Origin of the sequence: Anaerospora hongkongensis (assembly GCF_004339805.1) — a bacterium.
Classification (GTDB): domain Bacteria; phylum Bacillota; class Negativicutes; order Sporomusales; family DSM-15969; genus Anaerospora; species Anaerospora hongkongensis.
In genome coordinates, this window is sequence record NZ_SLUI01000007.1 from 1 (window position 1) to 57,671 (window position 57,671).

The following is a 57,671-nucleotide window of genomic DNA, read 5'->3' on the forward strand; positions in this document are numbered from 1 at the left end:
GGTCGGTAACCTTTTCAGTGAGTCTTGAGACTCAGCTAGTAACATGCCCTTTTAGGGCTTAATCAAGCCACCCGTTTTACGGGTGGTTAGTGACTATTGTGCTTAAATCAATTGATAAAACAACTCGTGTTTGGAACAGTGAAAATAGAGTTTACCATGACCTTGTTTCGGCAGGCGGAATTGCATATTCCATTCCGGATACTGCTTGATCAGGGAGACTCTGTCCCCCGTTACATAAGCAGCGAAAGACAGGTAATGCTCTTTATGCATTTCATGGCAAGAGGAAATAAACAATTCATCTTCCATGGGCTCGATAGTCAACATATGATTTTCATCGGCTTTGGCCGCAGTTAATGGTTCCAGTTTTTTACCGCAGCAGGAGATATTCGCATCGCCCGTTGCTGTCAGCAGATTATTACACTGCGGGCAGACAAAGAATTTTAGTTTCTTCATATTTCCTCCAACAGTTTCGTTTAATTCGATTTTGCCTGACAGGATATCCTCAATGTTGACGCCAAGGGCTTGTGCCAGCTCCGGAAGCAGTGATACATCCGGACAGCCGAGACCGCGCTCCCATTTGCTGATCGCTTTATCGCTGATATTCATTACATCGGCCAGTTGTTTCTGGGTCATCGCTTTTTCTTTGCGCAAATTGAAGATTAACTTACCGGTTTTCTCGCAATCCATTGTTATCACCTCCGAAGCTTAGTTTAAAGGATAATGCCAGGGCTTTCAATAAACGAACCGTAGAGTGCGGTTGAAAAATGCGAACAGCTTAACGGGGAATATAGGTCTAGTATACAGGAAAATCCTGCGGCTATACCATTTGCAGGGCAAGAAAAAACACTGGCGTACCAGTGTTTTTTTGTTAACGCCGCTTGCCAAAAATGCGCAGTAAATAAAGAAAGAGATTAATAAAGTCGAGATATAAAGTCAGGGCACCAAGCACGGCAAATTTTCCTACCATTTCTTCATCGTCAAGACTATAGGCCATTTCCTTCAGCCGCTGCGTATCATAAGCGGTCAAGGCGACGAAGATCAGCACGCCGGCATAGGTGAGCAGCCACATAAGCGTAGAGCTTTGCAAAAACACATTGACCAGCGTTGCAATGACAAGGCCGATTACCGACATGAAGAGAATACTGCCCCATCTGCTTAAGTCGGCTTTCGTCAGATAACCATAAGCTGACATGGCACCAAAGGTACCGGCAGTAATAAAGAAGACGTTGGCAATGGAAGAATAAGTGTATAGCAGGAAGATGGATGCCAGGGTGAGTCCGTTCAAAGACGCATAGACAAAGAATAAAAAGCTCGCTGCCGTTGCACTGAGTGACTGAATGGAACGGCTCAACACGAACACGATCCCCAAATTGGCCAGCAGCAAACCATAGAATACCAGCTTACTGCCAAAGATCACACTCAGCAGCCACGGGGAATGCGCGGTATAATACGCGAGAATGCCTGTTGCCAAGAGGCCGGAGGTCATCCAGCCGTACACCTGCATAAAGAAGCTTTGCACCAGGGCAAGAGTTTTCGTATTACCCGCATAGGGAGAAGGGGTATGTTGCATTTGTATGACCAACTCCTTCAACTATATTTGGATGAATTTACTATACTACAGGGGAGTTGATCTGGCAATGCGGCTAGTTGTACTAAAACAGGCTTATTTATCCTGGGGAAAGCTGAAAAAATCGGGCAAGTCCGCCGGTGAGGAGGCAAACTTTTCGCTTACCATCTGGATAAATAACTGAGCAGCCTTAGAGATGTAGGCATTTTTCTGCACGGCTATGCACATCGTCCAATAAGGGGAATATTCCTCATCGATAAAATAGTAGTCAGGATAATAATTGCCTGGAAATATCGCGAGATACTGGCGGGGAACTAACGTTACACCAATACCTTCGCAAGCGAGCCGTCTGGCAGTCTCGTAGCTTTTTGTCGTTAACGCAATATTGGGGCTGATATTGGCCTTATTTAAAATCAGGTCGGTAATCTGCCTGATTTTTTGTTCGGGATTTAACATAATAAAGGGTTCGTTTGCCCACAACAGAAGATCGGTTTTGAGAAATTCCTTCTCAGGCTGCTGTACGGCATACGAACGCAGCGGATGATCTTTTTTGGTTACCAGCACCAGGGGATCTTTAAATAACGGATAAATATCCGTAGTCAAATGATGAGTATGTTCCTGAAAGGGCAAGGTATGCATAATGGCAAAATCAATTTCGCCCGAGGCCAGTGCCCGGTCTAATTCGGTGGAATTCTTTTCAATAATAACTACCTCAATATTGGGACAACGCCGTCTAAAGGCTGGTAAAACAACGGGCAGGATATGCGTGGCCAGGTACACGGTAATGCCAATAATAATGCGGCCTTTCTTGAGATTATTAATGTCGCTGACTTCAATTTCGAAATCACTGTAGATCTTTAAGATATCTGTTGCAATTTGATAATACCGCTCGCCTGCGAATGTCAGCAGCAGGCCGTTACTCGTGCGTTTAAACAATTTTGTACCAAGATTTAATTCGATTTTTTGCATACAGACACTTAAAGAAGGCTGCGATAAGAATAATTTTTGAGCAGCTTTGGAGAGGCTTTTTTCATCGGCTACTGTTTTAAAATATAATAGCTCACGCTCTGTCATTCGGTGCAGCTCCTTTGCATTATGGAATATAGAAAAAAGCTATACATGCTATTAAGGATTAAGTATTTGTTTATAGGATACCCCTATTATATAATCAGAGTCGGAGAATAACAAGAATATTCTAAAACCCGAAAAAATAGCACCAATACCACCATGCAAAGGATGATAAAATGGTCAACTTATATGACACCGGAGTGTATGTATTGAATGGCAGAGAGGTTGTCCGCGCTGACCAGCATGCTGCTGCCATTATTAAACAGAAAACAGGTAAAGAAATTACGCAGGCCGAGGCACGAAAAGGAACCATTTCGTATTCAATTCTTAACTCCCATAATACCTCGGCTGAGGAAAGTACCCTCAAATTAAAATTTGATACCTTAACATCGCATGACATTACCTATGTTGGCATTATTCAAACCGCCAGGGCCAGCGGTATGTCCGAATTTCCCGTACCCTATGTGCTGACGAACTGTCATAACAGCTTGTGTGCTGTCGGGGGTACGATTAATGAAGATGATCACATGTTTGCCCTGTCAGCTGCGCAAAAATACGGCGGCATTTATGTACCGACCAATATAGCCGTTATCCATTCCTACAACCGGGAAATGATGGCCAAATGCGGCCGGATGATTTTAGGCTCTGACAGCCATACCCGCTATGGTGCTCTTGGTACCATGGGAGTCGGCGAAGGCGGCGGTGAGCTTGCCAAGCAGCTGCTGAAGAAAACCTATGATGTTGCTGCACCGCAAGTAATCGGCATTTATCTGACAGGCAAGCCCCAGCCCGGCGTAGGGCCGCAGGACGTTGCCCTCAGCATCATTGGCAAAGTTTATGCCAATGGCTATGTTAAAAATAAGGTTATGGAATTCATTGGTGACGGTGTCGCGCATCTTCCCATCGAATACCGCAATGGCATCGATGTGATGACAACGGAGACTACCTGCTGGAGCTCGATCTGGTGTACCGACGAGAAGGTGCAGGAGTATTACGCCATACATGGCAGACCGGAAGATTATGCCACACTAGAGCCAGGTGCTATTGCTTATTATGACGGCTTAGTGTATGTAGACCTTGCTGCTGTTAAGCCTACTATTGCTATGCCATTTCACCCCAGCAACATTTATACGATTGAAGAATTGAAAGCCAATCCTATAGATATCATGCATAAAGTACAAACAGAAGCGCGTGAGCAGTTTGACAATCCCAATTTGACCTTTGATCTTACTAGCAAAGTACGCAACGGTGAGATTTATGTGGATCAGGGTATAGTTGCCGGCTGTTCGGGCGGAACCTATGACAATGTCGTTGCTGCTGCCAACATTCTGGAAGGTCACAGCACCGGTAATGGCGCGTTTAGCATGAGTGTATACCCTGGCAGCCAGCCTGCTTATAGCGAACTGGTGAAAAACGGTACCATTGCCTCCTTGATGGATGCAGGCGTTATTATTCGTGAAGCCTTCTGTGGTCCCTGTTTTGGTGCCGGTGATACGCCTGCTAATCAGGAATTTTCCATTCGGCATACAACCCGCAATTTCCCTAACCGGGAAGGCTCCAAACCAAATGAAGGCCAAATTTCGTATGTGGCATTGATGGACGCCCGCTCGATTGCTGCAACAGCGAAAAACGGCGGCCGACTTACAGCTGCAACTGAACTGGACGTTACGTACCACACACCGGTATATACCTTTAGCAAAAGCATTTACGACAAACGGGTCTATAACGGTGTAGGACGAGCAGAACCGGCGGTTGAGCTGCAATTCGGCCCCAATATCAAGGACTGGCCGGTGATTCCCCAACTGACCGAGAATCTCTTATTGAAGGTAGTCAGTTATATTACGGACCCGGTTACGACTACAGATGAACTAATTCCTTCGGGCGAAACCTCCTCTTTCCGTTCTAACCCGCTGCTGTTGGCTGAATTTACCTTAAGCCGGAAGGATCCCGGCTATGTAAAAAAAGCCAAAGAGGTTCAGCATTATGAACAGCTGAGAACAGAACAGAATGCAGAGCTTCTGACCAGTGAGTTACAGGACGTTTACGCTAAAATTAAAACGATTACGGGCTGTGAAACCATCGATCCCTACCAGGTAGGGATTGGCAGTACCATTTTTGCCAACAAGCCAGGTGATGGTTCGGCCAGAGAGCAGGCTGCCTCCTGTCAGCGCGTGCTGGGAGCATGGGCTAATCTTGCCAAAGAATATGCAACCAAACGTTACCGTTCCAATCTCATCAACTGGGGAATGATTCCTTTTCTGGTGCCGGGAGAACCGGTATTTACCAAAGACAGCTATCTTTTTATTCCAAACTTACGCAGTGCCATAGCAGAAGGGGCAGCTCAAATCACAGCCTATGTGATTGATGATGGCCCGGTTAAGGAATGCAGCCTGTCGGTGGGGGAACTTACCAGTGATGAAAAAGAAATTATCACTGCCGGATGTTTGATTAATTATTACAAGTAGGGAGGGGAAGTACTGATGATAACTGCAATCGCCTATACACTCATTGCCGTCTTTATGGTTCTCATTATGAAAAAGAAACTGACACCCTTTGTTGCCCTTGCGGTTGTTCCTATTCTTTTTGGCATGGCTGGTGCCGCGATGGGATACTGGTCAGCTGATATTGGCAAGTTTGCCCTCGATGGGTTAAAAACAACTTCTGTTACTGCTATTATGCTGCTATTTGCCGTACTGTTTTTTACAACGATGATTGATGCGGGATTGTTTGATCCCCTTTCCAATTCCATGATCCGTTTTGCCAAAGGCGATCCGTTGAAAGTAATGGTTGCCACTGTTTTGTTATCGGCAGGCGTATCCTTTAATGGAGATGGGACTTCGACGATGATTATTGTCTGTTCAGCACTAGTGCCGATCTATAAAAAGCTCAAGATGAAAATGCTTGATCTGGCTGTGCTGACAATTCTTGCTCATTCGATTATGAATCTTCTGCCCTGGGGCGGACCTACGGCCAGGGTAATTGTGGCGTTAGGCCTGAATGAAGCGGAAGTACTGCGCGGTCTCGTGCCGATAATGGTTGTTGCCGAGATTTATGTCCTGATTGTTGCCGTATTCATGGGACTCAGTGAGAGAAAACGCTTAGGCGTTACAGAGCTTAGTGAGGCCCAGCTTAATGAAATGCTGACAATTGCTGATCCTGAAATTCAAGATATTCGCCGTCCTAAAATGGTTTGGATCAATTTGCTGATCGTGGTAGCAGCGATTGCCCTGCTGATCGAAGGATCCATTAAATCGGTTATTATTTTCCTCGTTGGCACAACGCTTGCCCTGCTGGTTAACTATCCGAATATTAAAGATCAGCGCGCCCGTATTGAAGCGAATGCGCCGGATGCTTTGCAGGTCAGTCTGGTTATTATCAGTGCCGGTATTTTTATGGGGATACTCAACGGTACAGGAATGGCAGATGCCATTTCCAAAAGCATGGCAACTGTTATTCCGCCAAGCCTGGGCAAATACTGGGGTCTGTTTACCGGCCTGATTTCCTGTGCGGGAACTGTTTTCTTAAGTAATGACGCTTTTTACTACGGTGTACTGCCGGTCCTGGCGAAGGCCGGTTACAATTACGGCTTTACCCCGATGCAGCTGGGATTTGCGTCTTTATACGGTCAAGCTTTTCACTTATTAAGTCCGCTGGTTCCTTTCATCTATGTCCTGCTGCGGATGACGGATGTTGATATGTGGGAATGGCAGAAAAAGAGTGCATTAATTGGCGGTATTGGCATCTTCATTATCTATGTTGTAGTTGGCAGCATCGTGGGATTATGCCCGATCTCTCTATAAAGTTTTGAAAAAGCGGTATGAGACGCAGTTCGTCTCATACCGCTTTCAAGTAAAGATGCCTGGGTTTAGAAAAAGAGCACTTTCCCGCTTTTCATACAATACATGGCACCAATGATTTTAAGCCGGCCTGTTGAGATGGCTTGCTGCAAAAGCGGACTGGTTGTGAGCCTGTTAATGCTTAGATAGACGTTATTAACAATGGCATTTGTCAGTAGATTGCCACATTGGGTTCTCGCCGCTCTTACGGCAGGCTGTATTGCGTCAATAACTTCCTGGATCTGGCCGGGCTGCGGATAACCGGCGACTGCTGCCTCGACTGCCCCGCAATCCTGATGGCCCAGAACCGCGACAAGCCTCACGCCGAGATACTTAACCGCGTATTCAAGGCTGCCGAGAGCGATGCTGTCTACCACTTGACCGGCAGTTCTTACAACAAAAATATCGCCCAGCCCTTGGTCGAATATGATTTCCGGCGGTACCCGTGAATCAGAACAACTCATAATGGCGGCAAAGGGGAAGTGACCTCTGGTTAATTCCCGCCTTCTGTCAGCGCCGGTATCGCCATAGGCGTATCTTTCTGTCACATAGCGCCGGTTGCCATGCATTAGTTCAGATAAGGCCTGATAAGCATGCATGAGTATTCTCCTTATCAAAATATTCATTAGCCAGAGCAACTGTAGGAACCTTATAGTTTATTACATAATATGTTTCTATTTGGTAAAATGCTCCTGGTGATGTACGGAGGTCATGAAAAGAAAAAAACTCCCGGCAGATCCGCTAAGATTTGCCGGGAGTTTTTTTGTCGTAGTTATTAACATATGGTACTGCTGACATTGACTTTAGCAGAAGCCTCTACAGTTGCAGGCGGTTGTGCTTTATACCAGGCTGCATACATAGCCGGTAAAACCAGCAGTGTAAGCACGGTAGCGCCGGATAAGCCTGCGGCAATGGCTACAGCCATAGGCCCCCAGAACGTACTGGAGATCAAGGGGATCATTGCCAGAATGGCTGCTGCTGCTGTTAGCAGGATAGGGCGGCAGCGGATGACTGTGGCAGAAATGATCGCATCCCATAACGATTCACCAGCTGCAAGCAGCTGATCAATCTGATCCATCAAAATAATGGTATTGCGCATAATAATCCCCGCTAAGGCCAATATCCCTAATTGTACAACAAAGCCCATAGGACTGTTGGTTAGGAAGAGGCCGATTGCTACGCCAATGATGCCAAGCGGTGCAGTAAGTAAGGTCAGCACCATTTTAGGGATATTCTGCAGCTGAATCATGAGCAGAATCATAATGGTAAGAATCATCAAAGGTACAGGCTCAGTAATGAATTTGACTGCTTTCATACTGTCCGCTTTCGAGCCATCGTACTCAATACTGTAGCCTGGCGGCAGATTAGCCCGCAGCTCAGCGAGACTGTTATAGACTTGCTCGGCAACATCATCACCCATTGCTCCGGGAACCAGTTCTGCCTGGACAATAATCATCGGTTTTAAGTCACGGCGGTAAATTAAACCGTCTTCAGCTTCAAAACTGATTTTGGCAATTTGGTCAAGCGGTACATATTTACCATTGCCGATATGAATATTAAGGTCCTTTATACGGGAAGGGTCGTTTCTGTCCTGAGAGGCATAGCGAAGAACCAAGCTGACGGTTTTATCGCTTTCCCGGAATTCGGCAATAGGTGCACCGGATAATTGGGTTTGAAGAGCGGTAGCCAGGCCTTGAGAGGTGATACCTAGCTGGCGGGCTTTAGCCTGATCAATTTCCAGATGCATAACCTTGCTTTGTTCATTCCAATTGAGATTGACGTTTTTGGCACTAGGATGGGCAGCCATAATAGTACGCATTTTTTCGGCAATTTCACGGACTTTATCAATGTCATAGCCCTTTACCCGCAGCATAACCGGATAGTCGGAAGACGGGCCATTGAGGATAACCTTAGAGTGTACCTGCACACTGGGAAACTCTTTGTTTAAGAGCTGATTCACTTCTGTACGCAGGTCGTCCCGTGCTTTGGCATCTTTGGCAACAATGATGAATTCGGCAAAGTTTGATTTGTTGAAAGTAGGTTCAAAGCTTAAAACAAAACGGGGAGCACCTTCACCTACGTGATACGTGTAGTAAGCAATCTGAGGATTACCATCCAGCTTTTGGGCAACCTGGCTAGCGATTTCTTCCGTGTTTCTTAGCGAAGCTCCTTCCTGCAGGTGCAGCTGGACAATGAGCTCCGGACGGGTGGAGGCCGGGAAAAACTCATTTTTGACGAGACCTAATAAGGCAATCGCCGCAAAAAACGCAGCTATAGTAGCACTTAAGACTGCTTTGCGATGAGTCAGGCACCAGATAAGAACCTGTTTAAACAGGCGATAGAACTTCGTATCATGAACATTATGTTCCTGAGCATCTGCGGTTTTCGGTTTAATCTTAATGAACAGATACCCTAATAAAGGAGTGGCTGTGCTGGCCACGATCCAGGAGGTAAGCAGGGAAATGGCAACAACCGAGAAGATGGTGGAAGTGAATTCAGAGGCAGAGCCTTTGGAGAATCCGACAGGGATAAAGCCTGCGCAGGTAATCAATTCACCAGTTAAGCGGGGATAGGCTGTTGATGTGTAGGCGAAGCAAGCCGCATTGAAGCGGTCCCAGCCTTGCTCCATCTTAACGATCATCGTCTCAATGGTAATAATAGCATCATCAACCAGCAGCCCTAAGGCAATGATGAGCGCCCCGAGGGATATTCGCTGCAGTTCAATGCCCATGATGTGCATAAAGGTGAACACTGCGGCAATGACCAGGGGAATACATAAGGCGACAATAATACCGGAGCGTACGCCCAGACTGACAAAACTGACAAGTAAAACAATGATAATTGCTTCTGCCAGGGACTTGATAAACTCATCAATTGAGGTTTTTACTACCTTAGGCTGGTTGACAGTCTGATGAATTTCCAAACCGGCAGGCAATTCTTGGTTTATTTGAGCAATTGTTTGCTCTAAATCTTCGCCCAGGGTAAGAATATTGCCGCCTGGCTCCATGGCAAGGGAAATACCTAAGGCTGGCTGGCCGTTATAAAAAAATTTAGGATCGGTTGGTTCGGCATAAGCCCTGGTTACTCCGGCAATATCACCTAGGCGGAAGGTGCGCCCGTTAGCCTCAAGGGGAATGTTCCGGATATCTTCCACCTGTCCAAACATACCGGTAACCCGTAAATAAATATTATCAGTAGCCGTCTCCAGCATACCGGAGGCACTCAGGGTATTTTGCGTCTGGAGGGTGGAGATGATTAAGGCAGGATCAATTCCCAGCTGGGCTAGTTTGTTGTTTTCCATCTCAATGTAAATCTTTTCTGTTTGTACACCTAATAGCTGTACTTTTTTGACGCTGGGAACACTCAGCAAAATGCGGCGGATTTTTTCCGCTTTTTCGCGCATCTCTTCATATGTATAACCGTCGCTGGTGAGCGCATATACCACACCGTATACTTCGTCAAAACGGTCATTAAACATGGGCTCGGTAACGCCAGCCGGTAACGTACTTTTCATGTCATTGACCATGTTGCGGGCTTCCAGCCAGCTGGAACGGACATCTTTTTGAGGAACCGTATCTTTCAGATTGACGTAAATAACCGTAACTCCCGGGCTGGAATAACTCTTCAAATAATCAAGCCCCGGTAAATCTTGCAGCTTTTTTTCGACTTTGTCAGTGACCTGTTCTTCCATTTCACGGGCAGTGGCTCCTGGCCAGGCAACCGTGACTACCATCTGTTTAATCGTAAAATTCGGGTCCTCCATGCGGCCTAGCTTGTTATATGAGACGAGGCCGGCTAGGAAGAAAAGCCCAATAAAGAAATAGATAAATTGTTTATGATTCATTGACCATTCGGTTAAATTGAACTTACTCACAATGACTCACCACCGACTTTTACCTTTTGTCCCTCGCTGAGCTTATGTACTCCCGCTGTTACGATACGGTCACCTTGCTGCAGGCCGCTGAGCACTTGAATGGTTCCATTGCCCCAATTACCTGTTTGAATGGGACGTAAGGAAAGTGTATCAGCTGTTACTACCCAGACCGCCGGAGTGTTGCCGGCTTGGTAAACAGCAGTCAGTGGGATATAGACAGCTTGCTGCACATTGCTGTCTACGCTTACGGCGGCAGTCATACCCAGTTTTATTTCAGGCGGCGGGTTCAGCAAGCTGATGCGTACTTTGAAGGTGCGCGTAGCCGAATCAGCCATTGGGGCAATTTCCCTTACTTTACCATCCAGTATTTTATTAGCTAATGCCCAAAAGGTCACTTTGATGGTTTGTGCCTGGCGCAGCTCGTCAATGCGATTCTCTGGAACGCTGATCTCTATTTCCCGCTCGCCGTCTTGCACTACGGTAATAATGGTTTGCCCTGCGGTGACTACCTGGCCGATTTCAGCAGATATGCCGGATACGATGCCTGGCTTGTCGACCGTAAGCAGACTATAATCCAGTTGATTAGTACCTTGTTCATATTGGGCCGAAGCTTGCTGCACACCAGCCGCTGCTACGGTATAAGCAGTGACGTATTGATCGTAAACCATGCGTCCCACAGCACCTTGTTCATAGAGCTGACGATAGCGGTTTAAATTGCTTTCCGCCAGCTCAAGCTGTGCCTGGGCTGAATAGATCTGGGCAGAATTGCTGTTTACAGTTTGCTGAATATCTTTGGCATCAATTTGCATTAATACCTCACCGGGATGAACGGTGCTGCCTAACTGGACATTTCGTTTAATAATTTTTCCGTTGACCTGGAAGGCCAGCTGGGTTTCATAACGTCCACGAACATCGCCGGAATACGTATATCCCTGCGTGTTGTTTGTGGTGTCAATGACAGCAGTACGTACTATGGTGACTTGCTGCATTGCGGCAGCAGGCTTGTTGTGGACTTTCCAGGCAATACCGCCAATGATACTGAGCCCGATGATTGCTGTGGCTAAAGCATAAGTTAGTTTCTTTTTTGGTACTTTACTTAGAATTTGTAATGGATGCATGGTTTCTCTCCTTTATTTATGTAAAATTTTTAACCTTCCAGGGGAATGAGCTTAACAGATGGTTTTTCATACGAACAAATATGTAGTAATTGTCCATCGCTGATTAACTCGATTCTTTCCAGATTGCGGCCTTCCCAGGCCCAGTCCTGGATGATTTCAGCCACAATGGTATTGATTTGCGTTAATGATAGTGGCAGGTCCACCATAACGGGTATGCCTTGAATCGTAGTGCGCACTCGTAAATCCTCCTTAGAATAAATTAATTGAATTCATTCAAATAATAGGGTTAAAAAAACCGCCCAGCCAGTTTCGTGGTTGGTAGGCGAGTTTTTTAGCTCAACACATGTGTGATTACATCGATATTTGGATGGTTCCCTCTTGCGCTCCCAGCGTTTTTTCGATGAGAGTCCCGGCCATTTTTAAGCGCAGGGCCAAAAGTTCTGCAGGCATTTTCTCAGGTAGCGAAACAATTAGAAAATCCAGCATTAGCAGGATGAAATCAAGCGCAGTTTGCGGATGGGGTACATGGAAATAATCCTTTTCGATTCCTTCCGCAATAACGTTTAGCAGCCAGGGGGTAAGCGAGAGATTGCAATGCCGGGATATGCGATACTTGATATGCAGCTGCTGTTCATCATGTAATAAGTCAAGAAACAAGCCGTCCTTGTATTGGACACCTCGAAGCCCGGTATAGACCATTAATTCAATTTTGCGAGGTGGTGCAATCGTTTCCGAATAGGCAATATCTTTTGCCTCAGACAGAATGGAAGCAGCGTGGCGATTAATCAGTGCTTCCAATATGTCTTCTTTTGACTTGAAGTAGTAATAAAGCATCCCCTGGGCAGTACCCATCATTTTAGCAATATCGCTGATGGTGGTGCCACGATAGCCTTTGTCAGAAAACAACTGTTCTGCAGTATCTAAAATCTCTGTAATTCTAATTTGTGGATCTTGAGGAGTTCTAGCCATTGTAACACCTCTAAATTTGAAGATGTTCAAATTATAAACAGAGCAGAAGTTGTTGTCAAGAATTTTTCGTCCGGCGCGAGGCAGCAGGATTTTTAGCAATTGGGGGTAATTGTTTAAGAAGAGGAAAGGCGAGCACGTTTGATAGGAGCGATACATGTGAATCAAGTAAGGCTCAAAGAAGCGGAGGAAAGATTCTTAATCCGGTATCCCGGTGGTTTTGCTAATCAGGAAATCCTCCAAATCGCCAAGAAACATAAGATTGAGAAGATGAAGAAACTAGCACAGGATTGCTTTTCACCTGAACAATTTGCAAGTGCCGAACAGATTGTTGAGTCTATGCAAAAAGTAATCAGCCAGTCTTCTCTAATTTCCATCTTTGAAAAGCCCAAATTTAGAGATGTGATAAAGAGCCTGAATGCCAATGAGAAAGAACATTTAGCGCATGGCCTGAAGGAATTCTTGCATGGTGATCAAGCCTTTGGATTTCGATTGATCACGGGCCTTCTCCAAGAGTACAAGCTGGCAAAATGGCCTCTTGTAACGGTCTGTTCTGTGTATTATCATCCTGATAAAGAGATTTTCATTAAACCTACCACGACAAAAGGCATTATCGCACACTTTGAATTAACCGGACTAAAATACAATTCTACGCCAACTTTCGAATTTTATCAGGCGTACCGGGAGCAGCTTCTGCAAATGAAGCAGTCGGTCGACGTTTCCCTGCAGGTAGACAATGCGGCCTTCTGTGGCTTTCTCATGATGGCTATGGACAAGCCATTATAAACAAGTACTACAATATAGTTAGGAGATGTTATGTTGCTACCACTAAAAAAAGTGGCTGCTTTTCTTATGAGCATCGATCAGGAAAGAGGCCAAAGCATTATTGCTTTAATGGATAATGCGGAAATCCGGGCTGTTGTTACGGAGATAAAACGCCTGCCGGATTTTTCCGAGGAAGAAAAAGACGGCTTTCGGGCGGAGTTCAAGGGGTTAGGTTATACAGAACAGATGAATCCTTCGGAAGTACTGATGATGATGCGCCTTTTGTTTAATGGCAGCAGAATTAGCAGATAAGGGCAAAGCAACAGCACCGTCATATTGACAGTGCTGTTGCTTTATCTTGTGGGATGCGATTATTACTGAGTTAATTCAGCAATGCTTTTCGTTGCAAATTTGACGCCCAGCTCAAACGCTTTTTTACAGTCCTCGGGAAAGACTTCCTGGCGGCGCTTGGCCTTGGCGGCAGCATCAAATGCCGTAACGACATATCTATCGTAATCGCTGAACTGATAGGTATCCGTTACATACAAGGATTCGGTAGCACCGAAAGTCCGTTTAAAAGCGGTTTCCGTCGCGGAAAGTGTTTTGTCATAACCCCATTCGGGGACCATTTCAGCGGTAATGTTCATGGTGTAAATGAAGCCTACCGGTCTTTTCTTTTCAAGCAGTGAAGAGTAGTTTTTATCATAGACCAGATAGGGGAAGGCCATACGCTCAATCAGTGATCTCATTTCACCGGTGACGTTCCCAAAGTAAATTGGCGACCCCAAGAAAATCGCATCCGCGGCTGCAATTTTGTCCAAAACAGGCGAGAGTTCATCCTGGAACGCACATTTGCCATAGCTTTTGCCTCCTTTTAATTTACAGGCAAAACAGCTGATACACCCTTTGTAATTGAGGTCATAGAGATGAATGAGTTCAGTGGCAGCACCTGTAGAAGCTGCTCCTTCCAGGGCATTGTTCAATAAGGTTGCCGTATTCCAGTTTTTCCTGGGGCTGCCGTTAATGGCTAAAACATTCATGAAAATATCCTCCTTTACTACTTGACCTTGTATACCTGTTAGTATTATATATTGTTATGGGAAAACAAGTAAGTATGCACATGTTTGTTATATACTAACCTTTAGGTAAGTAAAGGAGCACGGTTATGAACAGCTTTGAAAAGGAATACGGAAAATGTTCTATGTATTATACGCTGTCCATTTTGGAAGGCAAATGGAAATGGATTATCTTATGGGAAATATTCCAAGCGGAAGTGATTCGCTATAATCAGCTAAAAGAGCGGCTGCAGCCAATTGCTCATAAAACGCTAAGCCATCAGTTAAAAGAACTGGAAAGCAGCAAGCTTATTCACCGGGAGCAATACAATCAGATTCCTCCCAAGGTGGAGTATTGGCTGACGGCAAAGGGGAAAACGCTGATCCCTATATTGGAACTAATGTATCAATGGGGAGAACAAAACCGGGAAAATGAGTAAGCAGCTTGACGATTAAAAAATGATGCCCTGCAGTTCAGCGTAAGAACTGCAGGGCATTTACCTTAAGAGCCTTCTCCGTGGCGATGGCCGGTGTGGTTTCTATTTTTGACTTTTTTTGATCCTGAAAGTGGCTCAGTCAAACTGCTGTCATCATTTTTTTCCCGTTTAGGAGATTCAGGCAGATCTACAGGGTAAGCTTCGGGTTTAGACATGGTATCGCCTCCTGTTTTCTCATCATAATTCGGCTGAGTTTGAATCTTAATATATAGCTTTCGGCAGCTCGCCTTGTTTTATTCCTGGCAGATTTGGTTAAGATTAATTTGGTTCATGCAGGTTAATACTACAGTAAATAAAGGAAAATAATGAAACCACCTACCCGCTCTACGAGATGATCAGTTATGTGTATGGTGCCTTGCCCGTAGGATCAATGTGGATTCTGAAATATACGTATCGGCGGTTTTGGCTGTACACCGCTTTTCAGCTCGTAGGATAAGGCGTAACATAAGTAACCCTTAGCCTTAAACTGACTCTACGGTGCGTTCATTGCTCAGCGCTGAATGGTGCTTTATACTGAATTTGCGGCAATGCTAACGCTGAAAACAGCATTGCTCTATAACAAGAAAGAGGGGAATGGACAATGAAAATAACAGCTTTTAACGGCAGCCCTCAGGCAGAGAAAAGCGCTACGCATGTGATTGTGCAGAAGTTTCTGGAGGGCGCTGAAGCAGCAGGGGCGGCAGTTGATAATGTGTTTTTAATCAATCAGAATATTAATCACTGTACCGGTTGCTTTGCTTGCTGGTTTAAAACACCGGGGCGCTGTATTTTTAATGATGACATGGAGCTGCTTCTGGAAAAGTATATGTCTTCCGATATAATTTGTTTGGCTACGCCTGTTTACACTTGGAATATGACGGCAGCACTAAAGAACTTTGTCGACCGCCTGGTGCCTTTGCGCTGTCCGGTGGCCACTCAGGCTGAGGGGCGGTATGATATGAATGTGAGAATGAAGTTTCCTGAAGCAGTGGTGATCTCCAACGCTGGGTTTCCCGGTGAGAATAACTTCGCGACCATAAAAGAAGTCTTCAAGTCCGCTAACCCGGTGGTGGAAATATACAGGAATTGCGGTAAGCTTCTTAAAGCCAGTAATCCGGAACTGAAAGCTGTTGTCGAGGAATATTTAGGCTATGTGAAGCAAGCGGGTTTTGAGCTTGGCAGTGGTCAATCCGTATCTGACACTACCAAAGAAAAACTGCAAATGGAGCTAGTTCGCCCTGACCAGTATATAAAAATGATGAATATATGAAAAAGCCAGCCATGGTCTCAAAGGATTGAGGCGCAAGGCTGGCTTTTTTACCGTTCTAGTACTGTACGAGATATTTCATTGGATCCACTGCGGTATCATTTACACGGACTTCATAATGCACATGGGGGCCGGTACTTTTTCCCGTACTGCCGGCATAAGCAATAACCTGCCCTTTCTTAACGGTCTGACCGGCTTTAACAGCAAGCTGTGAGTTATGGCCGTATAGGGTGCTGATACCGTTGCCGTGATTAATCTGCACCAGATTGCCATAGCCGCCTGCCGGTCCGCTCATGATAACTTCTCCGTCGGCGGTAGCGACAACCGGAGCACCCATCGTATAGGCAATATCGATGCCGGGATGCAGCTCATTGCCGTCACCAAACGGCGAGATGCGCCAGCCGAAGCTGGAAGTGACTGTTCCCCGGGCAGGCCAGATCGAGGGTGTTGCCGTCAGGGCGGCAGCAGGCTGAGCGAATGCCGGACGGGGAAGCGGGGCTGCCAGACTGCCGGCTGCAGGTGTTAAGGCTCCTGTTGCCTGTACTACCTGGGCACTGCCAACGGGCTGCAGTTGGAACTGGTCGAAGAGAATTACCGCGGCTAAGAGCATAGCACATAATAGGTAAACGTGCCGTGGCACGAATTGATTCAGCTTTTGAATAGGGTTAAGCATACCCGATACCTCCTTGGCAGCTGTAGGTGATCCAAAATAATCTCATTGTTGTCTGACGGAACTGCCTTTACCATTATAAATGAAAATAGAGCTGCTGTCCAAGGTGATAAAGCGCTGCCAAATTACGAGACTTGACGATCCTGGGCAAACGTGAGACTATAATAACGGCCAAGGCGTTAGATTGGAGATGATAACATGCAGGGATCAATACAGCAATATCGTAAGCTGATCATTGGAATCACAGTACTGGTGCTTGCAGGCTGTCTGATCAGTGCCATTCATTTTACCCAGCAGCGAATGAACCAGCGCACGCCGGTGACAGTCACGGCGGCTCCTGTCAGCACAGTGAATAAGCCGCTCTTTATTGAACGGAAAGGTTCGGCAGTGTATGCAACGAAGGTTCCTGTCTATAGTGAGGGAACAGGGCAGGTCACCGAGGTCTATGTACAGGCAGGTCAGGCAGTAAAAGCGGGTGAGCCGCTGATGAAGCTGGAGCTTAGCGGCGATGGCGCTGCGGCAGCTCCCGGTTCCCAGGTGGCGGACACTACTGTCTCCAAGGAAATATATGAAAATGCGTTAAAAGAATATAACCGGTACCAAAAACTCTATGAGATTGGCGGTATCGCCCGTAAACAGCTCGAAGCTGCTGAAACACGGCTGCAGGCGGCACAGGCTGGCATAGAAAGCCAGCAGGGCAGTCCAATCGCAGGGACCGTAGCAAGCGGCCCGGTTACCGTCCAAGCGCCGATTGACGGCATTATTACCGGCAGCGTGGCAGTTGCAGGCAGTGCCATTTCGTCAGGGCAGGAGCTTATGGCGCTTGGCAGCGGGCAGGATGTGGAAGTGGTCCTGCCATTGGAACAAAGTGAACTATATATCGTTCAGCTGGGCGCACAGGCTGTTATACAAGCAGGTGAGCAGCAGCTGGCCGGACAAGTAGCCAGTATTTATCCGGAAGTAAAAGATAAACAAATTGCCGCATTTATGGCGCAGCTTAAACTGCTGCAGTCACCGGCAAATAGTCTAACTCCGGGCACCGCTGCCAGCGTGAGGATCGCGACCGGTCAGGAAGCTGCCGTAGCCGCCCTGCCTGCTGCGGCCTTGCTCCAGGATGAAAAAGGGGCGTACTATGTGTTCCTGGCGGTTGAAGGGAAAGCAGTCAGCCAGCAGATTACTATTGGAGAAGTTATTGGCGAGCAAGTGGAAATCACTACTCCGCTCCCGCAGGACAGCCTGGTGATTACCAGCAATATTGACCAGCTTAAACAGGGGGACAGTGTTATCGTTGCGCAATAAAATTACAGCGATGGTTTTTTACACAAAACTACTAGTCAATGATTTGGCTGGTAGTTTTTTTATTAGTTAGAGAACAAGTAAGCGTCTTAATAAATAATTATTATCAATAAAATTTATCTTTTTGGTAAAAAGTACTTGAATTTTTCCGATCGGAATAGTATGATATAAATAAATAAAACGTAGCTTACATAGCACTTAAGGAGGTTTGTTATATGAAACAGGTAGAATTAAAATATGGTTTTGAGGCTTTGGAGCCTTTTATTGATGAAGCAACAATGAGAACGCATTATCAAAAGCATCATGCGACTTATACGAATAACTTTAATGCGGCACTGGAAAAGCTGCCGGAGCTGGCTGGTAAAACCGATGCGGAGATTCTTTCGAATTTAAGTGTAATTGCCGATGCGGGACTACGGACAGCCGTTCAAAATAATGGCGGCGGATTTTACAATCATAATCTGTACTTCTCGACCATTTCGCCTGAGGGCGGCAAAGTGCCGGCGGGGGTACTGGACGGGCAGTTAGAACGGGATTTTGGCAGCTTTGCGGAATTTAAGGAAAAAATATCAGCAGCGGCTATCGGGCGATTTGGTTCGGGCTGGGCCTGGCTGTCCAGTGATGCCGCCGGTAAGCTGGCCATTACCTCAACTCCCAATCAGGATAATCCGCTAATGGAATCCAATGGAACATGGACTCCGATTCTGGCGATTGATGTGTGGGAACATGCTTATTATCTGAAATATAAAAACTTGCGGGCCGATTACGTTAAAGCCTTTTTTGAAGTAATCGACTGGCAGGAAGTTGCCAAGCGTTACGAACTGGCAGTTCGTTAAGAAACTGCCGCACCTGCAGCCGGTAAGGGGCTGCAGGTGTTTTTTTGCTTTCAGCAGGGAATCCCGTCCTTCAACGAGAACTATTTTCGGATAATTCCTTGGATCATATGTCTTGGAACTGGGCGGTGGGGTATGAGATTTGATTTAGTGTTAGATTTATCAGGCGATATGGCGCTGCTTGCTTTAGCCGCCTATTTGATTGGGCGCAGCAGGCTGATTGCTAATTGTGTCAATCAACCGTTACATTTTCGCAGCTGGTTTGTTCTTACCAGTATTTTTTCAGTCCTATCCATGTTTGGCACATATAATGGCATTCCCATTGAAGGTGCCTTGGCCAATACCCGCCTGATCGGTACCTTGATGGGCGGTATTCTTGGCGGACCACTGGTAGGGTTCAGTGTTGGTGCGGTTTCCGGCTTGCATCGTTATTTAATTGGCGGTTTTACGGCAGAGGCTTGTGGAGTTGCAAGTGCTCTGGGGGGCTTATTGGCAGGCTTGATCAGGGATCGGGTAGGACTTGGCAATATGACCTGGAAAACAGCTGGGGCAATCGCAATCATGGCCGAACTTGTGCAAAAAGGCATGGTGCTGATTTTTTCAAAGCCCTTCGCGGCAGCCTGGGCACTGGAAAGTGAAATCGCGCTTCCTACGACGATGGTTTCTGTACTGGGAACAGTGGTGTTTATGTTTATTCTCAAGGATATTCAGGTGCAGCAGGAGGTCCATGGGGCAAAGGCGGCCGATTTGTCACTGGCGATTGCCAGCCGGACATTACCGTATCTAAGGCATGGACTCAATGCCAAGTCCGCTGAGGAGACTGCCAATATTATTTTTCAGCTGACCAAGGTAGATGCTGTTTCGATAACGGACAAAGAGCAGGTACTTGCTTTTGTCGGTAAAGGAGACGACCATCATAAAGCGGGCGAGCCGATTATCACGCGCTCGACGAAGCGGACAATCGATAATGGCGAGTTATCTATCATCCGGACGCCGGAAGACCGGGGCTGCCCGATTCCGGGCTGCCCGCTGCGTTCCGGCGTGGTAGCGCCGTTACTTGCCCATGGAGACGTGGTTGGTACAATCAAGCTTTCCCGCGCCAAAGAGGCCGGAATAGGGGAAATGGATGTTCAACTGGCTCGGGGGATTGCGCAGCTGTTATCGGTTCAGATTGAGCTGGCCGAGATCGATGAACAGCGGAAAATGCGGGAACGAGCAGAATTAAAAGCCTTAAGTGCCCAGATTAACCCGCATTTTTTATTCAACACGCTCAATATTATTATGTCCTTTTGCCGGACCAATCCGGAACTGGCCCGCGAACTGCTGGGGCATCTGGGAACTACGCTGAAATACAGCTTTGCCAGACACGGTGATTTTGTTACCATTGCCGAAGAGATGGAAGAGATCAAGGCTTATCTGGAAATTGTCAAATCCCGGTTCGGGTCCCGCTTGACGATTGCCATGGAGATTCAGGATGCTGTTCTGTCTGCCACTATTCCGGTGCTGGCGGTGCAGCCATTAGTGGAAAACGCTGTTCAGCATGGCCTCTTTCCAAAATTGTCTGAATGCCATTTGTCGATTACAGCGCTGCAAGAGGAAGACTCGGTCTGCATCTCGGTATTTGATAATGGCATTGGCATGGAAGAGGGAAAGGTGAAGCATTTGTTTGCCGAGACGGCAGAGGGGATTGGTGTGCAAAACGTGCACAAGCGCCTGAAGGCAATCTATGGCAAGGAATACGGACTAAACCTGGACAGCCGGCCCGGTGTTGGAACCTGGGCGACTATTCGCATACCCTGTTCGAAAGAGGCGGCAGCTTATGAAAATTAGAACAATCATTGTCGATGATGAGGCCCCGATCTGTGATGAACTGGAATACTTGTTAAAAGCGGAGGAAGATATCACGGTAGTCGGTAAATTTTCCCATTCGCTGGAAGCATTGGAAAATATCCGGCAGAGGACCTGTGACCTGGTGTTGCTGGACATTAAGATGCCGGGACTGACGGGACTGGAGTTAGCCAGGATGCTTTCGTACCAGCCTCATCCACCGTTGATCATTTTTACTACGGCTTTTCCGGAGCATGCCCTGGAGGCGTTTACTACTCCGGCGGTAGGGTACCTTACCAAACCGGTTACCTACGCTAGTCTGGCTCAGGCTTTGGAAAAAATCCGCGCGATCACCAAGCGGACTGCCGTGCCGGAAAAGCCTTCGCTTGCTAAGATCTGTGTGCTGCAGGGCAGTAAGATTATCCCTCTTGATAAACAGGATATTGTCTTTGTGTATGTGAAAGATAAGGATGTGTATGTCCGGACGGAGGTCTGCGAGTATGCGGCAGCTCTTACCATGCAGGAAATCGAAAAGCTGCTGAGTGAACAGAAGTTTCTCCGGGTTCATCGTCAGTATCTGGTCAATCTCGATAAGGTCAGGGAAATTATCCCCTGGTTTCATGGCTCCTATCTGCTGAGAATGAAGGACAGCCGCTCGGAAGAAGTGCCGGTCAGCCGTAATAAAATCAAAGAACTGAAAAGTATTTTGGGTCTGAAATGACAAGCCGCCTGCATTGGGAAATGCAGGCGGTTTTTGGTATAGGAGGGCAGAGCGTTAGACTAGTCCAAGCCATTTCCAGTAGGTAGCACCTAAGAGCAGGATAAGTCCGTACGCGATGATTGTCAGCGGGATACCGGTGCGGATAAAGTCTCTTACCTCAAAGGTTTCTGTTCCATAGGCAATCATATTCTGCGGAGCGTTAACGGGGAGAATGAAGCCAAAGCTGACCACATACTGGAGGATCATAGTAAGGCCAACGATGTTGATACCCGGTGTTTTTACGCTTTGCAGTATGGAGATGATAATGGGAATCATGGCGGCTGCCAAAGCAGTGGCGCTGGCAAAGCCCATGTGAATGATAATCAGGAAAGCGGCGAGAATGGCCAGAATAATCAAGGCTGGCATGGTTTGAATACCGAAGGCGCTTACAATGATTTTGGCCAGCCAGGCGGCTGCTTTGGTGGAGAGCAGTGCCGAGCCGAGGCTGATACCAACGCCGAACAGGATGATGGTACCCCAGTTAATTCTAGGGGCTGCCTGTTTCCAGTCCATTACACCGATGCCGGGGAGAAACATAATGGCGATAGCAACGATTGTGGTAGTAGAGGTATCGAAATCATGCAGGATTTTTTCTGTTGCCCAAAGGAACAGCAGCGTGCAGGAAATAAAAAGCAGTTTCTTTTCATTGAAGCTCATGGGGCCCATTTCGGTTAACAAACGGTGTACTGCTTCTTTGCCGCCGGCAATTTCATCTTTTTCCGGTGGCATGAGCTTCATCAGAACATAATACAATACGACAGACATAATAGCGGAGAATGGAGCTGCGGCAATGAACCAGTCCATCCAGGTAATATCGATGCCCAGTTGGGATTTAATAAAGCCCACGGCAATCATGTTTTGAGCAGCTGCCGTTTTAATACCCACATTCCAGAGACTGTCAGCCTGAGCGGTGGCAATCATCATAACGGCGGCAAAACGGCTTTTCAGCTCTACTCCGAAGGCCATAATAATCCCCATGACAATTGGCACCATACAGGATACACGGGCAGTAGTGCTGGGAACGAAAAAGCTGAGAATAAAGCCGACGACAATAACGCCAATCAGTACACGGTTGGTTTTAGCACCAATTTTAGAGAGCACAAAGAGGGCAATGCGCTTATCCAGACCGGTTTGCGTCATCGCTGCCGCTAGGAACAGGGCACCTGCTACCAGGGCAAAAGCCGTATTGCTAAAGCCTCCCAGGGCGATTCCCAGTGCTTTGCTGGTGCCCATCAATACTTTCGGATTAGCAATATCCGGCGATAATCCGAGCAAAACGGCCATCAGACTCATAATGACGGCGGCGCTCACCGGATAGGAAATAGAGTCGGTCATCCAAACAATAACAGAAAAGATCAGAATACCGATCATTCGCTGACCGGCGACCGGCAGGCCTTCCGGTGTAGGCAGGGCAATGATGCCAAGTAGGGCAAGAAAACCAAAAATAAGGCCGTAACGCTTAAAAGGGGATTGCTGAATGGGTTGTTGTAGAGCTGTTTGCATCCAAAACACTCCTTTTCTATTGTTTATATTTCAAACACTGCTGGACTTGCAGTAACGAAATATCATATTGAAAGGATAATATTAGTGATAAAATACAAATTTCCTTTAGGTAAACACTGTAAGTTATATAAAACCATCTTATTCATACAATTAAAATAATTTATGTAACATTTATAACCTTTAGACCATTGGGCAGAGGGGTGGTCAATGGTCTTATTCTACCAGTTAAAATCATAAGGGAAGCAATAATTAGAGGCGAGACAATTCTTCTCAAATGATAAAACTTACCGCTCAAATGCAAAAAAAACGCCCTGAATGGCATGCGCCGTTTATACCAGTAATGACGTATATCTGCAATGGCGTGAGTAAAATAAAAATCCTGCACTTCGAATACAGAAGTGCAGGATTACTGATTCATGCTATTTACCTGAAGGTGGCAAAGTTTGAGGAGAAAAGCGATACAGGCGGCTGGGGCGTCCCCGGGTGGCGGTATAACCTTCACCGGCTGATTCGAGTAAATGCACCGCGCATAAGCTGGTAAGAATACGCCGGATATTTCTTTCTGATGAAGATAGTTCTTCAGCCAGTTGAGAAGAAGTGAAGCAAGTCCAGCCACGATGATCCGCGGTAGCCGCTATGCGTTTATACGTTTTAACACTGACCTTGGCATTGTGCAGTTGATTTAGTAATAAGGGATCATCAGAATGATCGGGATAGGACAATTCACCGCTGGCATCGGCAGCTTCCACAATGACGCCATCTTCCTGGATGATAATAATCTTTTCGGCAGACCCTCTTTTCGCATGCAGAATGGCCCGGCTGGCATTGGAATGGGCGGAGGCTACGGTATTACCGAAGCCAATGCCGACATGCAGCCGGGAACCGATATCACTGGTGATTTTACGAATTACACTGTGCAGTGCCGGTAATTCAAGCTCGATGGTACCGCGCGAACTGAATAACTCATAAACACCATGCCCTTTTTCCAGCAAATAGGCGCTAAGTTTCTCGGCATGACCCAGCAGGTCCTTCTTAATCTGCAATTCTACTAGTTGTAATTCGTAAGGCGAGTTCATTTTTTCAATAAGTTGATCGTAATTACTGATTTCAATAATTTGAAACCCCACTTGTGTGCTTTTAAAATAGGCGGTTGTCAATTTTTCGGATAGAACCTGCAGGGCTTTCCGGATCGAAGCTGTTGTGCCGGTATTACGGTAAACCGGTATGCCAAGAGCGGTTAGGGCCTTATATACTGCGCCCAGGCTGGAAATAGCCGCCTTAGTTTTACCGGATTTCCAAAGGGCCAGGTGAAAAGCAACCAGGCTTTCAGCATTGCAGTCCGCCCCAAAAGAGTGTATATGGCTGCCACGCAAAGGGATAGCGAGATCGCCGATCGCCTCCTGGAGGTTTTCCGTTTCCGGAATATCGATAGAGATTTCATTGAGAACAAGCTGCTGTGTATTGGCAATTTGCAAAAAACACCTGTACAGCCCGTCACCGCTAAAGGAGCAGTAGACCACATTATCCGGGTCCTTAATTTGCTGAATCGCCTTTAGATATGGCGCCGGTCCGGAAAACAGCCAGGAATCAATGTGAGAAGCATTTTCTTTTAGCAAGTGAGGGGCTTGTTCAATATCCTCATAGATCAAGGGGATAAGCTGCAGCGAAGGAGTAACGTGCTGGTTGACGGCCAGAATGCGGGTTACCGAGTCTTCAGGTCCAATGACGCCGACTTTTCTCATGCTGGTTCCTTCCTAACTTTACCGGTATTTGTTACGGCTATTATAACATAGAGCTGTTTTTCTGCGTTACTAGGGACTAATAAAAAGGAACCTATATACTATTCGTAATATCGCATATTTATGTATTTAAATACGGAAAAAATCCTTTAATGATCCTAAAATAACAATTGACACCTGCCGAAACACTCCTTTATTATTAGAATAATCGGACTATTGAAAAAAGATCTTTCTGATCATTTAGATGCGAAGGAGGAAGAGAAATGAATAGCATTGGTTATTTAACTGAAGAGCAAATTGTTACTGAACTGCTTACATATCGTAGAGAATTTCACCGCTATCCGGAAAGCGGCTGGACGGAATTCCGCACGACTGCCGCAATCGTGAAGCGCTTAACCGAGCTGGGCTATCACATTACGATGGGGGAACAGGCAACCAGGAAAGCGGAAATGATGGGGGTCCCTGATGCGAACACATTAAGCAGACATCAGGAGCGGGCGATTGCCCAAGGAGCAGATGCAGCTATTGTGGCACAAATGACAGGCGGGCATACCGGACTTTGGGCGGATCTGAACTGCGGTGATGGCCCGACCATCGCCCTTAGATTCGATATTGACGCAAACGATATAACGGAAGCAAGGGATAGCACTCACCGACCGGCTAAGGAAGGCTTTGCATCGGAAAACCAGGGGGTAATGCATGCTTGCGGACATGACGGGCATGCTGCAGTGGGCCTGGTACTGGCCGAACTGCTGGCGAAAGACAAAAGCCGGTGGCAGGGGAATATTCGTCTAATATTTCAGCCGGCCGAAGAAGGGGTACGGGGGGCCCGGGCAATGGCCGCGGCAGGTGCATTGGATAATGTAGATTACATATTTGGTTTTCATTTAGGTTTTCAGGCGGAGCGAACCGGTGTGTTAGTTGCAAGCACTGGTGATTTTTTGGCAACAACGAAGCTGAATGTCTGGTATGAGGGCGTTCCCTCCCATGCCGGTGCTTATCCGGAAAAAGGTAAGAATGCGTTGCTTGCTGCTTGTACTGCTGCATTAAACTTGCATGCCATTCCCCGGCATAGCGGTGGAGCAACCCGCATAACGGTTGGAACATTAAAAGCCGGACAAGGGCGTAATATTACACCGCCTAACGCTTATTTTGAACTGGAAACGCGAGGCGTTACCAGTGAACTGGATGAGTATATGCGTCTGGAGGCGGAGCGGATTATCCGGGCAGCGGCACTTACCTGGGATGTGCAATACCGGATGGAAATTGCCGGTGGGACCAAGAGCGGAGAAAGCAGTCCTGATATGGCGGAATTGGTTGAACGGGAAGCAGCATCTATGCCTGTGTTTACCGCTGTGCGGAAGCGTTCCAGCTTTGGTGCATCTGAGGATTTTGCCCATTTTATGAGCACTGTGCAGGAGCGTGGTGGCAGGGGCGGTTATATCCAGGTTGGCGCTGATTTGGCATCCGGACATCATACAAGTCGTTTTGACTTTGATGAGTGCAGCATGCTGCATGCGACAGAGCTGCTCTATAAAGTGACGAAGGCTGTTTTAGCAAAGTAGGAGTAAGGAGGCGAAGTTATGATCTATATTGGTCTGGTGATCATTGCCCTGTCTATCTATTTGCTGGTCAAACAATATGAGTCAAGAATGGTGCTTTTGGCAGCCGGGATTGCCATGGCAGCCATCGCAGGCGATCCGTTGGCGGCATTTGATGCGTTTTCTAAAAGTATGGTCAATGGTGCCTTAATTCAGGCAATTTGCTCGGTTATGGGATTTGCTTTCGTAATGAAGCTGACGGAGTGCGACAAACATTTGGTCAATTTATTTGGCAATGGTTTGCGCAAAATTCGGCCGGTTTTAGTACCGGCCGCAGTAATGGCTACCTTTGCGATTAATGTTGCTTTGCCCAGCGCTGCCGGTGCGGCCGCAGCTGTTGGCGCTATCTTTATTCCCATTCTTATTTCGTCAGGTGTGCATCCGGCAACAGCTGGTGCTGCCGTACTTGCCGGAACCTTCGGCTCGATGCTTAATCCAGGTCTGTCCCATAATCCTTTTGTGGCAAAATTAGCCGGTGTAGGTCCGATGGACGTCATTGCAGTACATGCCAAAGCGGATATTATTGGCGGGCTTATTGGTGCCTTCAGTTTGGCCATTGTCGATAAGTATCTTACCAAAGACAAGGCATATGGTCAGGGGAAAACAGCAGATGAGATGAAAAAGATTTCAGTTAATCTACTGTATGCGATTATCCCGCTGCTGCCTGTAGTATTGCTGATGCTGGGGACGGTGAGTTCGCTCCCGGTGCTGAAGAAAGTCGGAGTGCCCCATGCTATGCTGATTGGAGCGATTATTGCGCTGGCAGTCACCCGGACAAAGCCGCAGGAAATAACCAAGGCATTCTTTGAAGGCATGGGCAATGCTTTTGCCAACATAATGGGGATTATTATTGCCGCAGGTGTATTTGTAGGCGGCATGACATCAATCGGGCTTGTTAAAGCATTCATTGATTTGCTTACTCATGCTACCGGTATTGTCAAATATGCTGCAACCTTTGGACCGTTCCTGCTAGCGGTTATCGCAGGCTCAGGCGACGCGGCGGCATTTGCCTTTAATGAAGCGGTTACGCCCCACGCGCAAAAATTCGGCCTGGAAGTCATTAATATGGGAAGTATCGCTGCCTTAACCGGCTGCTTTGGCAGAACCATGTCACCGATTGCCGGAGCAACGATTGTTTGTGCCACTATTGCCGGTGTTTCGCCAATGGAATTGGCGAAACGCAATGCGCCCGGCATGATTATCGCTACCATCGTATCAATGTTTATTTTGCTGTAAGAAAAGATCCTGCACCTTAAGCGAAAGCAACAGGGGCAGGATCTTTATTTCTGCGCTAGAAGCGATAGTACAGTAGCTAAACGTATTAAGGAGATCAGTAGATGCAATGCAATAAGAACGGTACCGGTTATATGTATAATGCCAATATCCGCGACAATGAACAAATCAGAAGAAGCTTTAATGAACTGGCTCAAAAGACATTTGAGTTGAGTTTTGAACAATGGTACCAGAATGGATACTGGGGAGACGGCTATACTCCTCACGTGCTTTTGGATAATGACCGTGTGATTGCAAATGCCGCCGTAAATATAATCAATACGGTGTGGCAAAACAAAAGCAGGTGCTATATTCAGCTGGGAACCGTTATGACAGACCCTGAATATAGGAATAAAGGACTGGCAAGTTTTCTGCTCAATACAATCATTGCAGAATGGGAAGCAAAATGTGATGCTATTTATCTGTTCGCAAATGATAGTGTTCGGGACTTTTATCCTAAGTTTGGCTTTGTGGCTGCAAATGAATATCAGAGTGAGATGACTATTAAAAAATTGCCAGGCGCTGTAAGAAAGCTTGATATGTCAGCGGTTCAGGACAGAGAATTGCTGTTAAGTAAATATGCTCAGTCAAATCCAGTTTCAGCATTACCAATGGTAGAGGTTTGGGGTATAGATATAGTTTGATTAGTTTACGGGGAGCGCAAAATTTACAGAAAAGGTTGTTCCTGTTGAACTGGTCTCGGCCTTAATGGACGCATTGTGTCTAAATGCGATCCGATAACAGATTGCCAGTCCTAAGCCAGTACCTTCACTCTTGGTGGTAAGGAAGGGGGTCCCCAATTTATCTATTAATTTAGTTGGAATACCCAGCCCTTGATCACTAACGGATAATACAACTGTACTATGAGCAAGGAAAGTTCGAATAACAATGTTGCCACCTAACGGCATAGCTTCCAGACCATTATTCACTAGGTTGAGCAACAATTGACGAATTTCCTTTTCATCTAAACACAATGTTGGAACAGTTTCCAGAGCAAGTGTTATAGTAGAGTTAACAGAAAGTGCATTTGTATCCAGTAGTGGATATAGAGTTTTTATAAGGCTATTCAAACAGCAGTTTTCCCGGTAAGATACTTTCTCCTTAGTCAGCAGCAGGTATTCACTGATAATCTGGTTTGTTCGATCTAATTCTTCGAGCATGAGATTACAATGTTCTTTGCTTAGATTGTAATTATTCTTCATTTGCATTCTTTGCAAATAGCCTCGAACTGAGGTTAAAGGATTCCGGATCTCGTGAGCAACGTTTGCTGCCATCTGTCCGACCAAATTAAGCCTGTCGAAGTGCAATAGCTCTTTCTCCAAATTGCGGGCACTCATGATATTTTTCGTTATAAACACAAACAATGTCGCTCCTACCGCATGACTAATGATCATTGGTATGGCGACATTTTCTACTGTCTTAATGACGATTTCATTTTGATAGCCCATAGCTATTGTCAATGCCATGTGAAATACTTCAAAACCAACGGCAAATATTGCAGTGATCCACACCCCTGGCAACTGGCCTTTTTGCCAACGGTAAATCAGTCCGCCAGACAGGCCTGCTAGGATTGTTGCTAATAAAGCCGAAAGCGACATTTCAGAAGCTCCAGCATAGCGCAAATCTAAAAAACGATAAATACCGCCAAAGATGCCGGCGCAGATACCAACTGCTGGTCCGCCTATTAGTCCTCCGAGCATTGGTCCCAATACTCTAACGTTAGCTACGCCTCCTGCTGCAGCCGCATAAAGGGAGAATAGCCCAAAAATGAGCGCTAAACATGATTTGTTTCTAAGGGTGCGGTGTCCGTCAAGCCATTCCAAGTAGCATTTGGAATGGCTTACTGCATAAGCCAAAACCATAATACAAACATGATTAATTAATGAAACAATAGAATCTGCCTGCGTACTATTCAACTTAGCACCTCTTTTATTATTGCTATTTCGCATAATTTGCCAGGCAATAGCCAAATCCTTCAATTTATACCAAAAAATTCAAAAAATGATTTTTTTCGTGTTTATGTAAGTTAGCAGCTTGATTATAATATGACATACTGTTGTCCTATTGCTTTGGGTACAATAAAAAACATAAAGCAAAAGGAGGCTGCATGAATGGCGAATATAACGATTGATCATACAGAATTCAGCGGTAAGCGAGTTTTAGTTACCGGCGGGACAAAAGGAATGGGCGAGGCTATTGTGAAGCGTCTTGCCAACGCCGGGGCAACAGTTATCACAACGGCCCGTACTGTCCCTGAGGTAATACTGCCAGCAGTACGTTTTATTCAGGCGGATATCAGCAAGAAGGATGGAATTGATACCGTAGTAAATGGAGTGCACGAGCAGCTGGGCAGTGTTGATATAGTCATTAACAATGTTGGCGGTTCTTCCGCGCCTGCAGGTGGGGCTTTGGCGATGAAGGATGAGGATTGGATGCAGGTATTTAACGCTAATTTATTTGCTGCTGTCCGTCTGGACCGGGCATTTTTACCGGCAATGATCGAGAACCGGTTTGGCGTTATTATTCATATCACATCAATTCGCCGGCGCTTTCCGGCTACGGAAACGCTGGCGTATTCAGCTGCCAAAGCTGCTTTGACAAACTACAGCAAGGGCCTGGCTAATCAAATGGCACCCTATGGAATCCGTGTCAATACGGTTGCTCCCGGATTTATCGAGACGAAAGCGGCGGAGCGCCTTATACAGCGGCTGGCCGAGCATTCGGGTATCGATTATGACAATGCAAGACAGGAAATGATGGCATCACTTGGCGGTATTCCCCTCGGCCGGCCGGGACACCCCGAGGAAGTGGCCGAACTGGTTACTTTCTTAGCATCCGATCGTGCTTCTTATATCACCGGCTGTGAACATGTTATTGACGGTGGCACGCTGCGGACGATATAAATACTCGTACTGTAAAACGCTGCATATTATTATGCTCAGATATAATATGAGAAAAGGCTGACGTGCGTTAACACGTCAGCCGGCAGGTAGTCTAGCTATAGAAATAATCGCTATCTTGGCAGGGGCGGTTATTTCTTTTTTATTTCTGGCTATTGTAAACGGCCCTGGCAATTTGGGCAGGAGTTTGTTTGTAGCGAGTACAATAACTTAAGGAAAGAGCGCACGGTGGAGGAGAATTATGAAGCTAACGGTGCTAGTTGATAATAATACAATGATTGACCGGTATTTTTATGCTGAACCGGGAGTAGCGTATTTGATCGAAAGCGGAGATAAGCGCTACTTATTTGATACCGGATATTCGGATATTTTTCTGCAAAATGCCACCAAGATGGGAATTAATCTTTTAACTTTGGATGGGGTTATTATATCGCATGGGCATAATGACCACACTTGGGGCTTAGGGGCGTTAGTCAGGTTGTTTAATGAAGCAGCCTATGAAGGCTATGAAGCTGGCAAGCCGACATTACTGGCACACCCGGATGCATTCCTAGATAAAAATGTGGATGGAATCAATGTGGGCGCAATGCTTACCGGCGATCAATTACAGAAAACTTTCTCCGTCAAGTTTAGTAAAGATCCTGTTTGGTTGACTCCTCAGCTTGTATTCTTAGGAGAAATTGACAGGATTCACTCGTTCGAAGCAGGCAATGCAATAGGTCAGGTATTGCGCAATGGCGCCTGGGAAGTGGATACTGTGCTGGATGATTCTGCGCTTGTCTATGTGTCTGAACAAGGGCTGGTAATCATCACAGGATGCTCCCATGCGGGGATTTGCAATATTATCGAATACGCGAAAAAAGTGTGCAAGGAAAACCGCGTTTATGATGTTATTGGTGGTTTTCATCTGCTAAATCCTGCACCAGATAAGCTTAGCAATACTGTTGCATATTTTAAGAAATGTCAGCCTTGCAGTATTCACGCCTGCCATTGTACGGACCTGCATTCGAAAATAAGTCTGGCCCAAATTGCAAAGGTTGAAGAGGTTGGGGTGGGATTAGTGCTGGAATATCAATAAGCCTCACCAGATGACTGATGAAAGGAATAGCCGTTTTTGCCATTGTGCTTCGCCGTATACATGGCGGAGTCAGCCTTCGTTACCAAGATATCTGCTTCTGTACCATCTAAGGGAGCAATGCTGATGCCAATGCTGCTGGTGACCGCTACTTGTTTACCTGTCAGCGCAATTGGTTTTGCTAATGCTTCAATAATGGTCTCGGCAATTGTTTGAATTTCACACCTGCTGGTGACATCGGTCAAAATAATGGTGAATTCATCACCACCCATACGTGCAATGGTATTGGTTTTACCAATACAAGCGTTCAGCCTTTGTGCCACTGTTTTCAGTACAATATCACCGGCGTCATGTCCATATGTATCATTTATCTTTTTAAATCCATCAAGATCAATGAAGAGTAATGCACAAGGAGTGCCGTCAGGCTTGGCAAGCTCCTCAAAAAGCCGTTCATGGAATAGTGTGCGATTTGCTAAGCCGGTGAGAGCATCGTGCTTAGCCAGGTAATTGACTCTCTCAGAGGCAAGATGTTTTTCCGTTACGTCTGCCAGGATGACCAGGTAGCAGTCGGCATGTTTATCAGTTATCATGGTGACTTTTGCTTCCAGGTATTGTTTGCACTCGCCTGAAGTGACTTGAAAGGAACATTCGACAACATTGCCGGCATGCAGTGAAGCTAATGCGGTCGCATCCAGTTTCATGCTGGTAAAGAGGCTGCGGGGATCAATCCTATGCTTATCGCTTTTTAAAATACGCGACAGTTCTTTGTTGGAACGTACCGAGCTGAGCGCAGCATCGGCTACCAGTATGCCGATGGGGGAATTGTCAATGATGCGATTAAGCAGGTTATGGAGAATGGTTTCATCATAGACAACTGCTAAAGAGTTAGTTTTTTCGTAACTGACAACAATCGCATAACCTAACAGCAAGAAACCGGTGCCTGAGATCAGATGGGCGAACCACCACAAGGAAGTCCAGGGAGTAGTAAGCAGGAAGGCAGTAGAGGCCTGAACAAATAAAAACTGAGCAGCCAAATGGAATTTCATAATATAACTGCGGGCTGGTAACAGAACGATTTTGCCGATAGAACAAAGCGAAATCAGGATGGCTGCCAACTCGATGTATTTGATATGAATAAGCGGAACAGAGCCGCTGGTATGGGTGTAAATGGCAGCAAATGCGACTATCCCGAAAAATAAGAGGAAATGAGGCCAGAAAAGATTCTTGGGTGTGGTTACTGCTTCTTCAGGCAGAACCTGCAGCCGGGAAAGGCCGAAAAAAAGATAGCCAGACATGATGAGTCTGGAAATGGGACCAAAGATAATAAATTGCGCCAGGTTGTGCGTGGAATGATCGGTAAGAATACCATGGAAAGCATAAATTGTAACGAAGCCAATGTAACCCAGCGATACATAACGCAAAAAATCACTGCGGCTGTTTTTAAAACTCAAGTATGCCGCATAAGCGATAAAAGCAGAAAGCAGCTCAGCAAATAAAATTGCCGCTTTATGGAAAGCAAGCATGGGGAATTTCTCTGGAGAATCAATATAGAGTAAATATAAGATACCGGTAAAGGGGAAGAACGTCAGCCAGCAAAAAGTTAAAAGCTTAAATATCGTACGAAACATCCTGCACCTCGAATAACATAAAGATTGGCAGGTTCAATTATATAGCATTGGGGGAAGAACTGCCATGTAAGGTCCATTAAAAAAATAAATTCCCTGGCAGGATATTCTAAAGTTTTATGGAATTAGATTTTAAACCTAATATTTGGCAATGCAGAATATATGGACATCATCACACTACTTATTTTTGTTATGGAGGCGGCGCAATTTGGATACAAAACACTATCAAAGCCTTACGCTTGTTGATGTGGCATATGAGGCTTTGAAAAAAGATATAGCCGAGAAAACCTTACAGCCAGGACAAAAATTGATCATTCGCGAACTGCATGAGCGCTATGGCATTAGTGATACGCCGATTAAGCAAGCGCTTAACCGGCTGATCATTGAAGGCCTGGTAGAAAATGTTCCCCGTAGAGGGATGAAAGTCAAAGAACTATTGTGGGAAGAAATCGAAGAACTGATGGATATCCGGCTGATGATTGAGACGTATTATGCAAAAACCATTATCCAAAACTTGAAGAAGAATAGTGAGCTGAAAAAGAGACTCATGGATAATCTGAAGGAACATCGGCATATTGCGCAGCACGTTGGCAGTTATAGCGATTTCTTAAAAAATTACCAGCTCGATCAGGAATTTCACCGGATGCTTGTTACGTGTACGGAAAACAGCAAGATTATTCAAATATACAAGAACCTGGGTACTCACGTCTACGGTAACTACATTTATGGCCAGCAAAGCAAGGAAGAAATCATTCCGGGGGTACAAGAGCATGAACTCATCTTTACTGCACTGGCGGATGAAGATGAAGTGAAGTTGCGCAATGCTCTGGAAGCACATATTATGAACGCTAAGATTCGAAACAAAAAGTTATTTAACACTCGAGCTTAGCTCTTTTTTTTAACACATTTTAGATCTAAAATCTAAAACTTAAAATTTAAAACTAAAAATTATGCTAGATCAGGAGGCAACATGAAGAAAGCAATAGTCGGTGTGGATATCGGTACTACTGGCTGCAGAGCGGTTGTTTATCTTACTGATGGTACGGCTTTGGCAAGCTGCAGCACTGAATATCCCATGTATACGCCACAGATGGCTTGGGCTGAGCAAGACGCGGAAGAAATCTATCAGGCCTTCCGGCAAGTTGTCAGTGGAGCAGTCATAAAGGCAAAGCTGCTGCCACAAGATATCGCCGGTATCGCTTTTAGCTCCGTGTTTCATTCAATGGTGGCGGTAGATGAGCGAGGCCAGGCAATAAGCCGATTATTGATCTGGGCCGATAACCGGAGTCAGCAATACTGTGAGCAGCTAAAGCAGCAGCAAGATGCACAGCAGATCTACGCCAGTACGGGCTGTCCGGTTCATCCTATGTATTGGTTGTCGAAAATCATCTGGTTCCGCAAGGAACAACCGCAGGTCTTTCAGCAAACCGCTAAGTTTATCTCCATCAAGGAATACATCCTATACCGGTTATGTAACAAGTTTCTCGTTGATCGGTCCCTGGCATCGGGGACGGGGCTTTATAACATTCACAAATGCCAATGGGATACGGATCTGCTGGCCATTGTGGGCATCACGGACGAAAAGCTTTCAACGGTCGTGCCTACCACTCATGTTGAGACAGGAATACTACCGGCAGTAGCTGCTGAGCTCGGACTGGATTCACAAACACCGGTGGTAATTGGCGCCGGTGATGGAGTGCTGGCGAATGTCGGTGCAGGTGCAGTGAAGACCGGGCAGCTTACGGCTACGATCGGCACCAGCGGTGCGGTGCGGGTAATAACAGATGCTCCGCGCGTTGACCCCAAAGGACGCACCTGGTGTTATAACCTCACTGACCAATACTGGGTGCTCGGCGGAGCGATTAATAATGGCGGCGTTGCCTTACGGTGGGTACGGGATAAATTTGCTTTACCTGAGCAGCACGTAGCGGAAAAGCTGGGGCTGAATACCTATGAGATTTTAAGCCGCTATGCCTCTCAGAAACCGGTAGGGTCTGACGGATTGGTTTTGCTGCCGTTCTTCGCGGGTGAGCGTGCCCCCTATTGGAATGCCAATGCCCGCGGTATTTTATTCGGCCTTAACCTCAATCACGGCAAACGCCATATAATCCGGGCAACGCTGGAAGGGATTGTTTACCGGATGTTCAGCATCTTTACTGCCCTGGAAGAGGTTTCCGGCCATGTTGAGGAGATACGGGTCGGCGGCAGTTTTACCCAGTCTCCGGAATGGGTGCAAATCATGGCGGATGTATTTGGCCGGACGATCATGGTACCGGATGAACCGGAAGGAGCTGCTTTCGGTGCCGCAATTCTAGGTATGTACGCACTTGGGCTGATCCCGGATATCAGCAGCATCTCCAATGTCATAACAATCAAACAAATCTATCAGCCGGCAGCGGAAAATCATGCAAGATATCGTCAGTTGTTTTCGCTCTATGAGCGGATTTATTGGAAACTGCAGGATGAGTTCGCCGAAATAGCCGAAATCCAGCGAACTTGGAAATAAAGAAAAGGGGGAGTTACAAATGCCAAAGAAAGTATTAATTGCCGCCCGGTCATTTTCACGCTCTAAGGAAGCAAAGGCCATACTGGAAGCTCAAGGTTATGAACTGATTTTAAATCCCTATGATCGTCCCATGACGGAAGCAGAGCTGGTTGAGATGATTGCCGGGGTGGATGCACTGGTAGCAGGTAATGATGATGTTACTGGCGCAGTTATTGCCGCTGGTGCTCCCGACTTAAAGATTATTGCCAAGCACGGCGTCGGGTACAACAATATCGATGTAAGTACTGCCAAACAGTATGGCATCCCGGTAACCGTGGCTCCCGGCGCCAATAGTCAGTCGGTGGCCGAGCTGGCCTTTGGCTTACTGCTAGCGTGTGTCCGCAGCATTCCGCAAATGGACTGCTCGATTCGTGCAGGCTCATGGGACCGCGTAACCGGCTATGAAGTTGGCGGCAAAGTGCTGGGCATTGTCGGGATGGGAAATATCGGGGGAGAGGTGGCAAAGCGGGCTTGCGGCTTTAATATGAAGATCATTGCTTATGATATTTATCCGAACCCGGAGTTCATTAAAAACTATGGTGTAACTTATTTGCCGCTGCCGGAAGTAATTGCTCAGGCTGACTTTTTATCGCTCCATGCTCCTTCGACTCCGGGGACTATTGGCATTATTAATCGCACTACCCTCAGGACCATGAAAAAAACGGCCTTCTTGATTAATACCGCCCGAGGTGACCTTGTCAATGAAGAGGACTTATATGAGGCCCTTTCATCGGGGATTATTGCCGGAGCGGCCTTAGATACCTTTGCTAAGGAACCGCTGGAGAACTCGCCGCTGCTAACGCTGAAGAATATTATTGTTACCCCACATGCCGGTGCTGCCACCCATGAAGGCGTGATCCGCACAGGCCTAATTGGTGCAGGTGAGGTCGTCAGAGTGCTTTCCGGTCAGGCGCCTCACTATGCGGTTAAATAAATGGGGATTTGATTATACAAAAGAGATACGAGGAGGAAGGTTAACATGAAAAAAAGTTTTGATCTAACAGGCAAAAAGGCAATTATCACGGGCGGCGGCAGTGGTTTGGGGCTGGGGATGGCCCAGGGCCTGCAGGACGCCGGAGCGGAAGTTGCCATCATCGATATTATGGACTCAGTTCCGCAAGTAGCACAAGAACTGGCTGCTAATGGGACTATGGCTTACGGAATTAAGGGTGACCTCGGCAGCCGGGAAAGTTTGCAGACTGCTTTTAATCTGGCGGTAGAAAAGCTGGGAGGCAGGCTGGATATTCTTGTTAATAGCGCCGGTATTCAAAGAAGGAGCAAATCGGAAGAGTTTCCCATTGAGTATTGGGATGCGGTAGTCGAGATCAATATGACCTCTGTATTTTTGCTCTGTCAGCTGGCAGGACGAAAAATGCTGGAGCAGGGACAGGGGAAAATTATTAATGTTGCCTCCATGTTAAGCTATTTTGGCGGTTATACCGTTCCGGCCTATGCAGCAAGCAAGGGAGGCGTTGCTCAGCTAACCAAAGCGCTGGCGAATGAATGGGCGGGACGGGGTGTGAATGTGAATGCTGTTGCCCCTGGCTATATGGATACGGCTATGAATACGGCTTTAGTCAATGATCCTGTTCGAAATGAGCAAATCCTTGCCAGAATTCCGGCCGGCAGATGGGGTACAGGAGAAGATATGCAAGGTGCGGTTATTTTCCTTGCCTCCAGCTATTCCGACTATATTAACGGTGCAATCATACCGGTCGATGGCGGTTTTCTAAGTCGTTAAAAGAAAACAAGGTTGGAGGGATAACGATGAAAGCGATTCTTTATCGTGGTAAAGAAGAAATTCAATATACCGAGCTTGCTAAGCCAAGTGTTGGCGCAGGGGAAGCATTAGTCAAAATTGCCTTTGCCGGTATTTGCGGCAGTGATATGTTTATTTATACCGGGACGCATCCACGCGCAAAAGCACCACTGATTATGGGGCATGAGTTCTCCGGAAAAATAGCAGCGCTGCCCCAAGGGTACAGCGGAAGCTTAGCGGTGGGGGATAAGGTTACTATTAATCCGCTGATCTCCTGTCAGCACTGTACGCCTTGCCAAACCGGCAATACTCATGTCTGCAAAACACTGGGGCTTACCGGAATTGATACGGATGGGGGATTCACCGAATATGCCAAGGTTCCGGTTCAGCAGTTAGTTAAGCTTCCCGGCAATATGAATATGGAGCACGGCGCCATCGTGGAGCCGGTGGCAGTAGCTGTACATGCAATCCGCAGCTCGGCCTTAAAAATCGGCGATAAGGTACTAGTGATCGGCGGCGGACCGATTGGCGTCCTGGTGGCGTTAGCTGCCAGGCATGCCGGTGCTGAGAATATTATTGTCATTGAGCCTAATGAGTTTAGGCGTAATATTATCACGGAGCTGGGCTTTACCGCGCTGCCTCAGCCTGACCATGAGCTGATCATGAATTTGACAAACTCAGATGGAGCAGATATTGTTTTTGAAGCTGCCGGTGTACAGGCGTCGATGGATGCTGCTACTAAGTACTGTAAAATTCGTGGGCAGATCGTAATCATAAGCTCATTTAAAAAAGCAGTGTACACCGATCTGCTGCGGGTCAACTTTGCCGAGCTTAACCTGATTGGTATCCGGGTTTATACCCAAAAAGACTTCGCGGCTGCCGTAGAGCTGGTAGAAAAGTATCCGGAATTTGCTAAAGTAATCACCCATAAATACCCGCTTGCTGAGGCCCAAAAAGGGTTGGATCTGATGAAGCAAGGGGCCGATAATCTAAAAGTTCTGCTGTATCCCGAACACAACTAGTCAACTCCGCCGGTACTGGCAACCTGTCAGTGCCGGCTAAGGTAAGGAAATTGCTCGGAGTTGGGGAGGGGGGAATGGCGCAACGATATATAAGAAACGTGTGGTCTAAGTAATCAGAGTAAGGGATGCAGCTAATTCTTGCTAAAAATAACAGAATAGTGGAAATAAGCTAAAAGAGGGGGAAGATTATGAACGATCAAATGTTAGAAAAAGCAATCTTGAATAAGGTGGCCTGGCGACTGATTCCTTATTTAATTGTGGCCTATTTACTATGCTATATTGACCGGACTAATCTTGGCTTTGCCGCGCTGACCATGAATCAGGAATTAGGGTTTACCGCCACTATTTTTGGCTGGGGTGCAGGCATTTTCTTTATTGGGTATTTTCTCTTTGAAGTACCGAGTAACCTGGCTTTTGAACGGTTTGGAGCCCGGATCTGGATCGCGCGGATTATGATAACGTGGGGGCTTATTTCTGCTGCTATGTCACTGGTATCAGGCACCGCCAGTTTCCTGATGACCCGCTTCTTATTAGGAGCTGCTGAGGCTGGCTTTTTCCCTGGCGTTGTTTACTATCTAACTTACTGGTTTCCGGAGCGGCACAGAGGAAAAGTACTGTCCCGCTTCATGTTTGCTCAGCCGATTGCCCTGATGATCGGCTCTGCTTTGTCCGGCTGGATACTAAGCTTAAACGGCACACTGGGAATAGCGGGCTGGAAGTGGCTGTTCATCTTAGAGGGAATTCCATCTGTCTTACTAGGCATATTTACCCTATGGTATTTAACGGATAAACCGGCCCATGCTTCCTGGCTGGAGCCTCACGAGCGGGAATGGCTCCAGGCGGAAATAGAAAAGGAGCATAAAAAGGTGGAATCCGTTCGCAAATATAGTTTTTGGGAAGCACTTACGCATCCCAAAGTGCTCATGCTGGGGCTTGTCTATGTGAGTACTGCCTTATGCAATTACGGCACGAACATGTTCCTGCCGCAAATTGTCAAAACGCTTGGTAACTATTCCAGCACCGAAATCGGCTTAATTAGTGCAATACCTTACGTCTGTGCTGCAATCGGCATGTTAGCTGTTGGCTATAGCTCCGATTATTTTCAGGAACGCAAGTGGCATTTAAGCGGGATTATGCTTTTATCAGGCCTGGGCCTGTTTGCCAGTACCTTCGTTAGTACCAATGCAGTATTAACGATAGCCTGCTTATCGCTAGCTGCTATTGGCTTTTTCGCAATGATCCCGATCTTCTGGATTTTGCCTTCCCGCTTTTTGACCGGTACTGCATCGGCGGCGGGGATCGCGCTTATTAACTCGATCGGCAATCTTGGCGGGTTTGTAGGGCCGTTTGGTGTCGGGTACGTTAAGGATGCGACGGGAAGCTTCCTGCCAGCCCTCCAGCTTCTGGCAATCTATATGATAGCTGCAGCCGGTGCTGCTTTTTGGATAAGCATTCAGACTGAAAAGATGCAAGAGGCTGAAACGGTAGCTGATAAATCGATTTCTTCTTAATACGCCACAAGGCTCCTGTATCAGGTGATGCAGGAGTTTTGTTTTACTTTTGGTGAAAACTGATTGACTGGCTGATTGTCGTGGGAATATAATATAGTTGTCAAGACAACTAGGATGGTGATTACATGGATTTTAGGTTGAATGACTCCTTCGGATTCATCTTAAATAAAGTTAATACAAAACTGAAAAATGAATTGCTGCAACGCTTAAAAGAACATGATGTAACGCCGGAGCAATGGGCGATATTAAATTGCTTATGGGAAAAAGATGGGATTACGCCTAAAGAACTGGCAGATCTGACTTTTAAAGATAAACCCAACACAAACCGCATTCTGGAGAAATTAATTAGGAAGGGATTAGTTGTTCGCAAAGCTCATCCAGTGGATAAGAGAGCGTTTCAGATGTTTTTAACGGAAAGCGGCTGGGCCTTGCGTGAGCAACTAATCCCCCAAGTTAAACAGCTGTTAGCGAAAGCCGCAGCAGGAATGGAACCGCATAAAGTGGCAGAAATGAAGAAGCTGCTGAATCAGATCTACGATAACCTTAAATAGGTTTTTGTAGTTATAGTTGTCGTGACAACTGTAATTGCAGATAAATTATAAAGGAAGTGGGGGAACGACATGGAAAGCCGCCTGGCAAAAGAATTGAGCCTGCGTTATGAACCAGTAGCTGTTTTGCTTAGCAACAACAAGGTTGAAGGGGCAATGCAGAGCAAAGCGGGGCAATGGAGCTGTACAATTCCATTGATGATTGCGGCAGCCAAAGGGAAAACAGCCGTTTTTGAACGGCAAACAACAGGCTGCAAAGGTGGTAAAGTAGGCTTAGGGTTTGGTCACTATTCGAATTACCCGGGAGGAATTGAGTACTTCTTGTCAGTAGGCAAAAGCGGCTTATTCGAAGGAGAAGGGTATAAAAAGAATCCAGAGCTAGGTGCAGAATTTGTGGAGTGTTTACCAATAACGGATATTCCGTATCAGTACGTTATATTTAAGCCGTTAGCACAAATCGATCAGCATCAGGATATACCGGAGCTAGTCGTATTCTATGTGAATACGGATCAGTTGTCAGCGCTTACCGTACTGGCAAACTATTTCCGGCCAGGCAAGGAAAATGTAATGATTCCATTTAGCTCAGGCTGTCAATCGCTATTTTTGCTTCCCTACGCTGAAGCTAAGAAGGAGAACCCCAGAGCCGTGGTAGGCTTGACCGATATTACCGTGCGACCAATGATCGAGCCTGATATGCTGTCATTTACGGTACCTTATCAAATGTTTTTGGAAATGGAAGCAAACATAGCAAAAAGCTTTTTGGAAAAGGAAGTCTGGCATAAGGTAGCAGCGCGAAGAAAATGATTTGATACGCAATCTAAATGCTCTTTTCGAGCACAATTTGACTATTATTTTTCTTGAAGATTTGCACTAAATATGTTATTATCTAAGTAAGCACCATCCTTATAGCAAACTAGTATCAGCCCAGCAATTTCAGAGTCAAGGTTTTCTGAAGTGGTCGAGTGGTTCGTATTCTAGAGCGGGATGTGTTTTTTGTTTACCCAGGAGTATTGATCGGAATGTAGGGACTGTTTGAAACAAGTTTTTTCAGTGTTTGATTTGGAATTTGTTTAGGTGAATTCAAATTATTCAAGATCGGAATAGGTTGTTTGAGATTGTCGTGTACCGAAAGGCTATAGGGATGGTGCGAAATAAATAGTAGAGTGATTAAGGGGACAGGAGCATTGACAGTATAGTCGATGCTCCTGTCCCCTTTAACAATGTAATACTTCATTTTATGTAAGGGTGGACATTTGGGGACGTTCCTTTTTTGACAACTTTTCTATTTCCTCATTGGCAAATTCTCTAATTTGGGGGACATTTGTCATTTACCCTTTTTGGTTTTACTGTTTCAGTTTGCTTTGGTGTTGGCATAAATATTGCACTAGTTTAATTTCATAGAATAAACAGGAGGTATTGATGGTATGGCTTACAAAGTGAAATTGGGAATTTCAGCCCGCCACATCCACTTGAGTCTAGGCGATTTTGAGAAGCTGTTTGGACTAGGTGCAGTTCTTCATCCAGTTAAAGCTCTGAGGCAGCCTGGCCAATACGCCAGTGAAGAACGAGTTGATATTTTTACTTCAACAGGCGCAATCCATGGATTGCGAATATTAGGGCCTGTCCGGCAACAAACTCAAATCGAACTGGCACCTGCTGACGCCCGAAAAATAGGCTTAAATCCACCAGTGCGGGATTCGGGGGATCTGGCAGGAACTCCGGGAGTCACGATTGCAGGCCCTCAAGGTCAGGTCGTAATTTCGGAAGGCGTTATTATTGCGTCCCGTCACATTCACCTTGACACCGCTACTGCCGCTGAGCTGAAGGTAAAAGATAAGGACCTTGTAAAAGCTCGTATTAAGGGCAAACGCTGCGTAGTTTTTGAAGATGTTTTGATTCGGGTACGTGATGATTTTATGTCGGAAATGCATATTGATACAGACGAAGGAAATGCTTGTTTGGCTGAGAATGAAGAAATGGTAGAGGTAATTTTAAGCGCAGCGCGGCAGTACTGAAAAATCGGAAAGAGGGGGAACTAAAGAGTGGAAAACTGTAGGGAAGTAACCCGGGACATCGTAGTCAAGATGATTGAACATGGCAGTTTTGACGAATTGCCAACAGCAGCCAGCGAAGCTGGAACTTTCCAGAGCAGTCAACTGATGGCAATGCAAATTTGCAAGGTCTATGAAATGCTGTTTGAAACTATTTCGAGAATGGAAAGCAGCAGCCAAGACCAGGAGCTTTATTTAGCAGAAAATCAAACATAGGCTTGGTAGAACGTAGAAACTACAGGCATAAAAAACGCAAGCTGACCGCTAAGGGACAAAGGCTTGCGTTTTTGTATCGACATGCCTTTAGCGATGCTTTTTGCCTCCTAGCTTTTGGCACGAGATATGCACCGTAGAGATAATGTGCAATAAACAAAAAGAGGTGGCGATCAAGTGATATTGAATACAATGATCCGCTCCGGTCAGGAGGTCAATCTATGATTAATCGTACGGATAATCTATGCCATAATATAAATGCTACTCTGCAGGAAATTGTGTTGCTGCTGCTGCAAAGTGGCAGGGATAAATTCTATTTTGACTATCCCGGCAGCGAAGATAAGCAAGGGATTTTGGACGAGAAAGAAGTATTAGCGGCTTTTGCCGGCGGTGTACCGGGAACAGCTACATTGAAGGAGTTGGAGGCCAGCTATCGGCGGGAGATTAAGGGGAAAAACGAGACATTGTCAGCGGGACAACTTGTCGAATGTTATTTTAAAGAATTTTTGTTATCCGAACGGTTTATTGATATTCTCAATGCCATTCATAACGGAATCATGGTTGTGGACAAAGAGAATACCGTTACGTTTATTAATTCTGCTTATACTCGTTTGACCGGGGTTACTCCCGAAGATATGATTGGCCGAAATTTGTGTGAGGCTCGTCCGAGTGCTAAATTGCCGCAGGCTGTTTTTTCAGGTAAAACAATGTACGGTATTCATCGTAAAGTCGGAAAGGTAGAATATATTGTTGACTGTCATCCGATTATTGTTAGAGGGGTTATTTCAGGTGGAGTCTCAATTTTAAGAGACATCACAGAGCTGCAAAACCTGGTGGAGCGGCTCAGAAAATACCGGACAACGGTTAATACGTTAACTGGCCGCGTAAAGGAAGGACATAAGGCCAAATATACATTTGCCGATATCATCGGAGAAAGTCCGCTGTTGCTGAATGCTAAGAAACTGGCCGGTAAGGTCGCCGGTTCGGATATAAATGTCTTAATTATTGGTGAAAGTGGCACGGGCAAAGAACTTTTTGCCCATGCGATTCATAATGAAAGTCAGCGCAGGCAAGACGCCTTTGTAGTGGTTAATTGTGCATCCATTCCCAAGAATCTGCTGGAAAGTGAACTGTTTGGTTATGAGGCGGGTGCCTTCACGGGCGCTAGCAAATCCGGTAAAGCGGGACTACTTGAGATCGCGGACAGCGGAACGTTGTTTTTGGATGAAATTGGTGATATGGACCTGGAACTGCAAGCGAAACTGTTACGGGTTCTTCAACTTGGACAGTATCAGCGAGTCGGCAGTACAGAAACTTGTACTGTCGATGTGAGGATCATTGCAGCAACGAATCGCGATCTGGAGAAAATGGTGGAATTGGGGAATTTCCGCGGGGACTTTTACTATCGGCTAAATGTGGCGCAAATAAAAGTTCCTCCACTTAAAGACAGAAGTAGTGATCTGGATATACTGGCAAGGCATTTCTTAGAAAATGCTGACAAATATGGTATGGAATCAATTTCATTAGCTGACGAAACGATGGACATCCTCAGAGGTTACTCCTGGCCGGGAAATGTAAGGGAATTTGAGAATACCCTGAAGTTCCTTGCCAGTATTACTGATTCTCCTGTGATTGCGGCCAATAGTCTGCCGGATAGTTTTCTGCAGCGAATTGTCCGCTATAAGGATAATCCAACAAGTCAGGCAGGGCTGCTCTCTGAAGTAGTCGCTAGTAGTGAAGAGCAGCTGTTGATAAGGGCACTGAATTGCTTCGGACGAACGGTTGCCGGCAAAAGAGCTGCCGCAAAATCACTGGGGATTTCTCTGGCTACTTTGTATAACAAAATCAGCCACTATAATATATAAGTTTCTAGAAAATTCTAGAAATCCGGATAGGCGTTGTTCTCTGCGTTTCTAGAAAGTTCTAGAACTACTTAAATAAATGAATACAAAATAATCTTGCGAAGGCTGTCAATACGGGTATTGGCAGCCCTCATTTTTTTGGCATGCATTTTGCAATCTCTAAAGATAGAGCAGGACTTATTTCCGGAAATAAGTCCTGACGCAGAGTCTAATGAGGATGCATCTTTTTTAGTGTGAGCAATTTGTCGAGCTTAAGAACTACAAGCTAAAACGAAACTGTGAAAGGATGGAAGTCCTATGTTACCGTTAACTGGCATAAAAGTGGTTGATTTAACCCGGGTAGTGGCCGGACCGGTTTGTACACTAAATTTGGCTGAAATGGGAGCTGAAGTGATCAAGATTGAGGCTCCGGGCAAGGGAGATGACACGCGGGCGACACCACCTTTTATCAATGGTGAAAGCACTTGGTTCATGATGATGAATTGCAATAAAAAAAGTATTACCTTAGACCTTAAAAGTCAGGAAGGCAAAGAAGTGGTTTGGCGGCTTATTGATCAGGCGGATGTATTTGTTCAAAACTTCCGGCCCGGTGTTGCTAATCGACTGGGATTTAGCTACGAAGCCGTAGTGGCTAGAAATCCCCGCATGATTTATTGCTCTATTTCAGGGTACGGCAGTGACGACGAAAGAGGAGCATATGATCCCGTTATTCAGGGAGAATCGGGGTTTATGTCGGTTACCGGAGATCCGCATGGAGAGCCCATGAAAGTTGCCGTCCCGATTTGTGACTTGGTGAGTGCCTTATATGCCGTACAAGGGATACTGTATTCTCTCATTCAAAGGGATAAGACCGGCCGGGGGCAGCATATCGATATCAGTATGTTAAGTGCCATGATATCGCTGTTTCATTTACCGGGCAGTAAATATTTGGGCACAGGGCAAAATCCTCCCCGTATGGGAAATGCTCATCTGGCATTTGCCCCCTACCGGATGTTCTCTACGTCTGATGGCTATATCGACATAGCTTGCGGCAATGACTCTTTATACGGTAAGTTTTGCGATGCTCTTGAACTAGGCCAGTTAAAAGATGATCCCCGTTACTTAAAAAATAAGGACCGCATGGCAAACCGGGATCAGCTTAACCAGATCCTGGAGCCTGTTCTACAGAAAAAAGACACGGCCAAATGGTGTGAGATCCTCACGAAGGCCGGCGTTCCCAGCGGTCCGATACGCACCACTGTCGATATTTTTACAGATCCGGTTCTTCAACAAAAGGGAGATATCATCGATATAGAACATAGCAAGGCCGGAAAAATAAAAATCGTGGGCAACCCTGTCAGGATGTCGGAGACCTCCGTTGAATACCGTCCGGCGCCGGAACTCGGTGCCAACAGCCGGGAAATTCTGCAAGAGTTGGGGTATAGCTCTCAGGAAATCTCCATGATGCAGGAAAATGGCATCAGCTAAATCATTATGTGGAGGTGTATGTATGGCTACCAATCTTGAAAAAATTCAGGATTTCAAAAAGAGACAGGAAATGATTAAGCTGGGAGGCGGTGTTAAGCGGATCGAGAAGCAACATGCGAACGGCAAGATGACTGCCCGCGAACGGCTGGATTTATTGCTTGATCCAGGATCCTTCGTTGAAATAGACCAGTTTGTCCGACATCGCTGCACTAATTTTGATATGGCCCAGACAGAGGCTTTGGGGGATGGTGTTGTCACTGGCTACGGCACAATTGAGGGCAGGCCGGTAGCCGTGTTCGCTCAGGACTTCACCGTTCTTGGCGGCTCTCTCGGTGAGATGCATGCGGCAAAAATTGTGAAAGTGCAAGAATTGGCGATGAAATCGGGGATACCCATGATCGGTCTCAATGACTCGGGGGGTGCACGGATCCAGGAGGGAGTAGATTCTTTATCCGGCTATGGCAAGATATTCTACAATAATACCCGGGCATCCGGAGTTATCCCGCAGATATCGGTAATCATGGGACCCAGTGCCGGCGGGGCGGTATATTCACCTGCGCTGACCGATTTTATTTTTATGGTGAAAGGCACAGGCCAAATGATGATTACCGGGCCGCAGGTGGTTAAGTCGGTAACAAATGAAACCATTACCCATGAGGCCTTGGGTGGGGCGATGACGCATAATGCAGTGTCGGGAGTGGCGGACTTCGCAGCCGAAACTGATCAGGATTGTTTAAGTCAGGTGCGCGATCTGTTAAGCTTTCTGCCAGGCAATAATCTCGATAGCGCTCCGAGAAAGGAAACAAATGATGCCCCGAACCGGACTGATAGGGAGCTTAATCATGTAATTCCGGATGATTCTAACCAGCCCTATGATATGAAACAGGTAATTCATTCGATTGTTGACGATGGATTATTTTATGAAGTGAAAGAGCTTTATGCGAGGAATATGATTATCGGCTTAGCGAGGCTGAATGGCCAAAGCGTAGGTATTATTGCGAACCAGCCTTCTTTTATGGCCGGCTGCCTGGATATCAATGCATCGGATAAGGCGGCCCGCTTTATCCGGTTCTGTGATGCCTTTAACATTCCGCTGCTGAATCTTGAGGATGTACCGGGGTTTATGCCAGGTTCGGATCAGGAGCATGGCGGCATTATACGGCATGGGGCAAAAATGCTCTACGCCTATGCCGAAGCGACAGTACCCAAAGTTACCCTGATTACCCGAAAGGCTTATGGCGGAGCTTATAAGGCAATGTGTAATAAAGAAATGGGCGCTGACCAGGTGATCGCCTGGCCTTCGGCTGAAGTCGCTGTTATGGGGGCTGCCGGGGCTGCCAATATAATCTTTCGCGGTGTTGAGAACCTCAAAGAAAAGATTGCCGAATATGCGGCGGAATTTGCATCTCCTTACAAGGCAGCGGAGCGGGGATACATTGACAGAATTATTGAACCAAGTGAAACTCGCCCTGCCGTCATCAGTGCCTTCACCATGCTGGTAAACAAGCATGAAACGACGCCAAGCAGAAAACATGGTAATATACCGCTGTAGGGCAGGGGATGAAACTGCTTGCGTTACGGAAAAACGTTTTTTATATAAGCGGCATCCTGAACATAGGTGTTATTGCAAATGAGCGGGATGAGGTACTCTTGATCGATGCAGGCCTTGATGAGCGAACTGCCCGCCGGGTGAAAGTTGTATTGGAGGAATGCAACTTTCAGCTCAAAGGGATAGTCATTACCCATGCTCACGCCGACCATTTTGGTGGCGCCTGCTGCCTCGCAGAACAATTGGGGGCCCGGATATATTCCAGTGAAGTGGAAAAGGGAGTAATTAATACCCCCATACTGGAGGCTGTAAGCTTATTTGGCGGGGCTTATCCGCCAGCAGAGCTTAGGCGTAAGTTTTTTTACGCACCTAAGGTTGCAGTGCATGGAACGGTTTCACCCGGCAGAGCAGAGATCGAGGGATTTCCATTAGAAGTTGTTGATTTAAGCGGGCATACGTTAGGGCAAGTCGGGGTTGCTGTTGAGAAGGTGTTATTTTGTGCCGACTCCATAGCAACTTCCGGCCAAATTCACAAACAAGGTATTCTCAAACATGCAAATATTGAGCAGGCCTTACAGACCTGCGAGAGATTAAAATTCCGCAAGGAGCTTATTTTTGTTCCTTCCCATGGGCCTGTTCTGGATACTATCAGTCCATTGATTGCCGAAAACCAGGCGTCGATCAATCATATAGTAACCCTTATTTTAAATATGACTGACAAGCCCGCTACTGTTGAAGACTTATTGGCGCAAATTTGCGCAAAAAAAGCTGTGACGATAAAAAGCTTATCGCAATACTACGTTTTGCATTTAAGTATGCTGGCATATCTGGGATACTTACTGGACCATGCCCGGATCGCAGTGATTTATCGTGACAACAAACAGTTCTTTCAGCGAACGCTCCCTGGAATAACCCAATAATAAGGAGAGTGGTTCTGGTGCTCATTCTTGTATGTAATGTTGGCAGTACTTCCTTAAAATATAAACTGTTTAACATGCCCGATCCTACTATTATGGTCGAAGCTAAGATAGAGCGGGTAGGTAGCCGGGACAGTGCCGTATTTACTTATCAAAACCATATAAACGGAGCCAAAGAGGAGATGTCCGGACTTTGCGTGCCCGGCTACACGGAAGGCATTAATCTCTTTCTGGAATATCTTACTGATACGAAAATGGGTGCCATACAAAGTATGGAAGCAGTGGAAGCGATCGGTTTCAAAACTGTCATTGCCAAAGGTTATTATGGGATACACGAACTCACCGGTGAAGTAATTGCGGCCATGGAAGCATATAACCGTGTGGCACCGGCTCATAACCCGCCATACATTGAAGCCATCAAAAAATTCAAAGAAATTTTACCGGGAAGGCTGCTGGTTGGAGTTTTCGAGACCGCCTTCCACACGACGATCCCTTTGGCAAGAAAAATGTATGCCATTCCTTACGAATGGTATACGAAGTACGGTATTCAGCGTCTTGGCTTTCACGGTGCCTCCCATGGTTACATTGCCCGTCAGGTGCAAAAGCGGGTAGGTGGGGAATGTAAACTGATCTCTTGTCATTTAGGGGGAAGCGGCTCGCTGTGTGCTATTCAAGATGGTATGTCAGTAGATACAAGCTTCGGCTTTTCTCTGCAAACCGGGACTCCCCATGCTAACCGGGCCGGAGATTTAGATGCCTATATCATTCCGTATCTGTTGGGACAGGGAGTATCTCTCGATGAGATACTCCAGGGAATTGACAAGCAGGGCGGATTATTAGGCGTTTCCGGTATAAGCAATGATCTGCGTGATATCGAGGAAGCTGCAAAAGACGGTAATGAACGGGCAAAGCTGGCAATTGATGTATTCTGCGAGAGTATTGTCAAATATATTGGGGCCTTCTACGCAATTTTAGGAGGCTTGGACTATTTGGTTTTTACCGGCGGTATTGGGGAGAATTCCTCCCTCATCAGACACCAGGTTTGTACCAGTCTTGCTCATTTCGGAATTGAATTAGACGAGGCTGCTAATATAAAAGGGGCCAAAGATAGGATTATTTCCTCGAGCCGCTCTCGGGTGAAGGTTGGCATCATCCCCACCAATGAAGAAGTAGGGATAGCACAAGATATATTTAGCAATTTCTCGAAATAGCTACTTACGGTACCTTACCAACTATTTTGGTAATGGAAGTGAACATAGAAAAAGCTTCTTGGAAAAAGTAGTTTAGCGTAAGGTTGCAGCCATAATAAAATAGTGCTAAAAAACTCCTGTAAATTCAAAGGTAATTTACAGGAGTTCTTTTTAGATTAGAGAAACCTTATTATGGACACTTGGGGACGGTCCTTTTTTGTCAATAAACGCATTTTTAATAAAAACGTCTTTTGCTGCTGAGACGGTAATTCAACACCGGCAAAGATCGAATTTATGAGAGATGCAAAGGTAAATGGTTATTTGCACGCTCTGGTAGGGACAAGGGGGACAGGTTTGTTGTCCCAGCAAAAATTAAGCTCTGCGCGCAGAGAAGGCGATAATATTTTACACTTTTACTTAGAATGTATGCTGCCCATACCCTGTTAAAAGTTGACAAAAAAGGACCGTCCCCAAGTGTCAAAAAGGACCGTCCCCAAGTGTCCCAAATGCCTAACGTAAGGTTAAACGTTTTTTGTCTCAATAAGTGGAGGATTCAGCATGAAAACTGTTAAAACACAAGAGGAATTACTAACTGGACTTACAACTGAGGCAACTGTCAATGAATTACAGGAATATTTTAAAGAGATATTGGAACTCAGAGGCTTTAATAATCAAACCGCAAAAGATAAAATGCTTTTGCTGACTGAAGAAATCGGGGAATTAGCAAAGGCTCTGAGAAAAGAGGATCATTCCCTTACGATAGACCGAACGCGAATTGGTAATTACCAAGCGATAGAAAGTGAGATTGCCGATGTAGGAATTGTGCTGATTTCGCTTTGTAATGTCCTCAATATTAATCTGTTTGAGTCGATAATTGAGAAGGAAAAGAAGAACATCGAGAGAAAGTGGAGTTAGTAGGCTGCCTGTATATTCATTGGCATAGGAGCGGATGTCATCATGAGGAAAAGTGTACTGCTTACGTTGCTGTTCTTTATTTGTTTTTCTAATAATGTATTTGCAGAAGATTGGCATAGCCTACCCGATGGCATCTGTGCCAGATATGCTGCTCAGGAATTTGCAAAAATTGCTCCTTCACCTGGTGTTAATTGGTTGAATTATAATTATGATTGGCTTATACAAGCCGAAGCGGCAGGATGGGTTGTAAAAACGACAGTACGTGACGTTATGGTTGGAGCGATTGCAGAATGGCAGGGGCTTGAACGTGATGGAGGACATGTTGCTATCGTAAGAAAAGTGTTGTCAGATCGAATTATTGTAGAAGAGCAGAATATTGGCAGTATAACCGGCAGTCTGAAATACACGTTTCAAGGCATTCACTATAACAGTCAGGTAACGAGTGGCTGGGGAACAGTGACAATACGGGCAATCAAGTATGAAGACATGTTGAGAATGGATACAAAGAAATTTATGGGGTATATCTGGCCAGTTCGAAAAAGTGAGTATGAGAAAGAGCCGGCTAAATATCAGATTTCGTTCGTAGAACAAATGAATAGTAAAGAACCACTATATAAAGGATTTAAAGAGTATTGGGCCCCAGCATATGCACTAAAAGAGTTTGATAAAATAGTCCCGGAACCTGGTGTAAACTGGAGGGGAAACGTACGCGACTGGGTAAAAAATTCTGCAGCAGCGGGATGGATTACAAAAAACGATCCTTCAGATGCCCGGATTGGAGCATTGGTAATTCGCTATAATTTTGCTAAAGACTGGGCAAAGGTAGGAATTGTCAGAGGTATGAAGAATAATATCCTTTCTATTGATACACGAAAAGCTAATCTTTATCCTGTAAGTGAAGAACTGCGAATAGACGATTTGAGAATAGATAAAGAAGGCTACACTTTTTTAGGTTATATTTGGCCAGAAAGACTTTAAAAATTGAGAGGCATTATGTTTTTAGAATGCACTAAGAAGTTAATAGACGTGTTGAACATTCGAGTGACTGATATTACACCTTTGAGGCGGGAGCCATTATATGAATGGCATGCCAATCTGTTTTTGTTTAACAGGCATAAGGGTGTTATTATGATGAATAATCAGACTCGGTACTCTGTTGTAATGTATGGCTTAAAAGCAAAGGAATTTAAGGAGTTTAATCATATTGCTTTAGCTGCAATTGAGAGGACCTTTTTAGCCGAAGGCTTTAGTGAAAAAGCAGTTGCACAGTATATCAAGAATTGCCAGGACGTGGTATTTACTAAAACTCATGACAGAAGTGTTATTTCACAAATGAATGATATGCTGCTTATCGCTTCTCACTGGATAAAAGATTATTTGCCATCTAAGGAGATTTGCATCGTTGATTTAAGCAAGCGCTTAGGAGAAGTTCCGGTAGGAAGCGTTAAATATGCTTATCCGATTGATCTTTTACGTCAAATAATAAATGACATTGATAGTAACGAAGCCTAGTTAGTCGGCAGTAAATTTCCAGATTACGACAGAGCATCCATAATGTCGCTGCGACATTTAATGGGTGCTTTACTATGCGGTTAAGGCTATACAAAACTACTTAGCGGGAAAACTACTAATAAAAATTGCCTGAGGAGAGTAATGAATGAGCGGCTTTGTGCTTGGCTTTCAAGATATTAATAAAACCAAACTTGGACATTTGGGGACGGTCCTTTTTTGTCAATAAAAGTATTTTTAATAAAAACGCAAGCTGATATTGCTATATCTAGAAAACATTAGTATATAGTTTGACTGTTATTGGTTCTTGAAGATTTGTATTGCATATGTTATTATTTAAGTAAGCACCATCCTTATAGCTAACTAGCATCAGCCCAGCAATTTCAGAGTCAAGGTTTCTGAAGTGGTCGAGTGGTTCGTGTTCTAGAGCGGGATGTGTTTTTTGTTTATCTGGAAGCATTGATCGGAATGTAGGGACTGTTTGAAACAAGTTTTTTCAGTGTTTGATTTGGAATTTGTTTAGGTGAATCCAATTTATTAAGCTCGGAATAGGTTGTTTGAGATTGTCGTGTACCGAAAAGGCTATAGGGATGGTGCGAAATAGTAGAGTGATTAAGGGACAGGAGCATTGACGTTATAGTCAATGCTCCTGTCCCCTTAATCATATAGGTGATGATAAAGGAGTTTACCAGCTTTATCCTGATGGACGTAAAGGATATATATAATTGTATGAACAAAGAAACTTTTGTAAATTCAGTGTGATTTACAGAAGTTTTTTATTCGAGGAGCTTTATTAGTAATTAATACATCATTACCTGCAAATTACGTAAGGATTGCAGGATATTTTAAAATTTTTTTGGAATGTATTTGTAGACATGCTAAACGAAAGCATAAATATAGGGAGCTTGTTTCGTTGTTTTAGATATCTGCGAGATGAGAGGAACATGGTGATAATTTGAATACTAAAATCAAGGATTTAACAAGCTACTTTCGGAGTACTGTTGCGGCAAGTGTAAATAGAAAAATTGAATTAAAAACATTGGACTATTATGATGTTGAACCAGCAAAGCTTAGTGAAGGAAAACTTGATGAATATATTTTTGAAAATCTGACCAGAAAAGAACAAGAAGATCGTAAGAAGGAAAGGAGCAAAAAACGGGACAGCATAAATGTCATTATTGTCCTTAAGACTATAAAAACAATTTTTGATAATCAGGCGAAAAAGGATAGTAGTGTAGAGGACTTAACAGGAATTTATTACATGCCTGCGATCCTTAAGAGAGATGGGACCTTATTATATGAACAAGAAAAAGTGCCATGGATACCTCGAGAGTTTCTTCAGCCCTTAGTCGAAGCGGATTTATCAATTGGTCACATACAGGATTATGACAAGTTTCTAAGCGATAATATGGGGCGGATCAATAAAATTGAAACTTGGGCAGATTATTTCAAACTTACAACAGATTTATATGAATATGTAACGAAAACCATTTTTTTCAGTGAGCTTCTTTTGGATATCGAATTAGAAAAACGGGCATACATCTTCGAGGATACAACGGTCAATGCTACACGTGCAATTCTAAAACTGTACGATGATCTATCAAATAAGGATTGCAAAGTACCGCTGTACGAAACTTTCATGCAGACGGACTTTGCAGCAACAGCTTCGTTGATTGGCAACGATCTTGAACGGATGCAAAAGCATTGCGGTCAGATGAATGGAGAGTACCCCTTATCACCATCACAGAGGGAGTGTATCAATCATTTTAGTTGTATGGAGAATGGAGAAATCCTGGCTGTTAACGGTCCTCCCGGTACAGGTAAAACAACGTTGCTACAGTCCATCGTTGCTAATTTAGTAGTAGAGAAAGCATTAAGAAAAGCAAAACCACCACTCATTGTAGCAGCATCTACCAATAATCAGGCAGTTACCAACATTATTGAATCTTTTGGGAAGATTAAGGTTATTGGCTATGGGAACCTTGAAGAACGCTGGATTGAGGGAGTAAAGAGTTTTGCCGTCTACTTTCCTTCAAAAAAACAAAAGAAGGCTGCAGAAAAAAACGGGTATCATTATACGTCTGCTACCGGCAGTAACTTCATCGAAGAAATAGAAACTGCTGAAAACCTGGCTAAATCAAAAGAAAAAATGGTGACACAATGCAGCTTGTATTTTAATCAACCTTTTAGCACTATCGATGAATGTCAGGGGAAAATTTATGACGCTTTATGCGAAGTAGACCATATTAGAAAAGATCTGTTGGAAATTGCTCATGAATTCAGCTCATTTAAGCGTCCAGAAGAAACGTTCCAGGAAGCGCTGGCTAATCTAGCACAGGAAAAGAAATGCTTAACCAGCGAGATAGAGCAGATCAAACATCGGTTGGTCGAATGGAAAAAGCATTTCGACAGTATTCCTATGCTATATAAGCTATTCTCGTTCCTAACCAGTTTTAAAGACAAAATAGCTGTTAAAAATAGATTGTTCATTTCAATAGAAGAAGATTTTATCGAAGAAAGCATGAGCTATGCGCAAATAGAAGAAAAATACAGTCTAAAATATAAGACTTATAAAAATAAGCTTGGGGAAGTAACGGATTTTTCTAGGAAAATTGAACAGTTACAGGAACGGTTTGAAAAAAATAAAGACGTCCTGCAGGCGCTGCATATTGACGTATTTGCCCAAGAAAAGAAAACGTGTGTAAAGAACGCAGAGCACCTAAATGAAACTACGGATAAAAATCTAAAGTATGTAGCATTCTGGCTGGCTATTCACTACTATGAGTGCAGATGGCTTAAAGGCGAAGATTCATTATCAGAGAAGCAAAAGACCAAAACATACAAGAATGTTTTGCAGAAATTGTACAATCGCTTAAGTATGGTTACCCCCTGCTATGTTATGACCTTTTATCAGCTGCCAAAGAACTTTCGGTCTCAGGAAAAGGAATATCTCTATAACCATATTGATCTGCTTATTGTTGATGAGGCCGGACAAGTCTCGCCGGAAATCGCTGCAGGTTCTTTTTCGCTAGCTAAAAATGCAGTTGTCGTAGGCGATATTCATCAAATTGAGCCGGTATGGAGTGTTAGCAACACAGTAGATAAGTCACTGGCACTAAGCTGCGGAGCCATTACTAGCATATCCCAATTCGAAAAACTCAAAGAGCTTGGCTTAAATTCATCTGATTCCAGTGTAATGCAGGTTGCAGCTAAAAGCTGCCGATATAAGAAATTCCATACGAGAGGTCTGTTTTTGAGTGAACATCGCCGCTGTTATGATGAGATCATCGCGTATTGTAATGATCTTGTCTACCAAGGGAACTTGGAACCCCTGCGAGGGTGCAGTGCAGCAGACAAAAAATATCAATTGCAAGCAATACCCCAAATGGGGCATAGACAAATTACAACTGAATACTCAAGCAAAAAGGGCGGCAGTCGCTTTAATCAAGTGGAAGCAGCTGAAATAGCAAGATGGATTCATGAGAACTTTCAAATAATCCAAGCGGCATATCCTAATGTAGCGCAGCAAAATTTAATTGGGGTTATAACTCCGTTTAAAGCACAGGTAAATTGCATTAAAAACGAAATAAAGAAACTATTACCTGAAGATATTGCTAAAGCGGTTGGTGTGGGAACCGTCCATGCCTTCCAGGGGGCCGAAAAGCAGTTGATTATCCTTTCGACGGCATACGGGAGAGAAGAGGGCTGTTACTTCATTGATGCAAATAAGAGTATGCTAAATGTTGCAGTTTCCCGCGCGAAAGACAGCTTTTTAGTATTTGGCAACCTAGATTCTTTACAAAATGATAAAAGCAGTGCGAGTGGGCTGTTGAAGCAGTATGTCAGAAATAATGCGATTTGACAAAAACGGAACATAAAAGATAGTGTATAATATAAAAGTTGACAAAAAAGGAACGTCCCCAAGTGTCCATAAATGACATTGATAATAATGAAGCCTGGTTGGTCGGCAGCAAAGTTCCAGTATAACGGAACACTCATAAATGTCGTTGCGGCATTTATGAGTGTTTTATTATGCTATTTATGGCTATACAAAACTACCTAGCGGGGAAACTATTAATAAAAATTGCCTGAGGAGAGAAATGAATGAGCAGCTTTGTGCTTGGCTTTCAAGATATTGATAAAACCAAACTTGCGGTTGCTGGAGGGAAGGGCGCCAATCTTGGCGAGCTTTCCAGCATCGAAGGGCTACACGTGCCCGCTGGCTTTTGTATTACGACAGAAGCCTATAAAAAAATCATCGAAGAAACACCGGCGATGAAGGAATTACTGAAACAGTTATCGCTGCTAACGGTTGGCGAACGGGATAAAATCGTTAAGCTTAGCAGTGAGATACGCCAGGTCATCGAGGGAGCTTCACTTCCGCAAGACCTGCAGGCAGAGATCACCCAGTATCTTGCGGGTTTCGGTCAAAACAATGCGTATGCAGTACGCTCCAGTGCAACGGCGGAAGATTTGCCGACAGCCTCTTTTGCAGGCCAGCAGGATACGTATCTAAACATTAGCGGCAAGGAGGCAATCCTTACGCATATCCGAAAGTGCTGGGCCTCGCTGTTTACCGAGCGGGCCGTCACGTACCGCCTTCAGAACGATTTCGACCACCGGAAGGTTCATCTGGCGGTGGTCGTACAAAAGATGGTTTTCCCTGAGACGGCAGGGATTATGTTTACGGCCGATCCCGTCACTTCCAATCGGAAAGTTGTATCCATCGATGCCAGCTTTGGGCTTGGTGAGGCCTTAGTCTCAGGCCTGGTCAATGCAGATACCTATAAAGTACGCGACGGCAGGGTAATCGATAAAAAGATATCCACTAAGAAGCTGGCTGTTTATCCTTTACCGGACGGCGGTACGCACGAGCAGGCGCTTGCACCTGTGCTGCAGAACCAGCAAGCGATGACAGAGGAGCAGATTCTCAACCTAGCGCGCATCGGCAGGCAGCTGGAAGCGCATTTTGGCTGTCCCCAGGATATCGAATGGTGTGTGGCTGATGGTAGTATTTATATCGTTCAGTCTCGTCCCATCACCACTTTATACCCCATTCCGGAAGTGAACGATGAGGACAATCATGTCTATGTATCGGTCGGCCATCAGCAAATGATGACCGATGCCATGAAACCGTTAGGGCTGTCTTTTTTCCTGTTAACTACCTCTGCCCCTATGGTGCAAGCCGGTGGCCGGTTATTTGTCGATGTCGCCTATAATCTGGCTTCACCGAGCAGCCGGGACATGATTATCAATGTTTTGGGCCAATCCGATCCGCTCATTAAGGATGCTTTGATCAGCATCATGGAGCGAGGCGATTTTATCAAGTCACTCCCCCATGAGGAAAAAACGCCGAACTCCGGCAAAAGCAAAAAGATTATGCTGCCGGAGGGATTTCGGGGGCAGTTTGAATGCGATCCGGCCATTGTTGCGAATTTGATTGAAAGCAGCCAGGCTTCAATCGAACAGGTAAAACAAACGATCCAAACAAAATCAGGAACAGCTGTATTTGATTTTATT

The 57,671-nt window shown here is 45.5% G+C and carries 50 protein-coding genes (1 of these 50 running past the window's edge); 35 read left to right on the plus strand and 15 right to left on the minus strand.

Features of this window, described 5'->3' with window-relative positions:
* Positions 1–102 precede the first annotated feature (102 nt).
* The 3 genes from EV210_RS11125 to EV210_RS11135 form a co-directional block, all read right to left on the minus strand.
* Entirely contained in the window at positions 103–687 is a 585-nt protein-coding gene (locus tag EV210_RS11125; RefSeq protein ID WP_132080103.1) for a helix-turn-helix domain-containing protein, read from the minus strand.
* 181 nt (positions 688–868) lie between these two features.
* The gene (locus EV210_RS11130) at positions 869–1,570 is read right to left on the minus strand and encodes a Bax inhibitor-1/YccA family protein (protein ID WP_132080106.1); all 702 of its coding nucleotides are present in this window, start codon (positions 1,568–1,570) and stop codon (positions 869–871) included.
* A 93-nt stretch (positions 1,571–1,663) separates the two neighbouring features.
* Complete coding sequence (locus EV210_RS11135) at positions 1,664–2,641, minus strand: LysR family transcriptional regulator (RefSeq protein ID WP_132080109.1); 978 nt, start codon at positions 2,639–2,641, stop codon at positions 1,664–1,666.
* Positions 2,642–2,811: 170 nt separating this feature from the next.
* On the opposite strand from EV210_RS11135, the gene EV210_RS11140 reads away from it, so the two are divergent.
* Entirely contained in the window at positions 2,812–5,100 is a 2,289-nt protein-coding gene (locus EV210_RS11140; RefSeq protein WP_132080112.1) for a hydratase, read from the plus strand.
* Positions 5,101–5,115: 15 nt separating this feature from the next.
* Positions 5,116–6,435, plus strand: coding sequence for a CitMHS family transporter (locus EV210_RS11145; RefSeq protein ID WP_207900710.1), 1,320 nt, complete (start codon positions 5,116–5,118; stop codon positions 6,433–6,435).
* A gap of 65 nt (positions 6,436–6,500) precedes the next feature.
* Here EV210_RS11145 and EV210_RS11150 read toward each other — a convergent pair whose 3' ends face one another.
* The 5 genes from EV210_RS11150 to EV210_RS11170 form a co-directional block, all read right to left on the minus strand.
* A complete protein-coding gene (locus EV210_RS11150; RefSeq protein ID WP_165898876.1) occupies positions 6,501–7,070 on the minus strand; it encodes a carbonic anhydrase in 570 nt (189 codons plus the stop codon).
* Between the two features lie 176 nt (positions 7,071–7,246).
* A complete protein-coding gene (locus EV210_RS11155; RefSeq protein WP_132080121.1) occupies positions 7,247–10,345 on the minus strand; it encodes an efflux RND transporter permease subunit in 3,099 nt (1,032 codons plus the stop codon).
* Entirely contained in the window at positions 10,342–11,463 is a 1,122-nt protein-coding gene (locus tag EV210_RS11160) for an efflux RND transporter periplasmic adaptor subunit (protein ID WP_132080124.1), read from the minus strand. The genes EV210_RS11155 and EV210_RS11160 overlap by 4 nt, the downstream gene beginning before the upstream one ends.
* Before the next feature lie 29 nt (positions 11,464–11,492).
* The gene (locus tag EV210_RS11165; RefSeq protein WP_132080127.1) at positions 11,493–11,699 is read right to left on the minus strand and encodes a hypothetical protein; all 207 of its coding nucleotides are present in this window, start codon (positions 11,697–11,699) and stop codon (positions 11,493–11,495) included.
* A 115-nt stretch (positions 11,700–11,814) separates the two neighbouring features.
* Positions 11,815–12,432 (minus strand): TetR/AcrR family transcriptional regulator, encoded by a 618-nt coding sequence (locus EV210_RS11170; protein WP_132080130.1) that lies wholly within the window; start codon positions 12,430–12,432, stop codon positions 11,815–11,817.
* 156 nt (positions 12,433–12,588) lie between these two features.
* Here EV210_RS11170 and EV210_RS11175 point away from each other — a divergent pair, with 156 nt between their 5' ends.
* Together EV210_RS11175 and EV210_RS11180 are read left to right on the plus strand one after the other, a co-directional pair.
* The gene (locus tag EV210_RS11175; protein ID WP_132080133.1) at positions 12,589–13,215 is read left to right on the plus strand and encodes a hypothetical protein; all 627 of its coding nucleotides are present in this window, start codon (positions 12,589–12,591) and stop codon (positions 13,213–13,215) included.
* Between the two features lie 30 nt (positions 13,216–13,245).
* Complete coding sequence (locus tag EV210_RS11180; protein WP_132080136.1) at positions 13,246–13,506, plus strand: magnesium and cobalt transport protein CorA; 261 nt, start codon at positions 13,246–13,248, stop codon at positions 13,504–13,506.
* Positions 13,507–13,568: 62 nt separating this feature from the next.
* On the opposite strand, the gene EV210_RS11185 is transcribed toward EV210_RS11180, so the two are convergent.
* Entirely contained in the window at positions 13,569–14,234 is a 666-nt protein-coding gene (locus EV210_RS11185) for a flavodoxin family protein (RefSeq protein WP_132080139.1), read from the minus strand.
* Positions 14,235–14,359: 125 nt separating this feature from the next.
* On the opposite strand from EV210_RS11185, the gene EV210_RS11190 reads away from it, so the two are divergent.
* The gene (locus EV210_RS11190; RefSeq protein WP_132080142.1) at positions 14,360–14,689 is read left to right on the plus strand and encodes a winged helix-turn-helix transcriptional regulator; all 330 of its coding nucleotides are present in this window, start codon (positions 14,360–14,362) and stop codon (positions 14,687–14,689) included.
* A 62-nt stretch (positions 14,690–14,751) separates the two neighbouring features.
* On the opposite strand, the gene EV210_RS11195 is transcribed toward EV210_RS11190, so the two are convergent.
* On the minus strand, positions 14,752–14,901 hold the full coding sequence (locus EV210_RS11195) for a small acid-soluble spore protein P (RefSeq protein ID WP_132080144.1): 150 nt from the start codon (positions 14,899–14,901) through the stop codon (positions 14,752–14,754).
* 425 nt (positions 14,902–15,326) lie between these two features.
* On the opposite strand from EV210_RS11195, the gene EV210_RS11200 reads away from it, so the two are divergent.
* On the plus strand, positions 15,327–15,995 hold the full coding sequence (locus EV210_RS11200; RefSeq protein WP_132080147.1) for a flavodoxin family protein: 669 nt from the start codon (positions 15,327–15,329) through the stop codon (positions 15,993–15,995).
* Between the two features lie 55 nt (positions 15,996–16,050).
* Here EV210_RS11200 and EV210_RS23455 read toward each other — a convergent pair whose 3' ends face one another.
* The gene (locus EV210_RS23455; protein ID WP_132080150.1) at positions 16,051–16,665 is read right to left on the minus strand and encodes a M23 family metallopeptidase; all 615 of its coding nucleotides are present in this window, start codon (positions 16,663–16,665) and stop codon (positions 16,051–16,053) included.
* Positions 16,666–16,860: 195 nt separating this feature from the next.
* On the opposite strand from EV210_RS23455, the gene EV210_RS11210 reads away from it, so the two are divergent.
* From EV210_RS11210 to EV210_RS11225, 4 genes are all read left to right on the plus strand, one after another.
* Positions 16,861–17,961, plus strand: a complete 1,101-nt coding sequence (locus EV210_RS11210) for an efflux RND transporter periplasmic adaptor subunit (RefSeq protein ID WP_132080153.1) — start codon at positions 16,861–16,863, stop codon at positions 17,959–17,961.
* A gap of 212 nt (positions 17,962–18,173) precedes the next feature.
* Positions 18,174–18,794: a superoxide dismutase gene (locus EV210_RS11215; protein ID WP_132080156.1), complete on the plus strand. Its 621-nt coding sequence runs from the start codon at positions 18,174–18,176 to the stop codon at positions 18,792–18,794.
* Positions 18,795–18,926: 132 nt separating this feature from the next.
* On the plus strand, positions 18,927–20,621 hold the full coding sequence (locus tag EV210_RS11220; protein WP_132080159.1) for a LytS/YhcK type 5TM receptor domain-containing protein: 1,695 nt from the start codon (positions 18,927–18,929) through the stop codon (positions 20,619–20,621).
* A complete protein-coding gene (locus EV210_RS11225) occupies positions 20,611–21,339 on the plus strand; it encodes a LytR/AlgR family response regulator transcription factor (protein ID WP_132080162.1) in 729 nt (242 codons plus the stop codon). Before EV210_RS11220 ends, EV210_RS11225 begins: the two co-directional genes overlap by 11 nt.
* Positions 21,340–21,393: 54 nt before the next feature.
* On the opposite strand, the gene EV210_RS11230 is transcribed toward EV210_RS11225, so the two are convergent.
* Positions 21,394–22,881: a DASS family sodium-coupled anion symporter gene (locus EV210_RS11230; protein WP_132080165.1), complete on the minus strand. Its 1,488-nt coding sequence runs from the start codon at positions 22,879–22,881 to the stop codon at positions 21,394–21,396.
* Between the two features lie 419 nt (positions 22,882–23,300).
* Positions 23,301–24,623: a hypothetical protein gene (locus tag EV210_RS11235; RefSeq protein WP_132080168.1), complete on the minus strand. Its 1,323-nt coding sequence runs from the start codon at positions 24,621–24,623 to the stop codon at positions 23,301–23,303.
* A 260-nt stretch (positions 24,624–24,883) separates the two neighbouring features.
* Here EV210_RS11235 and EV210_RS11240 point away from each other — a divergent pair, with 260 nt between their 5' ends.
* The 3 genes from EV210_RS11240 to EV210_RS11250 all read left to right on the plus strand — a co-directional run bounded on the left by EV210_RS11240 (position 24,884) and on the right by EV210_RS11250 (position 28,137).
* Positions 24,884–26,185 carry an amidohydrolase gene (locus tag EV210_RS11240; protein ID WP_132080171.1) on the plus strand — a complete coding sequence of 434 codons (1,302 nt, stop codon included), beginning with the start codon at positions 24,884–24,886 and terminating at the stop codon, positions 26,183–26,185.
* Positions 26,186–26,203: 18 nt separating this feature from the next.
* A complete protein-coding gene (dcuC, locus tag EV210_RS11245; protein ID WP_132080174.1) occupies positions 26,204–27,457 on the plus strand; it encodes a C4-dicarboxylate transporter DcuC in 1,254 nt (417 codons plus the stop codon).
* Positions 27,458–27,558: 101 nt separating this feature from the next.
* The gene (locus EV210_RS11250; protein WP_132080177.1) at positions 27,559–28,137 is read left to right on the plus strand and encodes a GNAT family N-acetyltransferase; all 579 of its coding nucleotides are present in this window, start codon (positions 27,559–27,561) and stop codon (positions 28,135–28,137) included.
* On the opposite strand, the gene EV210_RS11255 is transcribed toward EV210_RS11250, so the two are convergent.
* Positions 28,138–29,409 carry a LytS/YhcK type 5TM receptor domain-containing protein gene (locus EV210_RS11255; protein WP_165898877.1) on the minus strand — a complete coding sequence of 424 codons (1,272 nt, stop codon included), beginning with the start codon at positions 29,407–29,409 and terminating at the stop codon, positions 28,138–28,140.
* 195 nt (positions 29,410–29,604) lie between these two features.
* Between EV210_RS11255 and EV210_RS11260 the strand changes: the two genes are divergently transcribed.
* Positions 29,605–30,396 carry an SDR family oxidoreductase gene (locus EV210_RS11260; RefSeq protein ID WP_132080183.1) on the plus strand — a complete coding sequence of 264 codons (792 nt, stop codon included), beginning with the start codon at positions 29,605–29,607 and terminating at the stop codon, positions 30,394–30,396.
* Between the two features lie 238 nt (positions 30,397–30,634).
* Positions 30,635–31,471 carry an MBL fold metallo-hydrolase gene (locus EV210_RS11265; RefSeq protein ID WP_132080186.1) on the plus strand — a complete coding sequence of 279 codons (837 nt, stop codon included), beginning with the start codon at positions 30,635–30,637 and terminating at the stop codon, positions 31,469–31,471.
* On the opposite strand, the gene EV210_RS11270 is transcribed toward EV210_RS11265, so the two are convergent.
* On the minus strand, positions 31,465–33,096 hold the full coding sequence (locus EV210_RS11270) for a GGDEF domain-containing protein (RefSeq protein ID WP_132080189.1): 1,632 nt from the start codon (positions 33,094–33,096) through the stop codon (positions 31,465–31,467). The genes EV210_RS11265 and EV210_RS11270 overlap by 7 nt on opposite strands.
* A 205-nt stretch (positions 33,097–33,301) precedes the next feature.
* Between EV210_RS11270 and EV210_RS11275 the strand changes: the two genes are divergently transcribed.
* The 20 genes from EV210_RS11275 to ppsA all read left to right on the plus strand — a co-directional run.
* Positions 33,302–33,982: a GntR family transcriptional regulator gene (locus EV210_RS11275; protein ID WP_165898878.1), complete on the plus strand. Its 681-nt coding sequence runs from the start codon at positions 33,302–33,304 to the stop codon at positions 33,980–33,982.
* Positions 33,983–34,063: 81 nt separating this feature from the next.
* Complete coding sequence (locus EV210_RS11280; protein WP_132080195.1) at positions 34,064–35,599, plus strand: gluconokinase; 1,536 nt, start codon at positions 34,064–34,066, stop codon at positions 35,597–35,599.
* Positions 35,600–35,618: 19 nt separating this feature from the next.
* Positions 35,619–36,572, plus strand: coding sequence for a phosphoglycerate dehydrogenase (locus EV210_RS11285; RefSeq protein WP_132080198.1), 954 nt, complete (start codon positions 35,619–35,621; stop codon positions 36,570–36,572).
* A gap of 45 nt (positions 36,573–36,617) precedes the next feature.
* Positions 36,618–37,379, plus strand: a complete 762-nt coding sequence (locus EV210_RS11290) for an SDR family oxidoreductase (RefSeq protein ID WP_132080201.1) — start codon at positions 36,618–36,620, stop codon at positions 37,377–37,379.
* Positions 37,380–37,405: 26 nt separating this feature from the next.
* Positions 37,406–38,419 (plus strand): zinc-dependent alcohol dehydrogenase, encoded by a 1,014-nt coding sequence (locus EV210_RS11295; RefSeq protein WP_132080204.1) that lies wholly within the window; start codon positions 37,406–37,408, stop codon positions 38,417–38,419.
* Between the two features lie 188 nt (positions 38,420–38,607).
* Entirely contained in the window at positions 38,608–39,930 is a 1,323-nt protein-coding gene (locus tag EV210_RS11300; RefSeq protein ID WP_132080207.1) for an MFS transporter, read from the plus strand.
* Between the two features lie 125 nt (positions 39,931–40,055).
* On the plus strand, positions 40,056–40,481 hold the full coding sequence (locus EV210_RS11305; RefSeq protein WP_132080210.1) for a MarR family winged helix-turn-helix transcriptional regulator: 426 nt from the start codon (positions 40,056–40,058) through the stop codon (positions 40,479–40,481).
* Positions 40,482–40,550: 69 nt separating this feature from the next.
* Positions 40,551–41,282 (plus strand): DUF169 domain-containing protein, encoded by a 732-nt coding sequence (locus EV210_RS11310; RefSeq protein ID WP_132080213.1) that lies wholly within the window; start codon positions 40,551–40,553, stop codon positions 41,280–41,282.
* 620 nt (positions 41,283–41,902) lie between these two features.
* The gene (gene pduL, locus EV210_RS11315; RefSeq protein ID WP_132080216.1) at positions 41,903–42,493 is read left to right on the plus strand and encodes a phosphate propanoyltransferase; all 591 of its coding nucleotides are present in this window, start codon (positions 41,903–41,905) and stop codon (positions 42,491–42,493) included.
* 27 nt (positions 42,494–42,520) lie between these two features.
* On the plus strand, positions 42,521–42,745 hold the full coding sequence (locus EV210_RS11320) for a hypothetical protein (protein WP_132080219.1): 225 nt from the start codon (positions 42,521–42,523) through the stop codon (positions 42,743–42,745).
* 218 nt (positions 42,746–42,963) lie between these two features.
* Positions 42,964–44,607 carry a sigma-54 interaction domain-containing protein gene (locus tag EV210_RS11325; protein WP_132080223.1) on the plus strand — a complete coding sequence of 548 codons (1,644 nt, stop codon included), beginning with the start codon at positions 42,964–42,966 and terminating at the stop codon, positions 44,605–44,607.
* A gap of 294 nt (positions 44,608–44,901) precedes the next feature.
* On the plus strand, positions 44,902–46,071 hold the full coding sequence (locus EV210_RS11330) for a CaiB/BaiF CoA transferase family protein (RefSeq protein ID WP_132080226.1): 1,170 nt from the start codon (positions 44,902–44,904) through the stop codon (positions 46,069–46,071).
* A 22-nt stretch (positions 46,072–46,093) separates the two neighbouring features.
* Entirely contained in the window at positions 46,094–47,623 is a 1,530-nt protein-coding gene (locus EV210_RS11335; RefSeq protein WP_132080229.1) for an acyl-CoA carboxylase subunit beta, read from the plus strand.
* 8 nt (positions 47,624–47,631) lie between these two features.
* Positions 47,632–48,540, plus strand: coding sequence for an MBL fold metallo-hydrolase (locus tag EV210_RS11340; RefSeq protein ID WP_132080232.1), 909 nt, complete (start codon positions 47,632–47,634; stop codon positions 48,538–48,540).
* Positions 48,541–48,557: 17 nt separating this feature from the next.
* Positions 48,558–49,748 (plus strand): acetate/propionate family kinase, encoded by a 1,191-nt coding sequence (locus EV210_RS11345; RefSeq protein WP_165898879.1) that lies wholly within the window; start codon positions 48,558–48,560, stop codon positions 49,746–49,748.
* A 537-nt stretch (positions 49,749–50,285) separates the two neighbouring features.
* The gene (locus tag EV210_RS11350) at positions 50,286–50,642 is read left to right on the plus strand and encodes a MazG nucleotide pyrophosphohydrolase domain-containing protein (RefSeq protein ID WP_132080238.1); all 357 of its coding nucleotides are present in this window, start codon (positions 50,286–50,288) and stop codon (positions 50,640–50,642) included.
* Between the two features lie 42 nt (positions 50,643–50,684).
* Positions 50,685–51,620: a CHAP domain-containing protein gene (locus EV210_RS11355; RefSeq protein ID WP_132080241.1), complete on the plus strand. Its 936-nt coding sequence runs from the start codon at positions 50,685–50,687 to the stop codon at positions 51,618–51,620.
* A gap of 15 nt (positions 51,621–51,635) precedes the next feature.
* On the plus strand, positions 51,636–52,154 hold the full coding sequence (locus EV210_RS11360; protein WP_424218038.1) for a DUF6933 domain-containing protein: 519 nt from the start codon (positions 51,636–51,638) through the stop codon (positions 52,152–52,154).
* A 952-nt stretch (positions 52,155–53,106) separates the two neighbouring features.
* Positions 53,107–56,013 (plus strand): AAA domain-containing protein, encoded by a 2,907-nt coding sequence (locus tag EV210_RS11365; protein WP_132080247.1) that lies wholly within the window; start codon positions 53,107–53,109, stop codon positions 56,011–56,013.
* A 242-nt stretch (positions 56,014–56,255) separates the two neighbouring features.
* Positions 56,256–57,671, plus strand: partial view of a phosphoenolpyruvate synthase gene (gene ppsA / locus EV210_RS11370; protein WP_132080250.1) — the 5' portion only. The gene runs 1,203 nt beyond the window's last position; 1,416 of the gene's 2,619 nt are visible here — the first part of the coding sequence; its start codon is at positions 56,256–56,258; the stop codon falls past the right edge of the window.

Coding starts and splice junctions, on each gene's coding strand:
- EV210_RS11130 (WP_132080106.1), bottom strand. CDS start 1,570: ATGCAACATACCCCTTCTCCCTATGCGGGTAATACGAAAACTCTTGCC.
- EV210_RS11360 (WP_424218038.1), top strand. CDS start 51,636: ATGTTTTTAGAATGCACTAAGAAGTTAATAGACGTGTTGAACATTCGA.
- EV210_RS11280 (WP_132080195.1), top strand. CDS start 34,064: ATGAAGAAAGCAATAGTCGGTGTGGATATCGGTACTACTGGCTGCAGA.
- EV210_RS11340 (WP_132080232.1), top strand. CDS start 47,632: ATGAAACTGCTTGCGTTACGGAAAAACGTTTTTTATATAAGCGGCATC.
- pduL (WP_132080216.1), top strand. CDS start 41,903: ATGGCTTACAAAGTGAAATTGGGAATTTCAGCCCGCCACATCCACTTG.
- EV210_RS11190 (WP_132080142.1), top strand. CDS start 14,360: ATGAACAGCTTTGAAAAGGAATACGGAAAATGTTCTATGTATTATACG.
- EV210_RS11250 (WP_132080177.1), top strand. CDS start 27,559: ATGCAATGCAATAAGAACGGTACCGGTTATATGTATAATGCCAATATC.
- EV210_RS11140 (WP_132080112.1), top strand. CDS start 2,812: ATGGTCAACTTATATGACACCGGAGTGTATGTATTGAATGGCAGAGAG.
- EV210_RS11270 (WP_132080189.1), bottom strand. CDS start 33,096: ATGTTTCGTACGATATTTAAGCTTTTAACTTTTTGCTGGCTGACGTTC.
- EV210_RS11230 (WP_132080165.1), bottom strand. CDS start 22,881: ATGCAAACAGCTCTACAACAACCCATTCAGCAATCCCCTTTTAAGCGT.
- EV210_RS11215 (WP_132080156.1), top strand. CDS start 18,174: ATGAAACAGGTAGAATTAAAATATGGTTTTGAGGCTTTGGAGCCTTTT.
- EV210_RS11295 (WP_132080204.1), top strand. CDS start 37,406: ATGAAAGCGATTCTTTATCGTGGTAAAGAAGAAATTCAATATACCGAG.
- EV210_RS11310 (WP_132080213.1), top strand. CDS start 40,551: ATGGAAAGCCGCCTGGCAAAAGAATTGAGCCTGCGTTATGAACCAGTA.
- EV210_RS11335 (WP_132080229.1), top strand. CDS start 46,094: ATGGCTACCAATCTTGAAAAAATTCAGGATTTCAAAAAGAGACAGGAA.
- EV210_RS11325 (WP_132080223.1), top strand. CDS start 42,964: ATGATTAATCGTACGGATAATCTATGCCATAATATAAATGCTACTCTG.
- EV210_RS11200 (WP_132080147.1), top strand. CDS start 15,327: ATGAAAATAACAGCTTTTAACGGCAGCCCTCAGGCAGAGAAAAGCGCT.
- EV210_RS11180 (WP_132080136.1), top strand. CDS start 13,246: ATGTTGCTACCACTAAAAAAAGTGGCTGCTTTTCTTATGAGCATCGAT.
- EV210_RS11225 (WP_132080162.1), top strand. CDS start 20,611: ATGAAAATTAGAACAATCATTGTCGATGATGAGGCCCCGATCTGTGAT.
- EV210_RS11350 (WP_132080238.1), top strand. CDS start 50,286: ATGAAAACTGTTAAAACACAAGAGGAATTACTAACTGGACTTACAACT.
- dcuC (WP_132080174.1), top strand. CDS start 26,204: ATGATCTATATTGGTCTGGTGATCATTGCCCTGTCTATCTATTTGCTG.
- EV210_RS11330 (WP_132080226.1), top strand. CDS start 44,902: ATGTTACCGTTAACTGGCATAAAAGTGGTTGATTTAACCCGGGTAGTG.
- EV210_RS11145 (WP_207900710.1), top strand. CDS start 5,116: ATGATAACTGCAATCGCCTATACACTCATTGCCGTCTTTATGGTTCTC.
- EV210_RS11135 (WP_132080109.1), bottom strand. CDS start 2,641: ATGACAGAGCGTGAGCTATTATATTTTAAAACAGTAGCCGATGAAAAA.
- EV210_RS11160 (WP_132080124.1), bottom strand. CDS start 11,463: ATGCATCCATTACAAATTCTAAGTAAAGTACCAAAAAAGAAACTAACT.
- EV210_RS11240 (WP_132080171.1), top strand. CDS start 24,884: ATGAATAGCATTGGTTATTTAACTGAAGAGCAAATTGTTACTGAACTG.
- EV210_RS11290 (WP_132080201.1), top strand. CDS start 36,618: ATGAAAAAAAGTTTTGATCTAACAGGCAAAAAGGCAATTATCACGGGC.
- EV210_RS11220 (WP_132080159.1), top strand. CDS start 18,927: ATGAGATTTGATTTAGTGTTAGATTTATCAGGCGATATGGCGCTGCTT.
- EV210_RS23455 (WP_132080150.1), bottom strand. CDS start 16,665: ATGCTTAACCCTATTCAAAAGCTGAATCAATTCGTGCCACGGCACGTT.
- EV210_RS11170 (WP_132080130.1), bottom strand. CDS start 12,432: ATGGCTAGAACTCCTCAAGATCCACAAATTAGAATTACAGAGATTTTA.
- EV210_RS11195 (WP_132080144.1), bottom strand. CDS start 14,901: ATGTCTAAACCCGAAGCTTACCCTGTAGATCTGCCTGAATCTCCTAAA.
- EV210_RS11235 (WP_132080168.1), bottom strand. CDS start 24,623: ATGAGAAAAGTCGGCGTCATTGGACCTGAAGACTCGGTAACCCGCATT.
- EV210_RS11210 (WP_132080153.1), top strand. CDS start 16,861: ATGCAGGGATCAATACAGCAATATCGTAAGCTGATCATTGGAATCACA.
- EV210_RS11300 (WP_132080207.1), top strand. CDS start 38,608: ATGAACGATCAAATGTTAGAAAAAGCAATCTTGAATAAGGTGGCCTGG.
- EV210_RS11285 (WP_132080198.1), top strand. CDS start 35,619: ATGCCAAAGAAAGTATTAATTGCCGCCCGGTCATTTTCACGCTCTAAG.
- EV210_RS11265 (WP_132080186.1), top strand. CDS start 30,635: ATGAAGCTAACGGTGCTAGTTGATAATAATACAATGATTGACCGGTAT.
- EV210_RS11125 (WP_132080103.1), bottom strand. CDS start 687: ATGGATTGCGAGAAAACCGGTAAGTTAATCTTCAATTTGCGCAAAGAA.
- EV210_RS11305 (WP_132080210.1), top strand. CDS start 40,056: ATGGATTTTAGGTTGAATGACTCCTTCGGATTCATCTTAAATAAAGTT.
- EV210_RS11355 (WP_132080241.1), top strand. CDS start 50,685: ATGAGGAAAAGTGTACTGCTTACGTTGCTGTTCTTTATTTGTTTTTCT.
- EV210_RS11185 (WP_132080139.1), bottom strand. CDS start 14,234: ATGAATGTTTTAGCCATTAACGGCAGCCCCAGGAAAAACTGGAATACG.
- EV210_RS11150 (WP_165898876.1), bottom strand. CDS start 7,070: ATGCATGCTTATCAGGCCTTATCTGAACTAATGCATGGCAACCGGCGC.
- EV210_RS11260 (WP_132080183.1), top strand. CDS start 29,605: ATGGCGAATATAACGATTGATCATACAGAATTCAGCGGTAAGCGAGTT.